This is a genomic window from Zooshikella sp. RANM57 (genome assembly GCF_050749885.1).
Taxonomy (GTDB): Bacteria; Pseudomonadota; Gammaproteobacteria; order Pseudomonadales; family Zooshikellaceae; genus Zooshikella.
On the sequence record NZ_JBOIUB010000021.1, the window covers coordinates 1 to 50791 of the forward strand.

At 42.4% G+C, this 50791-nt stretch carries 67 protein-coding genes; 18 read left to right on the forward strand and 49 right to left on the reverse strand.

Going from position 1 to position 50791, the window contains the following annotated elements:
• The first annotated feature begins 261 nt into the window (after positions 1-261).
• On the forward strand, positions 262-441 hold the full coding sequence (locus tag ACQ96U_RS24905; protein ID WP_431723984.1) for a hypothetical protein: 180 nt from the start codon (positions 262-264) through the stop codon (positions 439-441).
• A 42-nt stretch (positions 442-483) separates the two neighbouring features.
• The gene (locus ACQ96U_RS24910) at positions 484-1314 is read left to right on the forward strand and encodes a hypothetical protein (RefSeq protein ID WP_431723985.1); all 831 of its coding nucleotides are present in this window, start codon (positions 484-486) and stop codon (positions 1312-1314) included.
• Positions 1315-1480: 166 nt separating this feature from the next.
• Here ACQ96U_RS24910 and ACQ96U_RS24915 read toward each other — a convergent pair whose 3' ends face one another.
• From ACQ96U_RS24915 to ACQ96U_RS24935, 5 genes are all read right to left on the reverse strand, one after another.
• Positions 1481-1786 carry a SecDF P1 head subdomain-containing protein gene (locus ACQ96U_RS24915; protein WP_431723986.1) on the reverse strand — a complete coding sequence of 102 codons (306 nt, stop codon included), beginning with the start codon at positions 1784-1786 and terminating at the stop codon, positions 1481-1483.
• A gap of 58 nt (positions 1787-1844) precedes the next feature.
• The gene (locus ACQ96U_RS24920) at positions 1845-2156 is read right to left on the reverse strand and encodes a colicin Z C-terminal domain-related protein (RefSeq protein WP_431723987.1); all 312 of its coding nucleotides are present in this window, start codon (positions 2154-2156) and stop codon (positions 1845-1847) included.
• A gap of 1043 nt (positions 2157-3199) precedes the next feature.
• The gene (locus ACQ96U_RS24925; RefSeq protein ID WP_431723988.1) at positions 3200-4255 is read right to left on the reverse strand and encodes a hypothetical protein; all 1056 of its coding nucleotides are present in this window, start codon (positions 4253-4255) and stop codon (positions 3200-3202) included.
• A 188-nt stretch (positions 4256-4443) separates the two neighbouring features.
• Complete coding sequence (locus ACQ96U_RS24930) at positions 4444-4731, reverse strand: hypothetical protein (RefSeq protein WP_431723989.1); 288 nt, start codon at positions 4729-4731, stop codon at positions 4444-4446.
• Positions 4724-5401: an AAA family ATPase gene (locus tag ACQ96U_RS24935; protein ID WP_431723990.1), complete on the reverse strand. Its 678-nt coding sequence runs from the start codon at positions 5399-5401 to the stop codon at positions 4724-4726. Before ACQ96U_RS24935 ends, ACQ96U_RS24930 begins: the two co-directional genes overlap by 8 nt.
• 239 nt (positions 5402-5640) lie before the next feature.
• Here ACQ96U_RS24935 and ACQ96U_RS24940 point away from each other — a divergent pair, with 239 nt between their 5' ends.
• Both ACQ96U_RS24940 and ACQ96U_RS24945 read left to right on the forward strand, forming a co-directional pair.
• Complete coding sequence (locus ACQ96U_RS24940) at positions 5641-6690, forward strand: hypothetical protein (RefSeq protein WP_431723991.1); 1050 nt, start codon at positions 5641-5643, stop codon at positions 6688-6690.
• Positions 6691-6850: 160 nt separating this feature from the next.
• Positions 6851-7501, forward strand: coding sequence for a hypothetical protein (locus ACQ96U_RS24945; protein ID WP_431723992.1), 651 nt, complete (start codon positions 6851-6853; stop codon positions 7499-7501).
• A 1-nt stretch (position 7502) separates the two neighbouring features.
• Here the strand turns inward: ACQ96U_RS24945 and ACQ96U_RS24950 are convergent, their stop codons facing one another.
• The 23 genes from ACQ96U_RS24950 to ACQ96U_RS25060 form a co-directional block, all read right to left on the reverse strand.
• Positions 7503-8462, reverse strand: coding sequence for a contractile injection system protein, VgrG/Pvc8 family (locus ACQ96U_RS24950; protein WP_431723993.1), 960 nt, complete (start codon positions 8460-8462; stop codon positions 7503-7505).
• A 1-nt stretch (position 8463) separates the two neighbouring features.
• Positions 8464-8670: a tail protein X gene (locus ACQ96U_RS24955; RefSeq protein ID WP_431723994.1), complete on the reverse strand. Its 207-nt coding sequence runs from the start codon at positions 8668-8670 to the stop codon at positions 8464-8466.
• Entirely contained in the window at positions 8645-9061 is a 417-nt protein-coding gene (locus ACQ96U_RS24960) for a phage tail protein (RefSeq protein WP_431723995.1), read from the reverse strand. Before ACQ96U_RS24960 ends, ACQ96U_RS24955 begins: the two co-directional genes overlap by 26 nt.
• On the reverse strand, positions 9051-11195 hold the full coding sequence (locus ACQ96U_RS24965; protein ID WP_431723996.1) for a hypothetical protein: 2145 nt from the start codon (positions 11193-11195) through the stop codon (positions 9051-9053). Before ACQ96U_RS24965 ends, ACQ96U_RS24960 begins: the two co-directional genes overlap by 11 nt.
• Positions 11196-11321: 126 nt before the next feature.
• Positions 11322-11576 carry a phage tail assembly protein gene (locus ACQ96U_RS24970; protein ID WP_431723997.1) on the reverse strand — a complete coding sequence of 85 codons (255 nt, stop codon included), beginning with the start codon at positions 11574-11576 and terminating at the stop codon, positions 11322-11324.
• A 42-nt stretch (positions 11577-11618) separates the two neighbouring features.
• Positions 11619-12134, reverse strand: a complete 516-nt coding sequence (locus tag ACQ96U_RS24975) for a phage major tail tube protein (RefSeq protein ID WP_431723998.1) — start codon at positions 12132-12134, stop codon at positions 11619-11621.
• A 2-nt stretch (positions 12135-12136) separates the two neighbouring features.
• A complete protein-coding gene (locus ACQ96U_RS24980; RefSeq protein ID WP_431723999.1) occupies positions 12137-13219 on the reverse strand; it encodes a phage tail sheath subtilisin-like domain-containing protein in 1083 nt (360 codons plus the stop codon).
• Between the two features lie 143 nt (positions 13220-13362).
• Positions 13363-14136: a hypothetical protein gene (locus tag ACQ96U_RS24985; protein ID WP_431724000.1), complete on the reverse strand. Its 774-nt coding sequence runs from the start codon at positions 14134-14136 to the stop codon at positions 13363-13365.
• An 11-nt stretch (positions 14137-14147) separates the two neighbouring features.
• Positions 14148-14666 carry a phage tail protein gene (locus tag ACQ96U_RS24990; RefSeq protein WP_431724001.1) on the reverse strand — a complete coding sequence of 173 codons (519 nt, stop codon included), beginning with the start codon at positions 14664-14666 and terminating at the stop codon, positions 14148-14150.
• A complete protein-coding gene (locus tag ACQ96U_RS24995; protein ID WP_431724002.1) occupies positions 14663-15385 on the reverse strand; it encodes a phage tail protein I in 723 nt (240 codons plus the stop codon). Before ACQ96U_RS24995 ends, ACQ96U_RS24990 begins: the two co-directional genes overlap by 4 nt.
• Before the next feature lie 31 nt (positions 15386-15416).
• Positions 15417-16301 (reverse strand): baseplate assembly protein, encoded by an 885-nt coding sequence (locus ACQ96U_RS25000; RefSeq protein ID WP_431724003.1) that lies wholly within the window; start codon positions 16299-16301, stop codon positions 15417-15419.
• The gene (locus ACQ96U_RS25005; protein WP_431724004.1) at positions 16298-16633 is read right to left on the reverse strand and encodes a GPW/gp25 family protein; all 336 of its coding nucleotides are present in this window, start codon (positions 16631-16633) and stop codon (positions 16298-16300) included. The genes ACQ96U_RS25000 and ACQ96U_RS25005 overlap by 4 nt, the downstream gene beginning before the upstream one ends.
• Before the next feature lie 363 nt (positions 16634-16996).
• Positions 16997-17548 carry a phage baseplate assembly protein V gene (locus ACQ96U_RS25010; RefSeq protein ID WP_431724005.1) on the reverse strand — a complete coding sequence of 184 codons (552 nt, stop codon included), beginning with the start codon at positions 17546-17548 and terminating at the stop codon, positions 16997-16999.
• Positions 17535-18065, reverse strand: a complete 531-nt coding sequence (locus ACQ96U_RS25015; RefSeq protein ID WP_431724006.1) for a hypothetical protein — start codon at positions 18063-18065, stop codon at positions 17535-17537. The genes ACQ96U_RS25010 and ACQ96U_RS25015 overlap by 14 nt, the downstream gene beginning before the upstream one ends.
• Positions 18058-18576 carry a hypothetical protein gene (locus tag ACQ96U_RS25020; protein WP_431724007.1) on the reverse strand — a complete coding sequence of 173 codons (519 nt, stop codon included), beginning with the start codon at positions 18574-18576 and terminating at the stop codon, positions 18058-18060. Before ACQ96U_RS25020 ends, ACQ96U_RS25015 begins: the two co-directional genes overlap by 8 nt.
• Complete coding sequence (locus tag ACQ96U_RS25025; RefSeq protein WP_431724008.1) at positions 18567-18899, reverse strand: hypothetical protein; 333 nt, start codon at positions 18897-18899, stop codon at positions 18567-18569. The genes ACQ96U_RS25020 and ACQ96U_RS25025 overlap by 10 nt, the downstream gene beginning before the upstream one ends.
• Positions 18900-18902: 3 nt before the next feature.
• The gene (locus ACQ96U_RS25030; protein WP_431724009.1) at positions 18903-19937 is read right to left on the reverse strand and encodes a major capsid protein; all 1035 of its coding nucleotides are present in this window, start codon (positions 19935-19937) and stop codon (positions 18903-18905) included.
• Between the two features lie 77 nt (positions 19938-20014).
• Positions 20015-20383, reverse strand: coding sequence for a head decoration protein (locus ACQ96U_RS25035; protein ID WP_431724010.1), 369 nt, complete (start codon positions 20381-20383; stop codon positions 20015-20017).
• A complete protein-coding gene (locus ACQ96U_RS25040; RefSeq protein WP_431724011.1) occupies positions 20367-21656 on the reverse strand; it encodes a S49 family peptidase in 1290 nt (429 codons plus the stop codon). Before ACQ96U_RS25040 ends, ACQ96U_RS25035 begins: the two co-directional genes overlap by 17 nt.
• Positions 21653-23212 carry a phage portal protein gene (locus tag ACQ96U_RS25045; RefSeq protein WP_431724012.1) on the reverse strand — a complete coding sequence of 520 codons (1560 nt, stop codon included), beginning with the start codon at positions 23210-23212 and terminating at the stop codon, positions 21653-21655. The genes ACQ96U_RS25040 and ACQ96U_RS25045 overlap by 4 nt, the downstream gene beginning before the upstream one ends.
• A gap of 2 nt (positions 23213-23214) precedes the next feature.
• On the reverse strand, positions 23215-23415 hold the full coding sequence (gene gpW / locus ACQ96U_RS25050) for a gpW family head-tail joining protein (protein ID WP_431724013.1): 201 nt from the start codon (positions 23413-23415) through the stop codon (positions 23215-23217).
• Positions 23412-25466, reverse strand: a complete 2055-nt coding sequence (locus ACQ96U_RS25055) for a phage terminase large subunit family protein (protein WP_431724014.1) — start codon at positions 25464-25466, stop codon at positions 23412-23414. The genes gpW and ACQ96U_RS25055 overlap by 4 nt, the downstream gene beginning before the upstream one ends.
• Positions 25447-25929, reverse strand: coding sequence for a DUF1441 family protein (locus ACQ96U_RS25060; protein ID WP_431724015.1), 483 nt, complete (start codon positions 25927-25929; stop codon positions 25447-25449). Before ACQ96U_RS25060 ends, ACQ96U_RS25055 begins: the two co-directional genes overlap by 20 nt.
• 256 nt (positions 25930-26185) lie before the next feature.
• Here ACQ96U_RS25060 and ACQ96U_RS25065 point away from each other — a divergent pair, with 256 nt between their 5' ends.
• Entirely contained in the window at positions 26186-26557 is a 372-nt protein-coding gene (locus ACQ96U_RS25065; RefSeq protein ID WP_431724016.1) for a hypothetical protein, read from the forward strand.
• 294 nt (positions 26558-26851) lie between these two features.
• On the opposite strand, the gene ACQ96U_RS25070 is transcribed toward ACQ96U_RS25065, so the two are convergent.
• From ACQ96U_RS25070 to ACQ96U_RS25085, 4 genes are all read right to left on the reverse strand, one after another.
• Positions 26852-27634 carry a toll/interleukin-1 receptor domain-containing protein gene (locus ACQ96U_RS25070; RefSeq protein WP_431724017.1) on the reverse strand — a complete coding sequence of 261 codons (783 nt, stop codon included), beginning with the start codon at positions 27632-27634 and terminating at the stop codon, positions 26852-26854.
• A gap of 385 nt (positions 27635-28019) precedes the next feature.
• The gene (locus ACQ96U_RS25075) at positions 28020-28250 is read right to left on the reverse strand and encodes an HP1 family phage holin (protein WP_431724018.1); all 231 of its coding nucleotides are present in this window, start codon (positions 28248-28250) and stop codon (positions 28020-28022) included.
• 3 nt (positions 28251-28253) lie between these two features.
• Positions 28254-28664, reverse strand: a complete 411-nt coding sequence (locus tag ACQ96U_RS25080; protein ID WP_431724019.1) for a 3TM-type holin — start codon at positions 28662-28664, stop codon at positions 28254-28256.
• The gene (locus ACQ96U_RS25085; protein WP_431724020.1) at positions 28661-29080 is read right to left on the reverse strand and encodes an N-acetylmuramoyl-L-alanine amidase; all 420 of its coding nucleotides are present in this window, start codon (positions 29078-29080) and stop codon (positions 28661-28663) included. The genes ACQ96U_RS25080 and ACQ96U_RS25085 overlap by 4 nt, the downstream gene beginning before the upstream one ends.
• Positions 29081-29371: 291 nt before the next feature.
• Here ACQ96U_RS25085 and ACQ96U_RS25090 point away from each other — a divergent pair, with 291 nt between their 5' ends.
• Positions 29372-30052: a DUF456 domain-containing protein gene (locus ACQ96U_RS25090; protein WP_431724021.1), complete on the forward strand. Its 681-nt coding sequence runs from the start codon at positions 29372-29374 to the stop codon at positions 30050-30052.
• Positions 30053-30091: 39 nt separating this feature from the next.
• On the opposite strand, the gene ACQ96U_RS25095 is transcribed toward ACQ96U_RS25090, so the two are convergent.
• Genes ACQ96U_RS25095 through ACQ96U_RS25140 form a run of 10 tightly spaced genes read right to left on the reverse strand, consistent with a single transcriptional unit; the run spans position 30092 to position 35550 of the window.
• Entirely contained in the window at positions 30092-30985 is an 894-nt protein-coding gene (locus tag ACQ96U_RS25095; protein ID WP_431724022.1) for a hypothetical protein, read from the reverse strand.
• 54 nt (positions 30986-31039) lie between these two features.
• Entirely contained in the window at positions 31040-31417 is a 378-nt protein-coding gene (locus ACQ96U_RS25100; RefSeq protein ID WP_431724023.1) for a hypothetical protein, read from the reverse strand.
• Positions 31414-32082, reverse strand: a complete 669-nt coding sequence (locus ACQ96U_RS25105; protein ID WP_431724024.1) for a hypothetical protein — start codon at positions 32080-32082, stop codon at positions 31414-31416. The genes ACQ96U_RS25100 and ACQ96U_RS25105 overlap by 4 nt, the downstream gene beginning before the upstream one ends.
• A gap of 54 nt (positions 32083-32136) precedes the next feature.
• On the reverse strand, positions 32137-32313 hold the full coding sequence (locus tag ACQ96U_RS25110) for a hypothetical protein (protein WP_431724025.1): 177 nt from the start codon (positions 32311-32313) through the stop codon (positions 32137-32139).
• Positions 32314-32323: 10 nt separating this feature from the next.
• The gene (locus ACQ96U_RS25115) at positions 32324-32848 is read right to left on the reverse strand and encodes a hypothetical protein (protein WP_431724026.1); all 525 of its coding nucleotides are present in this window, start codon (positions 32846-32848) and stop codon (positions 32324-32326) included.
• Between the two features lie 21 nt (positions 32849-32869).
• Complete coding sequence (locus ACQ96U_RS25120) at positions 32870-33136, reverse strand: hypothetical protein (protein WP_431724027.1); 267 nt, start codon at positions 33134-33136, stop codon at positions 32870-32872.
• Positions 33133-33321: a hypothetical protein gene (locus tag ACQ96U_RS25125; protein WP_431724028.1), complete on the reverse strand. Its 189-nt coding sequence runs from the start codon at positions 33319-33321 to the stop codon at positions 33133-33135. Before ACQ96U_RS25125 ends, ACQ96U_RS25120 begins: the two co-directional genes overlap by 4 nt.
• 44 nt (positions 33322-33365) lie before the next feature.
• Positions 33366-33815, reverse strand: coding sequence for a VRR-NUC domain-containing protein (locus ACQ96U_RS25130; protein ID WP_431724029.1), 450 nt, complete (start codon positions 33813-33815; stop codon positions 33366-33368).
• A gap of 15 nt (positions 33816-33830) precedes the next feature.
• Positions 33831-34625, reverse strand: coding sequence for a replication protein P (locus ACQ96U_RS25135; RefSeq protein ID WP_431724030.1), 795 nt, complete (start codon positions 34623-34625; stop codon positions 33831-33833).
• Positions 34543-35550 (reverse strand): DnaT-like ssDNA-binding domain-containing protein, encoded by a 1008-nt coding sequence (locus ACQ96U_RS25140; protein WP_431724031.1) that lies wholly within the window; start codon positions 35548-35550, stop codon positions 34543-34545. The genes ACQ96U_RS25135 and ACQ96U_RS25140 overlap by 83 nt, the downstream gene beginning before the upstream one ends.
• 409 nt (positions 35551-35959) lie before the next feature.
• Between ACQ96U_RS25140 and ACQ96U_RS25145 the strand changes: the two genes are divergently transcribed.
• The 8 genes from ACQ96U_RS25145 to ACQ96U_RS25180 all read left to right on the forward strand — a co-directional run bounded on the left by ACQ96U_RS25145 (position 35960) and on the right by ACQ96U_RS25180 (position 39717).
• Positions 35960-36625 (forward strand): helix-turn-helix domain-containing protein, encoded by a 666-nt coding sequence (locus ACQ96U_RS25145; protein ID WP_431724032.1) that lies wholly within the window; start codon positions 35960-35962, stop codon positions 36623-36625.
• Between the two features lie 69 nt (positions 36626-36694).
• On the forward strand, positions 36695-37108 hold the full coding sequence (locus ACQ96U_RS25150) for a helix-turn-helix transcriptional regulator (RefSeq protein WP_431724033.1): 414 nt from the start codon (positions 36695-36697) through the stop codon (positions 37106-37108).
• A 17-nt stretch (positions 37109-37125) separates the two neighbouring features.
• The gene (locus ACQ96U_RS25155; RefSeq protein WP_431724034.1) at positions 37126-37575 is read left to right on the forward strand and encodes a hypothetical protein; all 450 of its coding nucleotides are present in this window, start codon (positions 37126-37128) and stop codon (positions 37573-37575) included.
• A gap of 90 nt (positions 37576-37665) precedes the next feature.
• On the forward strand, positions 37666-37995 hold the full coding sequence (locus ACQ96U_RS25160; RefSeq protein ID WP_431724035.1) for a hypothetical protein: 330 nt from the start codon (positions 37666-37668) through the stop codon (positions 37993-37995).
• A gap of 2 nt (positions 37996-37997) precedes the next feature.
• Positions 37998-38312 carry a hypothetical protein gene (locus ACQ96U_RS25165; protein WP_431724036.1) on the forward strand — a complete coding sequence of 105 codons (315 nt, stop codon included), beginning with the start codon at positions 37998-38000 and terminating at the stop codon, positions 38310-38312.
• Position 38313: 1 nt separating this feature from the next.
• On the forward strand, positions 38314-38574 hold the full coding sequence (locus tag ACQ96U_RS25170; protein ID WP_431724037.1) for a helix-turn-helix domain-containing protein: 261 nt from the start codon (positions 38314-38316) through the stop codon (positions 38572-38574).
• The gene (locus tag ACQ96U_RS25175; protein ID WP_431724038.1) at positions 38571-38969 is read left to right on the forward strand and encodes a hypothetical protein; all 399 of its coding nucleotides are present in this window, start codon (positions 38571-38573) and stop codon (positions 38967-38969) included. Before ACQ96U_RS25170 ends, ACQ96U_RS25175 begins: the two co-directional genes overlap by 4 nt.
• A 70-nt stretch (positions 38970-39039) precedes the next feature.
• Complete coding sequence (locus ACQ96U_RS25180) at positions 39040-39717, forward strand: hypothetical protein (protein WP_431724039.1); 678 nt, start codon at positions 39040-39042, stop codon at positions 39715-39717.
• Positions 39718-39761: 44 nt separating this feature from the next.
• Here the strand turns inward: ACQ96U_RS25180 and ACQ96U_RS25185 are convergent, their stop codons facing one another.
• Positions 39762-39974, reverse strand: coding sequence for a hypothetical protein (locus ACQ96U_RS25185; protein ID WP_431724040.1), 213 nt, complete (start codon positions 39972-39974; stop codon positions 39762-39764).
• A 295-nt stretch (positions 39975-40269) separates the two neighbouring features.
• On the opposite strand from ACQ96U_RS25185, the gene ACQ96U_RS25190 reads away from it, so the two are divergent.
• From ACQ96U_RS25190 to ACQ96U_RS25205, 4 genes are all read left to right on the forward strand, one after another.
• Positions 40270-40575 (forward strand): helix-turn-helix domain-containing protein, encoded by a 306-nt coding sequence (locus tag ACQ96U_RS25190; protein WP_431724041.1) that lies wholly within the window; start codon positions 40270-40272, stop codon positions 40573-40575.
• Between the two features lie 35 nt (positions 40576-40610).
• Positions 40611-41054, forward strand: a complete 444-nt coding sequence (locus ACQ96U_RS25195) for a DUF4124 domain-containing protein (RefSeq protein ID WP_431724042.1) — start codon at positions 40611-40613, stop codon at positions 41052-41054.
• A gap of 86 nt (positions 41055-41140) precedes the next feature.
• A complete protein-coding gene (locus tag ACQ96U_RS25200) occupies positions 41141-41419 on the forward strand; it encodes a hypothetical protein (RefSeq protein ID WP_431724043.1) in 279 nt (92 codons plus the stop codon).
• On the forward strand, positions 41410-41823 hold the full coding sequence (locus tag ACQ96U_RS25205; protein ID WP_431724044.1) for a type II toxin-antitoxin system VapC family toxin: 414 nt from the start codon (positions 41410-41412) through the stop codon (positions 41821-41823). The genes ACQ96U_RS25200 and ACQ96U_RS25205 overlap by 10 nt, the downstream gene beginning before the upstream one ends.
• Positions 41824-41870: 47 nt before the next feature.
• Here ACQ96U_RS25205 and ACQ96U_RS25210 read toward each other — a convergent pair whose 3' ends face one another.
• From ACQ96U_RS25210 to ACQ96U_RS25235, 6 genes are all read right to left on the reverse strand, one after another.
• Entirely contained in the window at positions 41871-42062 is a 192-nt protein-coding gene (locus ACQ96U_RS25210) for a hypothetical protein (protein WP_431724045.1), read from the reverse strand.
• Positions 42063-42551: 489 nt separating this feature from the next.
• Positions 42552-42992, reverse strand: a complete 441-nt coding sequence (locus ACQ96U_RS25215) for an Imm10 family immunity protein (RefSeq protein ID WP_431724046.1) — start codon at positions 42990-42992, stop codon at positions 42552-42554.
• Between the two features lie 18 nt (positions 42993-43010).
• Positions 43011-43115, reverse strand: a complete 105-nt coding sequence (locus tag ACQ96U_RS25220) for a hypothetical protein (RefSeq protein ID WP_431724050.1) — start codon at positions 43113-43115, stop codon at positions 43011-43013.
• Between the two features lie 447 nt (positions 43116-43562).
• Positions 43563-43835 carry a hypothetical protein gene (locus tag ACQ96U_RS25225; protein WP_431724047.1) on the reverse strand — a complete coding sequence of 91 codons (273 nt, stop codon included), beginning with the start codon at positions 43833-43835 and terminating at the stop codon, positions 43563-43565.
• Between the two features lie 107 nt (positions 43836-43942).
• Entirely contained in the window at positions 43943-44311 is a 369-nt protein-coding gene (locus ACQ96U_RS25230; RefSeq protein ID WP_431724048.1) for a hypothetical protein, read from the reverse strand.
• Entirely contained in the window at positions 44292-50312 is a 6021-nt protein-coding gene (locus ACQ96U_RS25235; RefSeq protein WP_431724049.1) for an FG-GAP-like repeat-containing protein, read from the reverse strand. The genes ACQ96U_RS25230 and ACQ96U_RS25235 overlap by 20 nt, the downstream gene beginning before the upstream one ends.
• Between the last annotated feature and the right edge of the window lie 479 nt (positions 50313-50791).

Consider the following 50791-nt stretch of genomic DNA (forward strand, 5'->3'; position numbering starts at 1 on the left):
ACGACTGGTCCGTTTTACATTGGTACTCTAAAAAAGTCCATTTTACATAGGGGGGTCAATAATTAGTGTACTACCCTGCAACCAGTACACTATAGGTATACCCTAAGTGTACCAATTAGCCACGCTTCACAAAAGATTGGCATGATTATTGCACAAAAAACAATTAATAAATTGACAAGATAGAAATGTGGTATACTAAGGCGTGTAAGAAAACGTTTTAACTTAAAAATAACTTTTTGATCTTTAAGCTAAAGGTTCTATATGAAAGAAGATATAAAAGAACTGATGGAAAGATTTAAAAAGGAATATAAAGAAGGCAAAGTGACTTACGAGCTAGATAGTCATGGTGTTCGGGCTAATCTAGATACTCTTTTTCAGAGTGAAGAGTTTTTAATTCAAAAAGAAGCCCTTCAAAATCTTAATAATAAAAAAGAAAAGTAAAATCTTTCATATTAAGCGATAAATCAAGGACGATTTATTTGAATGACATCAAGTATACTACCATATATTTTTGTCTCAACTTTATCTGGCTACCTTTTCTTAGTACTGAACTATAAGCACAAATACAGGCTACTAAACTCAGAAAGCTACCAGGTAGCTTATAAGGCCCTTTTTGTTGGTTTTATTTTATTACTAATTAGTTCAGCAGTAACTCAAAGTATTTATAACAAAAGCTTCATAAATTCAATCTTAGAAAATTTCTTTTATTTAGGCTATCTAAAGAGTGGTTACACTTATGTAAATTATATTATAACTATACTTTTTGGAATGATTTTTGCCTTTTTTATAAACACTTTTAAGTGTTTATATTATATTTTAACCACTTTTCATAATGATAAGTGTTTTAAAAACTGGAAAAATTCTTGGCAATTTATCAATAAAATATCGCATTATGAAGCAGAAGAAAACGATTTACTTATTCATGTGATTAATGCCGTATCAGCAAAGCAGCTTGTATTATTATCTTTAAATAGTAGAAAGGTATATTGCTGTTTTCTACTAGAAATAAGATACACTAAACAAAAAAAAGATAATGATGATTATGCTTTAACTATAATACCAGCGTGTAGTGGATATAGAGATCCTGATGATTTATGTGTTGAGTTTACAACATATTATAGCTCATTAGATACACCTAGTCCTAATCAAACAAATAAATACTGTATAAGCATACCATTAAGGTATATAGAGTCTATACAAAACTTTGATTTAAGAGTGTATCCTGAATTCAAGAAACTTGAAGCGACAAATCGAGAAACAATACAAAAAAATAAAAATAAACAAACTCGATTTAACTTTTTAAGCCTTCGTTAGTTTTAACGATAACACTTCTGTATGATTAATAAACAACCATATCTTAGCTGGTACACTATAGGTGTACCCTAAATGTACTATTTCTAGTCAATATGAATACACCTCTACCGTAGCGCAATTGTGTTATACGCTCGGTAAAGGTAATCAAAACTCAAATAGTGCAATTTTAATTAGAGTTCAAGTAATCCTTCAGCTCGTCTAGAGTCTGAATATCGTCATCACTTGAAGTGATACGAATAGTGTTGTTTTTAAAGCTCTTAAGCATAATGGCTGAAGACCTAGAAAGAGCTTTAGATTTAAAGATAATATTTAACTTGCCGCCAAAATTGCCGTTAATTAACTCATTGATTTTAACGAGTCCTTCATCAGTAAACGCTACATCTAATATAGGCTTACCAGTTTCATCCTTAGACAAAAAGGCGACTTTAACATGTTCAGGAGTCAATACAGTTTCTGACTTGACCACTTGCATGACAAACGGCTGCTGCTTTTCTGTAGCACACGCTGCAGAGCTTACAGCTATACATATACTAATTAGTAGCGAGCGTAACACGAATATCTTGCCCCATCGAAAAACTACGAAAACGAATGCGCGCGACGCACGCACACCGACCCATTCTGAATGTGTGGGAGCCAGGCCCGTTAACTACTTCACGCTTAAGTTCAGACCCCTGATAATACTCTAGTTCTGCCTCGAAGGGTGATGGAGCCTGAGATACTGTTTCAAACACAATTTTATATGTGGACGTCCCACCACCTTGTCCGTAAGTATCAACCCAAGGCCCCCACATAAGTCCTGGTGGTGCCCAAGCTTGAAGATAACGACCATGTGTAGCTGCCATCAATAATCCTTATTTAAGATAAAACTAAAGGAAAAACGATAACATCAAATATACATGATTTCTGTGCGTCATTTTCCGATTTATCACCCTCCCCGTAGCCTCTAAATCACATCTGCTGCTTACTTTCTAAAGAGGTCAATCAAAATGACGAATATGACAGAGGTAGAAGGCTGAAAGCCTGTGAGACGGCTTGTTTCAGAAAGCTAGTCTTGTATGTATCCTTTGTGAAACAAAAAAGCCCAGGTTTTAAATCTGGGCTAATGTAAAGAGGAGGAAGTTGCATGAAAATGTTATTAGTTTTTTCAAGATTAACAGTCAAATAAACTGTATGAAATTTAACCACTAATTTTGTTGATGTATTTCTTGTTTTTGTTAGTGGCTAATATTTAATCATTATAAAGTATTTATATTTATTTAATATAAATACTAAGAAAGGTTAAAGGTTAAGAAAGGTTAAGAAAGATTGCGGATCACAAAATAGGCCGCTAAACCTTGATATTAATGGGTTCCTTAAAAATAAGCTGCTCAACAAACCTACCACTTACTGCTCAACAAACCTATCACTTGCTGCTCAACAAACCTACCATGCTAAAAATCAACGGCTTAGGTTATCCACAGGAAAGCCATGTTTTATCCCCAGTAATTTTGAAATTGCTCGATAAACCTACCACTTACTGCTCGACAAACCTATCACTTAACTAGATACTGCTCGATAAACCTACCATAAAAATTGTACATAAATCAGTCAGATGTAAACATTGCTCGATAAACCTACCACTTACTGCTCAGCAAACCTACCAGTTTTAGGGGGTTTTACACAGGGTTATCCACCAAAAATGTGGATAACAGTAAAGAAAGATTATTGAAGAAGTGGATAGGAGGAAAGAGGTTTTACTGAACGTGTTAAAAAGGCTTTAAATGCTTGTTTTTTGGGTCAAATAAACTTGCTCGGCAAACCTAGCATATGAAATTACAGAATAAAGAATGAACATTAGTTAAAAAAAACGTGAAAAATAGTGCTCAGCTAACCTACCAGATGAGCACTACTTGATTGGGTCGAGTTGAAGAGAAAGCTGCTGCTTTTTGAGGGAGGCTTGCTTCTTATTAAAGCGCTTCATATCGCTAATGAGGTCGTCGTGAGGGTAGAATTTGTATAAATAGTCGCTGATCTTCCGTTTATCTGTGTGGTGCTTGATTGGTTCTACCTCAACAGCTTGAACCCGCCGTTTCTCTTTCATCTCTTCGATAGCCTTATTCATGTAGCGAGTGTTATTCGACATTCGCTTATCTATCGGTTTAAAGATGCTTTTAAATACTGTAGAGAGCTTAATGACATATGGTTGATCAGGGCTTGCTTGCTTGTATCGTCGATCCATACGCTTGATCAGGTAGCGAGCTATAGGGCTTTTGACACTTTGGGGAATGGCGTAGTTATGCTCACGGAAATCAAGCGCCTTAACTGCATTAGATACCAAAGAGTCGAAAACGGCAATACATCTAACCTGGCTTCCAACACTCTCAATCTCTTGTCGAGATACGAGCATAAGGTTACTAAGAAAAGAGGGTTCCCATTTAAAATTACCAGCAATACTGCTAACTTCGATCTCTGAGCGCCTAAGTACTTGTAAGCTTTCGATGATTTCAGGTATAGAGAATGTTTTTTTAAAGCGCTTTAGCTCTTTTTGTAGCATTCTAAGCGTAAATAGGGTACCCAATTCACCATCGAAAAAGGCACCATTATCACTAGTAGCTAGCTTTCGAAGAGCATCATAAACAGGTTCTTCACGTTGTATCGATGGATAAACTAACACATCTGTCTTCTTACCATCGATCTCTTTAATGATTCGACCTGGTTTTATGCTGACGATGAATGTGGTTTCAGAACCACAGTAGTTGTATTTAAACTCTGTTGATTCCTGAGGCTTTACTTCGCTATAAGTCCAGTATCGTTTTTGAATATTGTCGACAAACTTAGGAATGTGGTCATAGAAGTCAACTGCGTTAGAATAATCAGCATCTTGTGCTCCAAGCAGCTTGAAGAATGACAACTGTTTTATAAAGTCAGGACTGATTTCTTTTAAGTCAGTTTTTGTATACATGTAAGTGCATAAATTTTAGTCAATAGATTAAGTATATTTGACTACATGAATGTTCACAACAGGTGTATGCTGCTGCCACCCTTCCCTCTTACTACAGCATTCTTGAAAAATACTTTGTATATGAAGTGACTTTAACATGAAACTCACGTGAGTTTAGGGTGACTTTCACGTGAGTTCCCTTTCATTTATCAATCAAGTTGATACTGCTCTGAAAGACGATCAATATATTCGCAAATTGCCTTTGCTGCCAACTGACGTTGACTTACTTTGAAGCCGATATCTTGACTCATTCTTTCAGAAAGTTTTGTTAGCTTATCTCGATAGTAGTCATTGAGTGGTGCAGCAAAGTCTGTTGTCTTCTTGCTTTTTTTGGCTCTAGCTATAGTTGGATCTGCACCTTTTTCAATAACTTCTGTTTCACGCTCTGTGCTTGGTTTTGGAGATCGAGATCTAATAAGTGAAGGTTTGTTAGGCATTTTGAAGTATTTCCTGAGCTAGAAGTTGTATTTCGGCTTTAGCTTTTGAGTCTGCACATTCAACAACACCAGAACCATTTCGTGGTGATGTCCTATAAATTTTTCTTGAACGAATAACAACACCAGACAGCTCCATTTCATCCTTGTATTCGTTAACAAACTCTTTTGTTTCTTTTAACTCATTAGCTCCTGGTGTTATTGGAGCTTGTGTTACTAATATTTTAACCCTTCTATCTGGGTTTAGTTCGTAAGTGTCTTCTAGTACAGCTACAACTTCATCCAGCGTTTCTAAATCAACCTGACTTACTTGGGTAGGAATATAAATCAAGTCTGCAGCACCAAAGGCGCTTCGAATTTCACGTGAGTCACGTCCAGCAGGATCTACTATGACAAGATCATAATGACCCGCCTGCTCAATGACTGTTTGTCGTATGTGACCTTGTTTTTCTATACACGACACATGTGGCCATGACTCACCACAAGCAATACTTTCTTGTCGTCTATCAAACCACTTAGCAGATGTTCTTTGTTTGTCTGCATCTATCAAAAGCACTTTGTAGTTTAGTCGGGCAAATTCAGCCGCAAGATTTATTGCTAGCGTACTTTTACCCACTCCACCTTTAGTCGAAGCCACAGCGACTATAAGGCCACGTTGATTTGTCTCTGACATGATAATGGTCCAAAAACAAAGCCGAATCAGTTTGGAATCGTTATAAATATGATGTTAGCTCATTACGACATTAGATGTAAATTAAACTTAAGTTCATTTTAAAGTGATGTGAAACTATAGCAATATTCAAGTGAGTTTCACGTGAGACTCATGTGAAATTCACTTGATGTTGAATTATTAGGAAAATCAAAATATATTGATGCCATTGTTAATAGGTAGTGATATCGGAGGTATGTTAAGTGCAACCCAGCCGCCATCCCAAAACACCACTACAGTTGATACCTAGTTACACTGGTGCATCTCTTGCGGTTGCACTTTCAGTTGCGCTCTCGGTTCTTCTATTTTGGTCAATCTCAACTGATTGGCGTTTTAGTGCTTTATTTGCAGGACTTGCTGTTATCTTTGAACTCGCTAAGTTCACAGCACTGCCTGAAATTGCACGGCGAAAGTCGCGTGGTGACTGGTCTGGATGCATAAGTGCATCTCTGTTGTTTGGTGTGCTTGCTGCTGCAAGCATACTGGGTTCTATTGGTGGGTTGCAGAGTGACACTCAGCGAGTACAAGCGACCATTCAAAAATCTGAGCAGGAAAGAACAGCATTAGTAGAAGAACGAAAGCTGTTGCTTGATGAAATTGCGGAAAATCAAAAAGCTATCGATAAGTACATAACGTTAAACCGTATCAAGAACTTTGCTAAACCTCTACAGGAAAAGAATACAGAGCTACGTAAACAAGCCTCTATCCTACAAGAGAAGCTAAACAAGCTTGAGTTAGTCTCAGAGACACCTATGACTGCAATGTTGGGTGCTATAGCCACCGCAGTTAAAAAGGACAAGGCAACAGTACAAGTCTATATATTTATTCTTCTTGCCATCTTATTAGACCTAGTAGCAGGTTTTTTCATAGAGCTTATACGGGAAGAAAATGACTTTAGAAAAGGGGTCTTGAGTACAGAGGAAAGTATTCCCTTAGATGCAGAACAAGAAAGTGCATCTACTCAAGAAAGCACAGCGCATCTTGAGCATCTGGAAGTGTTGCAGGAAGAGATATCTGAAAGTGACACAACAGATGCAGATAATGTTATTAGCTTTTCATCAAAAGAAGACAAGTATGATGATATACGCTCAGCTATTTTAGAAACGCCACCAGGTAAGCCTGTAAGTAAAAGGAGTATCATGCGCGAGTTTAAGATAGGACAGCAGAACGTAAATAATTATTATGTCCAATTAGTAGAAGAGGGCGTGTTACGACAGAGTGAGTCAACAGGTCTTTATTTTCGGGAAACGTAGTTTTTGGGGTATATTGGCTGATATCTGGGGTATATGGCTCATTTGGCTGTAAGCCTTGATATTACTGGGATAGCGCCGATTTTTTTATAAAAAATGAGGCAAAAGGCTCAAAATATACCCCGATATACCCCAAATCAAAGAAAACCCAGGGAAGTAATGTTTGCAGGACGGAAGTAATACAATGAGTGGAAGTGAGTCGCTAGATCAGTTAAAGGAAAAGCTATTTAAGCTCAAGGAAAAAGGGCATGAGTCCATTTCGATTGATGAACTGATAAATACCCTCCATGATTTTGACCAAGGCTTATCTGATGTAGAAATGGAAAGGTTTAAAGCAAGCCTTCAGGTTTGGATAGAAAATAATAGAGTACAACACGAAGCTCAGCATGCTGAAGACCTTGAAATTTTTAGGTCTGTGATCACAGCAGGGCAAAGTGCGTTAAAAGGGCTATTTATTATTAATGGTGGTGCCATAGTCGCTGTTTTGGCATTTTTGGGAAGATTATCAGATAAGCATCCAGAATTTGTCCCTGACTTTTCTGATAGCCTTATTTATTTTGCTTTAGGTTTGTTTTTTACCGCTATTGCTTTCTGTGCAACCTATCTTAGCCAGCATTTTTATGCAACTGTAGATCATCTCAACACAAGTGAGGATGCTAAGGCTTTAAATGCCGATGGTCATAAATATGGCAAATGGTTTCAAATTGCAGTAATTGTACTTTGTATGCTAGCACTGTTTATTTTTGGAGTAGGGGTTTTGAATGCGTATCTAGTGTTTCAAGACTTTGGGTTATACACACTTCTTAATAGCTAGATTATTTTGAAAGTTTGATTTTGGTTGTATAGCCATTATTGTCTAGGGAGTGGCTGGCTGTTTTAATCACCCACCTCCCATCTAGTCCTGTGCGCAGTCCTGATATTGATACTGGCTTGTCTGCAAATAACAGTGGGTTGCCAGGTAAAGTAATATCTAAGCTTGACTTGGATCGTTCCGCGCCCTTAATAGCCGCATTGGCTGCTGCTTTAGCCGCTTCAGGGGTTGGATACTGTAAACTCAATGTACGTGTAGGTTCTCCTTTGCCGACAGTCATGCTTTCTATTTTTCCTGTACTGCTATTGTGGTATTTCGCGATGATGCGTTGATAGCCTGAACGCTCGGGCAAGCTGCCTCGATAACTGGTAATGTCTTTACCTGATAGATGAATGGCTTCCAGTTTTTTTCCGCTGGCGGTTTTACCCTGGTTGCGTTCCACAAATAACAAATGCTCTCCTGCAGGCTTGGCAATTGCATCGTATTGATTAGCGATACGACTTAAAAAGTGCAGGTCACTTTCTTCGGTTTGATCAATATGCTGAATGATTAAGTCGGTAAACTTTTCGGCAACTTTTGGGTTTAAGCCATGACGCTGAGCAATAGTCCCCACAAGATCAGTGAGTTTAACTTGATGCCAGCTTTGACTATGCGGGGCACGGATAGGCCCTTTTAAATCCGCGCCACGGGCTTTGATCTGCATTTGGTTGGGTGGGCCTGAGAGTAATACCTCATCCACCGTATAATTGCCCATATGCACTAAGCTGGTTTCTACATAGCCCAGCGCACATGACAGTTTGACGCCCTTTTTGGGGATCTCCATTGAGCCATTATCAGTTAATGTCAGCGTTAAGCTATCCGACTTCCAGCCTGCTTCGTCAGTGAGTTCAAGGCTAATCAATAACGGGTTAATGGTGGGTGTTAGGTTAGTATCACCCAGGTGAATACTAAAGGTCGGTTGCATATTAATCCCAAAGCTTTTGCGTAGTTTGAACAGGGGAGGGGAGATCAGGTAGTTCGATAGTTAACCCGGCAGGAAGGAACGGACCCAGCTCAGCCAGGCCCGGGTTTGCATCTAAAGCTTGGAGAACATAAAAACCAACCTCACGCTCTCCATAGTAAAGCCAACAGATGGCATCTAGATTATCATCCTGTTTCGTTAGATACCTCATAATGTTCACCGTAGTAACTGATGGATAAGCTAAAGTCGATCTTTCGGGGTTGGCCCTGTTGATCCAAGAAACTGTTAGTCTGCTCCACGCTGGTAATACACCAGTAGTCGAGTAAATCACCCGTACCGGCTACCAGCAATAATGGCTTACCTTGCCTGCCTAGTGTTGCCATCTGCTCAATGGTATCGACGGCACCATATTGGCCTGGAAACACACTACCTGACAGGTTAATGGTTTGTTGACCTTCACCGGTATACTGCAATTGTGGGGTAGTGCCCAAGCGCTTTTGCTCTGACCAGGTAAATGACCAGGCACGTTGCAGTTGATTAAACGCTGCCGTTTCAATGGAAAAGGTAAACGGCCCTAATTTCAGTAAGGTGCTAGTAGCCATACGTCAAACCGTCCTGATCATAGAGTGATGCACGACGATCTGATTCCGCTTCAAATTCCCGTCGTTCTAACTCAGCCCGAACCCGTTTAGCGATTTCTTCACTGTTCTGACCCGGTTGGGCATGAATGGTAATCGGGGCGTTAATATTAGTACGCGACTGGTTTTGTATTTTGATCTGCTGGTGACGTTTGGCCTGTAACTGGTCCTGTATTTTCTCATTATTACGCGCTTTGGCTAAGGACATCACACGTCCTGACTCTTTTACAAGGTTTCGTGTTTTATTTTTAAGTGGGTAGTTGTGACGACGATTAGCCACAAGATAGGGTTTCGCCCCATAATGAATACCTCGACTCCGCCCTCGGTATTGCTGGGCAATATACGACGACGGTTTACGTTGAGGCTTAGGCTTGGGTTTCGCTTTCTTTTTATCGCTTTTATCCTCGTCCTCATCATCGCCAAACCAATCGAATACACTACTGATAACGTCCTTAATCCAACTGAATTTGGACGCCAGCCATTCAAAACCCGGTTTCCAATGTTTCAATAGCATGCCTATCGGAGATTTATTGAATATACCTTTAATAAGATCCCAAGCCCCTGTAAACATACCCTTAATGTTGTCCCAGGTTTCACTAAAAAAATTAGATACCGGTTCCCAGTTTTTAATTAAAATCCCTAGCGGTGAATAACTAAAAAAGACGTTTTTAGCCCAGTCCCAAAACTGCGAAAAATAACCTTTAACGCTATCCCAAACACCACTAAAAAAGCCCTTAATCGGTTCCCAATAAGTAATAATTAACGCGGCAGCACCCGCAATGGCGGTTACCGCTAAACCGATGGGATTCATTAAAAAGGCCGCCCCTACGGCTTTAATAATTGGGATTAAACTTAAAACCGCTTTACCGAAGGTCATAATCGACGTAAACAATTTAACCCCCATGAGTCCCGCTAAAATATAGCCGACATTTTTCCAGCCAATGGTGGTGGAAATAAAATCACTGATGACGCTGCTGACACTAAAAAAGCCCTGACCTAAAGCATATATATTCTTGGCCCACGCTTTAAATCGGCTGCTGATATTTTTAGCAAAGGCTTGTATTTGCGGTTGGAAATTCACCACCCAGGCTTTAAAGTGTTTCATTAATTCGGTGAAGGCTGGCATCATTGCTGCACCAATGGTGTTTTTAATCCCACCCATCGCCATTTGTGCATCGAGCAATGCATCATTAAAGTTCTCGGCATCCCGTGCGGCTTTTTCTTTCAGCACATTTCCTGTCGCACGGGCGTCAGCCCGCAACTGCTGTAGACCCTTGCGTCCATCCTTAAGCATGTTGACCATGCCAACCCCTTCGCTGTCGAATAACTTCATCGCTAGGCGCACACGATCATTTTGGTTTTTAACCTGGCTCAATGCTTCCGCCACTTGGTCTAGCTGCTGTTCAGGACTTAATTTACCTAACCATTGAGCATTTAAACCCAGCTCCTGCAGTGCACCTTTAGCCGTTCCTGTGCCTTTTGCCGCTTCCGCGACACGGCGTACCATCCGTTGTGTCCCAACATTAAATTGTTTAACCGATAAGCCTGAGCGTTCTGCTGCATACTGGAATTCCTGAAGGGCTTCAATCCCAATACCTAGCTTGTCAGCGGTTTTAGCAATAGGGTCGAGGCGGTTAGCTGTCCAAGCGGATAAGCCAAACAACCCTGTAACTCCCCCTGCCGCAATACCCGCACCTCGTTTAAGTCCTGTTGCGGCCTTACCTAGCCCTGGCATCAGCTTGCTGCCGAACTTCTGTATCGCGGCTTTACGCTGTAATTTCTTTTGGGCCTTGGCAACGTTATTAACTTCGATCCCATATTTTTTGGCTGAGCGCTTAGCCGACCGATACTGACGCTCAACATTTTTAATACCTTCCGCTAAACGATGCGAGGATTGAGCGGTATTCGCTTGTTTGGCTTTCAGCTCAGAGAGCTTGTTTTTGTATTTATTAAGGTCTTTTATGGCGGCTAACTGCTTATTGGTTTCACGGTACGCCTTGCCCAGCTTAGCTGCAGATGCCTGACTTTTCTTAATGGATTTACCCAGCGATTTATCTAAAAACGCACCAATAGCGATATTTAACGCAAGTTTACTCATAGGATTGGCTCTTTGGGGGCATCATTAAACCAGGCCACCAGCTCATCAAGGGGCATGGCTTCAAATTCTGAAAGGGGTGTACCGCGAAGAAAGTGAGAAAGATAAAAAATGATTTGCCGACACTCTTTACTGCTGATGACGAAAAAAGTGTTTTTCCATATAATCGCTTATTTTTCTAAAGTCAGCGATATCCAGATATTCAAGTGAGTTTTGATCAATACCCGATAATGTTGAAAGGATATTAATGCCGTACTCAATCTCTCCGCCACCCATTTGCTCAACGGCTTTCATATCTTTCAAAGTAGGGCGGCGAACACTCATTTCTTCAATAGTTTCACCGTTAACGATAATTGGGTATTCCAATTTAAAAAGTTGTTTCATGATGTCATTCCAGATTAATAATTTAATTTTTAAATAGTTTTTTTATAAACCTAAAGCGGTACGCATGGCTTTTAATTGATCCTGCCCGTTAATCATCTGAATCATATTAATCGGGTCAATCTCATCTAACACCTTTTTATCAATCGTGAGCTTGTAGTAATCCAACTTCATGGTGACGCTCATGCTGCCGACTTCGCCCACCTTAAATGTGCCCATATCCACTTCACTGACTAAACCCGTGGCATTGATTTCAAGCGGTTTCACATCATTGGCATTATTGCCATTCTGCAAGCCTCCCGTGACTTTCACTTGAAGTCCTTCATTGCCTTGTCGTAGACCAAAGTTTTCAAGCACAGTGGTATTCATATCATTGAGCGTAAAGGATAACTCCAGAGCCTCCATACCCACTTGTATCATCACAGGCGCAGCCATACCCCCCGCATAAAGTTCTTCAGTTTTAGCCGTTAACTTAGGTGGGGTTATTTCCGAAATCACCCCTTGCATACTCACACCATCCAACCATAAATTACAATTTAATAAGCGATAGCCTTTAACCACGGTTAGCCTCCGGTTAGTTTTTCATAATATTTATCGGTCATCGTTGATCGAAAGGTAATGGTTTCAGCCGGTGCGGGCGGGGTAAAATCAAAGTTAAAAAAGACTTTGCCGGCTGCTAAATTATCAGGGGTATTTAATTCATTATCGGGGTAGCAAGTACCGCCTAAAATAGCGCCTAAATTCGTTAAACGGCGCAGATAATTATTCACGCCTTCCGCCACATCTTTTAAATAGGTTCGTGTAATGTTTCGGTCTACCGCCCACAGGTGCGCGCGTAATAACGAATCATAAAGAATCAAACTAGTCCGCACGACATTCACAAACGCCCATTTTTGATCAGAAATACAGGTGGTTCGATTCCCCCATAAGCGATAGCCATTTTCATGAATAATAGTGGTGATATGGTTTTCATTGAGTAAATTAGCCCGGCAATTGGCATCACCCAGGGTAAAGTCAATGGGCCGACTGGTGCCAATAATGCCATTAATCTGCTTATTCGACGGTGAATGCCAAAAGCCTTTATCGTTATCCACCTTAGCCATCAGTCCCGCCACATACGACGAGGGTGGTCTATCTACCGCTTGATTGCTATGGATATCCCAGACTTGCACCCAGGGGTCAATTAAATACGCATAACGGCTGTCGTATTTTTTCTTATAGGCGATGGCTTCCACACCGGTCGTATTCGGTCCATCAATGAGGGCCATCCCATTAAGTTGGTTGGCGATCATGTCCAGCGCTTTGCCCACCGGCTCCAATTGACTGTAACCCGGAGCAATCAGTAAACGAGGCTGTACACCCACTACAGATTTAGCCGCCGTTAAGGCATAAATACCGGTGGGTGGATCACTTTGGCCATTACCGACTAATGCACTGATTTGCTTGGCTTCCTCACTTTCTTCCTTGACGCGAATGACCACCACTAACGCGCCAATCTGATCAAAAATGCCTTTAATGGCGGCGGGTAATGTGCCTTTATTACCGAGTTTTGTGGCTTCGCGTAATGAACCGGCGATTAATATCGGTTTATTTTCCGGAAAAGCCTGGTCATCCGCCTCAGGGGCAGTACCGACTAAACCTATCACCGAGCTTTTAACGGTGCGAATCGGACGTGGACCACTATCAATTTCCACGACCTCAACGCCATGTAAGAATTGTTCAGGCATGGTTCACCTTTAAATAAATGGATTGATTAAAAAAGATTTAAGGAGGGAGGAATTAATGTGTATTAGGCGTCTGTTGTTGTGGCGTTGGTCGTTGAGGTCACACTGTGTGCTTTTTGTAATTCAATATTGGGATACCATTGTCCTGGGTTATCAATATGGCCTGTAATCGCGGCGGGTAACGCGATTAATACTTCACCACTATCGGAATCACGGTAAGGGTGAATATGGGTATAGCGGCCAAAACCCGCAGGTGAAAACTGCGTACGACAAAACGTCCATTTTCCTAAACGTGCCCCCTCACACCATACCCCCGACGCACGACCTGCGAGCACTTTGACAAAGGCGCCAATCGTAATAAACGTATTTAAGGGAATCGCAGATGCGGCAGAGTCTGCGGTATTGGGAAACGCTAACCAGTAACTGATCGGCTCACGTTTAGTCCAGCTCAGCTTGATCACATTAAATGGCATTCGATAATGATCATGGATATGCATATCCACCCCAATATCAAGCCCCATATCTTGCAGTAAAGCCATTTGGTCTGCGGTTCTATCCTTAGGATTCGCTTGAATACGCATATGTACAGCGGCTTCAACATCCTCATGTATTTGAAAATTAAAGGGGTGTTTTTGGGGATGTTCTTCATTAATTTCCAGCTGTTGATTATGCGTGATGACAATGCGCGGCAATAAGTATAATGTTTGATTTAACTGATCATTAATTTTGGTTATACACTGCGCCATTTGTTGGTCAATATCCGTGATTTTATTATTCACGGCGGTGGTTAATCGGTTACAGGCTAATACCGTTTCTGCTAATTGATTTTCAATACTCATGATGAAACCTTTTATTTTTCCAGTTGATTGATACGTAAAAACAACTCAATATGCCGATGCATATTATCGATGGTCGCGGCCGCCATCGTGGCCAGTTCGTTGACCAGCAATAAATTAATATTTTCAGTGCCCACCACCACGTTTATGCTGTTGGTGGGGAGTGGTGAAATATCCAACGTCAGTCGTTGAAGCCAATGACTGTTCGCCGATTTATAGGTTAATAAGTGATTGGATTGCGAATGGACGGCCAGCAACGTACCCGATGATAAAAACAAACCAATTTCCCGCACTTCATATTCTAATTCGCCTTTAAAAACAGCCCCCAAACGTAACTGAGTCGGACTTAATTCTTCGTAATCGAGGATGTCTACTCGCTGTCGCTCATTCACTAAGCGTGTTTGATTCGGTTGTGGTGTGTAACTTTTATCGCCACCGGCCATATGGGTAATGGTGGCTTTAATTCCGGCGTTTTTAGCACTGATTAATTCCGCCAGACCGGCTTGGGTAAATTGCAGAATAGGATCACTCATGGTAATTGGACGCTCATCGTTAAATCATTAATGTGGTAACCACAAAATGCAGCTGAAAGCACCGGTTTCACCGTTAAAACAGGGCTTGGTAATTGGCTGGTTAAAATGTCATGGCTATGTGTGCTCACCTGATAGCTGACACTCGCCGTATTCAGTGATTGCTGTAAGTGGGGTGCTGGTAGAATGGCGCTTTGGTAGGTTTGATCACTGCTCTGAATACCATGCTGTTTAATAGCGCTGACATAAAAACGGGTATCTAAATTAAACGTTAAACTCAGTTGAAAATGATCGCGCAGACTTTTCACCTGGCGTATCAGCTTTTCCATACGCTTGATAGTGTCTTTATTGGCGGGCACATCACGCCGCCGCCAAGCCATCACGTCAAAATGATACGGCTCACCCTCGGGATCTTGTTCATACCAGGCGCGGATATCACTCTCATAGCCCAAGGCATCCAACACCAGACGGATACTCTTGCGGGTACCTTTAATGAGATGGGTTTCAATCGAGGATTTAATCACCTGGCGTTTAATATCACTGGTCCAATACTCATCCCATTCATCCACCGATAACGCCCAGGCTAACCAGGGTAAAACCGGTTCAGGACATTCATCAGGGTTCCAAATAATATCGGGTCGTGCTGGAATCACCGACACGCGGGCACAGCTTGATTCCAGTGCACGCTCAAAGGGCTTGGCATTACTGGGCAATAAGGACATACATTAAATTTAAAAAGGAGGGAATAGGTGGTTAGGCCGTAAAATTAAGTAACACAGCGGTTTTTTTAGGCGCTTGCCATTGTTCGGTGACAATATCGTTTGTCGGTGATATTAATTCAACTCGTCGTACGCCACCGGTATGCAACGCATCATAAATACCCGAGATAGCCACCGTTTTACCCAAGGCGAAACATTGCGCTAAATAGGTATTTAATTGTTTTTCGACTTCATGCTGAATGGTATCTTTTGAAGGACCATGAAAGACATGCACATCCGCTTCAATCTGATAAGGAATAATCTCAGCTCTTCGAATAATCACTTTATCTGTCAACGGTCGGATATCTTCACGGTTTAATGTGGCTTCTAAAGCCTGTTTTATTTCCTGATCAAGTGCTGCATTAACCTCGGAGCGCGGTAAATAGCACACAGTGACTTCACCCGGCTGCAGTGAATAAGGCTTCACATCCAGTATTTGATCATGGGCTTTACTGGCATGGAATAAATACGCCCCTTCAGGGCCAGCCGTGGAATAGCCTTCTGGACCTAGCTGAATGCGTCGCCTAAATTCGTCATCACTTTCCATGACGGCGGGGATAGGTTGGTTATCCTTAATTTCAGCAGGCTTAATCATTTTACGTTTTACCCCATAATTGGCACCGATATGATCGAGATCTGCGCCTTGGGCATAGGCTAATAACAGAGACTGAGCACGCTCATTAAATTGCTGTCGAATGAGTAACTCACGATAGGCCGAGATTTCCAGGATTTTATAAGCCGGATCGGATTCCACGAGTGCGGTAAAACCATAGCTTTTTAATTGATCCAGCATCGCATTAAAAATGCTTTCGTAATCCAGTTGCTCAATCACATCCGGAGCAGGTAACTGGGATAAATCAATCGCCGTATATTCACTCATAAAATAATCCCGTCCAAGGTAATAGGTTTACCCTCGGGTAAGTAAATGCCTTCCAAGTAGATTTCGATTTGACCTGGTTGGGTGCGGGTGGGTGTGACTTTAGTGAGTTTAAAGCGTGGTTCCCAACGGGCCAAAGCTTCAGCGGTAGCGGCAATGAGTTCCAATCGTAAGGCCCCGTTTAACGGTTCATCAATTAACTCCGGCAACCGACTGCCATAATCACGCCGTATGACACGGGTGCCAATGCGGGTGGTTAAAATATCAGTAATCGATTGCTTCAGGTGTTTGATGCCAGAAAGGGATTGACCGGTTTTACTGTCTATGCCGTGCATGCTGTCAGTATGAATGAAAAGAGTATGGTTTAATCAGAACTGCAACTATCACTGCTACTGCTATCACTACTACAAAAACTACTTTCTGAGCGAGATTGGCTGCCACTACTATAAAAGCTACTTTCTGGGCTAGACTGGCTACCAAGTGAACTCTCTGAACCTCTTCGATGGCGCGTTAATCTATTCTGACTATTAGTATTATGTAATCCTGCGTCCTTAAAAAATTTATATAATTCATAGCCTTTAAATAAAAACACTAAACATACGAATAAAAAACCCAAGAAGAAAAGCATCATATACCCTTTATTCTATAAACAGTTTTCTGATAGTAACTGTTTAGTGGCTTTAATTACAAAGGTAAACCTATTGTCTCGGCTTGGGCGGCACATGATGCTGATCTAAATGGCTGTTATAAATGGTACGATCTGCTGCCATGCTACGGGTTTTATCGGTAATATCGCCAGTGGCTTTGATGCTGCCTTTCACATGCACATCACCGATCATTTTTATTCCTGCAGGAGAATGCAAGGTACAGGTTCCCCCGTCAGGCAAATGAATATCATAATGGTGGTGTAGGCGGTTATATTGAATCTGGGCACCATCTTTGTAATAGCAACCTGATAACTCTGGTGTTTTACAGGGTGAAGAATATTCATCTTGATACACAGCCGGTAAAATAAACCCTTGGGCCAATTCGCCACACGGCGATAATACCACCACTTGCTCACCCGCTTCGGGTGCCCACCAGGAACGATCATGGCTGGCTCTTGTTGTTAGCCAGGGTAGCCAATCCGTCGTGAGTTTATCCATCTGGACCCGGGCGCGGGCACGATCATAGTCCACTTGTCTTATGACACCCGGTCGAATTAAATTTTTAACCAGGCGAATCAGTTCTTCGATATTAAATAGGTTCATATTCAGGCTCATGGGCTTTACCGGTATAAGGGACATGGCTGGCGAGTACGGTTTTCGGTGTTTCACCCTCATCTTCCCAGAGAGATTCACCCACATAAAATGACTGTTGCCAGGTCACTTCCCAGCTTTCATAACCTTCGGTATCAGGATTAAATAAGGCAGGAATGGCTTGAATATGCTCAGGCAAACACACCACATTTTCGAGTCCCCATAACCCCGTTTCTGGCTGATTTAACAGTGTCATCACCTCACAGGCCATACGGCGAATTTCAATGGCTAAATCAGGTGTGCTGTTGGCTAATACACAATAACAAAACCAGTCGGCATTGATGACATAGCGACCATCACCGGGATTCTCACCGATTTCCATTTGATGCATCCCTAAATAAATACCGGGTGAATTCAGGCATTTACCCGGATTATAAGCCTGCACAAATTCCAATCGTTTACCAAAATGATTCGTTAGCGTGTCCACCATAGCCAGGTGAATTAATTCAAGAGGATCATATTTATTCATGATTTAAGGCGTAATTAAGTTCCTGTTCCAGGAGCGTTATGAGTCGTTGTTTGCCACGCTTTAGGATTTGGATGACAACAGGTTTCGCCACGGGCTCAATGTCTTGTGTTTGGTAAACCAGGGGTAAACGTGCTTTACCTGCCCGTTTAAAGGCGGCTTCACGATCACCGATTTTAAACGCACCATGACGATAATGCTGACCCGCTTTAGCACCACCCGGCACTTCTTTGACCTTACCAAAATAACCTAACCCTACCGGATTAACACCCAGCCAAACCTTAATTTTACCTTCGGCATACACAGTCGTGACACGTACCCGGTGCTTTTTAAACAGGTTTCGCTTCACGCCAGAAGCATCAACGACCGCTTGGATTAATAACCGTTCGATAAATGTCGTGTATTTACGTTGGGCACGTTTAATGGCGCGCTTAACATCCGCCTGACTCCGATCCAGCCCCATTAACACGTCACCCAGTGAGTCATTAATATCAACCGCGACTTTTAACGCCATCGACTACCTTCCTTAGCCGCTTCATAAGGGGATAGTTTAATAATAGCCATACCCGTATCTTTTTTTAATGGCGGCCAGTTCAGTTGAAATTTCTGCTCGTCGATCACCACATATTCATTATTTTCCAGGATCGTCAAATCCGCTGATGAAAGATGTAGTTCAGGTGTCGCATAATTTAGCTGGATTTTATTCAGCTTCCCTTCCTGATCGCGCCAATAAAAAATACCGGTAATAATCTGGCCATCCGTTAACACAATTGGACGGCCATACATGGCCATGCGCTCCTGATTGAGCTCCTGTTGCAAGCTTTGAAATGCACTCATGGTTTATTTTAAAACACCGGTTAATAACGCTGAACCATTGGGGCGTGCAGGCACCACCAGGGGGGCAGATTGCGTCATCACATATTCAACGGATGGATCTTCCTGCACCCAGGATTTAGGGAAAGTACGCATAGGCCGTAATACTTTGACATCCATAATCGCGCCAAAACACTGTACACCTTCCACATCACCCACAGGCATCACCACACCTTCAGGTAAAAACGGCTGCATGTTGCCTGCATCATCCTGATACTGACGACTGTCGCAGTGTAGTTTTAACCGTCCACCACCCAGAGAACCCACAAACACCACATCATCTGCAGCGGTTTGGGGGCCACGATCAATGCTGGCATTGGTACCGGCCACTTGGGTATCCAGCTGGTCCCGTATTTGTTTATTTTTGCGCATGCATTTCCACACGGCAGGCCCAAAATAAATATCCTTAGCTTGCGAGCCACCCGGTACTGAGGCCATAGTTACGCTGGACTCTTCGAGGTCATCGACAATAAGGGCATCCTCATCCGTCCACGGTTTTTTAGCCTTAATGGTCAGCGCACTATTTCGACCATAATTGACTTCGCATTTGGGATAATTTTCACCACTGATGGTGACTTTGCCATACAGTAAACTTTGTACCGCCATCCACTCCAGGCGGTTATCAATCGCTTCGGCCTGTTGAATAAATAATTCCATTTTGTAAATGTTGTAACGCTGTGCTGGCGATAAGCTGCCTAAATAGGCCTCACCGACACGGCGTTTCATCATCGGTTGCGGTTTAACGGCATTTTTGGGTTTGATATAGGCGGGCTTAAAGCTTTTTACTTCATAGCCTTGATCAGGTAATGGTCTACCTTCCAGCATGGGCGAGACAAACGGCGCAAGACGTCGTTCACCAAACACTAATTCAAAATTAATTTGTTCTTCTTGCGATTCATAAATCGAGGAAAAGTATTTATTTAAATAGTACGGAAACGGTTTTTTCTTGAATTCGATCGTACGCACCAGCGTAATCGTATCGCGGTCGATATTCACGGTCATGGCAGTAATTACCTATTAAATAAGCGATGTAAGAAGTGTGTTCAGAAAGGCGTAAAGCGAATAATTAAAAGAATGACTTATTTATAGCTGGGTGTTTTTAAAAATATTCCACGCTCACGAAACGGTTGCATAAGGGTTTGTTCCGTATGACCATTACCTAAATACAGTGCAGCAGGATTAAAACAACCGGCGGCACACACACCGGCAGATTGTGCCTGACTTTTTGCATCCACCGCATACGCTAAAATACAATCTGGCACTTGGCTACCATCAGTCGCAGCAGCATCGGATAGCACATATTCGCCTTTATCATTACGGCCTAACACCGCATTCGCGGGTAATTGCTGGCCTTTGGCAATGGTGACAGTAATGGTATTGACCTTGGTCTCGCCCGTTATGAGTGGCATTAAAGGTGGAACAGAATAATGATTACTGGCGGCATGCATGGTTTTGATCTCCGGCTATTAATTCAAAATCAGATAACATTTGCTGGATCGCGGATTTGGGTTCGTTTGTTTGTTCAGGGGTATTTTCCGAGGGAATATTCGGGTGCTGATCGTTATTCATATGTTGAGTAAACGCATTTTGCGTCGTATTTTCTTTTTTAGGTGCAGTAGCTTCTGCCTTAGGCAAGGTTTCCAATAAGGCTTTAGCATCCTCTGCCGCCATGCCGGATTTTACTAGGTGTATTGCGGTGGTCATTCGGCCTTCAGCCGCTTCGCACTGCAGAATACTTAAACAGCGCTCTCTTTCTTGCTGGATCGCACTGGCTTTAATGGCATCCGTATCAACCGGCTCTACGACAGGTTGTGTCTGTTGTGCATTTACTTTGGGTTCAGTGGGTGTAGTCATAATGGCCCTTGTATCGTTCAGGTGGTGAGTGAATACCGTCAGCACTTGGCTGGCCGGTAAAATCTGGTCAATCAAACCCATTTCCTGGGCTTGCTCGGAGGAATAAATAGCGGCTTCAGTCTTACGAATTGTTTCAGTATTTAACTGACGATTGCGAGCTACGGTATCCACAAATAAGGTATACAACGAATCAATTTCTTGCTGAAAACGTTCTTTTACCCCTTCAGGTAGTGGTTGATAAGCATTGCCATCCGCTTTATGCGCACCAGCATGGATAAAGGTGACATGAATACCCAGCTTTTCGTGGGCTTTGCTCTGATCCACATGCGCCATAATGACGCCAATGCTGCCGGTTTGTGCGGTTCGCGGAGCAATGACATGGTTAGCGCCTGAGGCAATGGCATAGGCGGCACTGGTCGCCTGTTCATCCACTAGCGCCCAAATGGGTTTAATCTGTCGTGCTTCGTAAACCGCATCCGCTAAATCCATGCAGCCATTGGCACTCCCCCCAGGGCTATTGATGTCCAATAAAATGCCACGCACGTCATCATCTTCTAGTGCGGTATCCAACTTGACTTGAATACCATCATAGCCGGTCATCCCACTATACGGATTTAAATAGCCATAACGGTGGGTTAACGTGCCTTCCACAGGAATCACCGCAATGCCGTTCTGGATCTGGTAAAGCTTTCGTTCACGGGCTTGATAATTAGCAGCACTGGCTTTTAAATCGGCCAGCAATAATTGCTCACCCTCGGCTAACGTTAAGCTCTGTAACTTAAGCCGTTCAGCCAAGGCCCCAAAAAAAATCCGGGCATAACCCGGATTCATTAATAATGGTTTATTGACTAATTCATCAAAGATCATTCTGCTGTGGCCTTGTTAACGACGGGATTAGAATTTGGGCTGGGAGGCGACAAACCGTACGCTTTAAATTCCTGGGCTTCTCGTTGCCGTTGCTCTAATATTTCCTGATAATCTTTACCCAGCATCATACAAAGCTCTTCGAAGGTAATGGCACCCAGGGCATATAACCGCTCCAAGCGCTCCACCTCTTTTACGCCATCAATATGGGTTTGGCCTTGCGCGATCCAATAACAGCGGGTCCAGGCAGATGGATTCTGATAAAAATTGGCATTTCCTGGTAATTCAATCACGCCTTTGTTAATCATTTCTTCCAACCATAGGGCATAAACCTGCTGGCAAAACCGAGCTGGAATAATATGTCGCACACTTAAAAAGAATTTCCAGCTTTCCAGCATACTGGCGCGGGCACTGGAATAATTGGTTTTACTAAAATCCCGACTTAATTGTTCAAAACTGATATTTAAACTGGCGGCAATATGACGTAATAAGGTGTCTTCGAAGTTTTCAAAATACGGATTAGATTTAGCCGTTTTTAATTCGAGTTTTTCATTAGGAAATAAATGCGGAATGCGGGCACCATTATAACGAATATTATTGGCCCCTTGATGATAACTTTGTACCGCTTGCATATAACTATTAAGGGTATTTTGGTTACCATTATTCGGCTCGCTACCGCCCAACGCTGTCAGCACCGTTTGAGGATCAAACTCAGATTGAATCACCGCCGCATACATGGCATTCACGATGGCATTTTGCAGCGTAGCATCCTGGAATTGCTCCAGCATTTTTAGATTGCGTAAAGTGCTGACAAACACATTAATGCCCCGCGTTTGGTCCGGACGTTCGGGCTCAAACACATGCAGTATTTGCAGTCTTCCCCACGACTTGCGTCGGGTAACACGCTTCCAGCGATAGGCATCTAACGCTAAATCGACATCCCCTGGATGGGCACAACGAATATGATACGCAATAGCCTGACCTCTGTTACCCAGTTCGACACCCGCTCTTAACTGTTGGGTATCCGCTTGTTCAAAGGGATTCGTTAACCGCTCACTGTCGATTAATTTAATACAGGTTTGGGGTCGATGATTATTGGAAGCTCGCCGCCATTCCACTGATGCTAATATCTCCCCTTGGCTGGCATAGTGTCGTACCGATTCCCGTGCCATCATGGTCAGCGTTCTTTTTTCTTCCGCATCAATCCAACAATCAGGATCTTCAGCCCAATCCGTAAAACGGGCTTCCACATCCTTGGCCCAAAGGCTGGCTTTTTCGGCATCCAAACCCAGTAATTTATAATTGGGTTTAGCGGATAAGCGAAACTGATGGCCGACAATATTATCCACATAAATCTGTTCCGCCCCATTGGCATAACCATGGGTTCGCTTAATATCCCGTGCCCGGCTATTAAGTAGGGGCATTTCCGGCAAATGTTCACGATCAATAGATAGTAAAGCCGGCTGCCAAAAATCCATATTATGTTGGACGGATTGCGTGGATAAAGGACGGGATTCCATCGTTAATGGATTGCCCGATTGATCAATAAGGAGGCTCATAATTAAATAATAAAGTGAAAGGCGCGACGCTGTTTGGACTGATTTATTTCCGCTTCTAGCTGCTGAATATAACGCTCTAAATCCTCAGGTTTATGGTAGGTCACCATGGCTCCATCGGCATCGCGAATGGAGGCCCTGAGTTCCCCCGTCCTTAATTTATGCAAGGCTTGGCGTGCGTCCAATAAACGTTGTTCGGTATTCATCCGAGCGCTCTCCCTAATGCAGATAAATCTAACGGTTTTGGCTTTGAGACTTCGTTAAGGCTCGTAATATCAGGATCGAAAACCAGCGTGTTTTCGTTCCATGGCTGTGCCCAAGCGGGAGGGTACACCCAGTTAATGGTTTCGGCCTGCAGTTTGTGGACACAGGCGCTGTTATACACGGATAAATCCCAGGCTTCATTAGGTCCACCTAAAGGTTCCCATTTGCCCTCAGCGTTACGGGTTTCAGCCGTGAGTTCTTCATAAAAGCTTAAGGGCAACCAATCGGGAAAGTGAAAGTATTTAGGGCCGGGGATATCCCGATCCAGCGTATTATTTAACGCGTCTTTGAATAAATTGGTATTCAATAGCTGTAACGGAATATCACCATAGATTTTGGCTTTACGCTGCGAGTTATGGGTATTATCTGGAAAGGTCTCTCGCATTTTTTGCTGGGTATGGCGGTCGCCTTTAATCAGCATAAAGCGGTGCTGTAAACCTTGTTTTTTGACTTTGCGGTAAAAGGCATAGGCATTATCGGTCACCCCATCTTCACCACCGGAATCACACGCCACCATGCGTATTCCCATCACCCGACCAGAGCCGTCGGCCAACGGATAGGCTTTATTCAGCACTTTATCCAGCAACACATCCCAATCTTCCGCGTAAGCACCTGGGTGAATGGGTAAACGCTCATCATCTTCATCGGTGCGATACGGGGAATACCGTAACGCTAAGCGATCAATCAACCAACGTTCTAACCCTTCTCCCCAACCTTCTACCTGCACCACAAACCGGCGACGGCTACCCGCCTGAACATCGATGGCGGCGGTTAAGAAACGGACACCATGAGGAATGGTACGTTTGGTGAGTGGTTCTGCCCGAGCCTTTAACCCTTTAGCGGTACGTTGATGCTCGTTAAGAATGGGGAAGTAAGGGCGGCCTAAATCGATATTAAATACCGATTTAAACTTTTCCTGACTCCCTGTTTGTTCATAATGCTGCTCCGCTAACAAGTAGGTATACAGCAGTTCTTGCCAGGTTTGATATCCTGCGGCTGGACCTTCCATCCAAAAACTGGCATACCGTGATTGTCGTTTTTCCCCAATGATCTCACCTGCTGCCGTTAACTGCTGGCCTTCACCCAACCAGCGACACTGGTTGTTAAGTTCATCTTTTTGGCTCGGTTCAATACGCTGCTGACAATGAGGACAGCGCATATAAACGCTTTCTGATGCCTTAACCGGATCAGTGTGCTTGTCCCAATGCAGTCGTTCAAAGATGGGTTGAAACCATTCTTGGCAGTGTGGACAGGGCCAATATAAACGTCGTCGATCCCCCTGGTTATATAACCCTAAAATACCTTGGCAAGGTGGCGCTTCATGAGGGGTACTCGCCTCCCAACGTAAATCAATTATGGGTTTACCTGGAGAGGACTCAACCACGGTCATCCCACTCGACATAAAGGTGGTGGTGCGCTTTTTGGCTAGGGTAAATGGATCGCCTTCGGTATCAATATCGACTTTTAAGCGATCATAATCCGTGAGAAAAACATATTTATAGTCTGAGCTGGATAAGATGTTTTTAGTGGGCCAACCGATTTTTAAATAATTACCCGCCCGAAATATTTTATCGTGAACATTATTATCATGGGATCGAGGTGACAAACGTTTTGCTAACTCAGGACTACAATTAATTGCTCGATCTACCCGCTTTTTGGAATACTCCTGTGCTTTCTCCTTGGCAATTTGCACAATCAGCATATCACCTGGATTATGAGCAATAACGTAGCTTAACCAGCCTTCACCAAACGCCAGCGTTTTACCTGTACGAGCAGGCCCGACAAAAAAGACAGCGGTGTACTCTCGACTGTTTAAGCAGTCCAGTGGCTCAATGATATAAGGGGTGATTTCCGGAGACCACGGATCGCTGCCATTGCCGTTATTTTTGGGAACTCTTAGTGTTTGTTTAACCGCCTCACTAACGGATAACCTGCTGGGTGGTTTGATGATTTCAGCGACATCATCAGCAATGTTATTCGTTTCGCAGTGCATGTTTTAGTTGGTGATACAACGATTGCCGTACATCATTCACAACATTTTCAACGGCCGTTAAGGCTTTAGGCGGTAATGCGCATTTGCGTTCCAAATGATCTGGCAGGGTTTCACAGGCTTGAATCAGGACCTGAACAACGGTGTTCAGTGTACGCCGCACGTCTTCTGCCTCACATAATTGACTTTCACGCAGCTCAAAATCAAGTCGCTCGTTTTCTGCCTGAAACCAGTCTTTACGGTCCTTGGGTGTCATCATTTTAGGGTCATGTAAGCTAGATAATTCAGTACGACCAAATAAGGCAGGTCCGATCTGATCAGACGCATACACATCATAGCCTTTCAGTTTTTCAGCCGGTTTTACATCCGCTTCTTTTAGCCGCTTAGCTACGGTCTTACGATCCATAGTAAAGAGCTGTGCCATTTGGCTAATGTTCCACTTTTCAATCAAAGGAGAAGCCATCATCAATCCCCAGGTGTCGCACCCTTAACTAACTGATTTTACTGAATAAAAAGCATGTGGTGGTGAGGACCATAAGCGCCGAAATTTTTACGTTTATCGCGAGGTTGGGCCAGCGTGTTGCAATAAAAGTGTCAGGAGGGACCCATAAGGGCACAGACTGTGCGTGCTTTGCTGTTTTGTTTGTCTTTTTCGGTACGTCAAAGGTGCTCTGCTATTCTGTATTGTTGCGTGTAAAACAAAAAACTAAGGATGGTTTATAATGGCTGGTTACTTTATTTTGGTTTATCTCAATGACATTGAGCCCATGAATAAAAATGACTTCCCTTCTATCACATCGATAAAAAAAGAGTGTCAGAGGTTGGTTGATGGGCTCTCTAAAGAAGTGAGCGGTGTTTATCCTTTTTACAATGGTATTGGTTTGTGGTTTCTTGAGGGAATAACTTCAGGTAATGCATTATATCTGCGGGATCAGTTAGCTTTAGCTTCATCAAATACTTTTCGTAAGTTTGCTTTTTTGGTTATTGACTCTTCTGATGTTGGCGCACATGTAACTGATAAGACAGAAGCGAGTCGATCTCAATTTACTCACTATAACTCTATTCGTAGCCTTTTGACGGCTTTTGCTAAATAAATGCTTTTTTGTTGCTAGCTGTCGAAGATGTAGGTGGTTAATTTCGGCAGCTGAAAAAGGTTAACTATCTGATTTTACTGGCTTAAATGCCTCACCTGCTGACGACGCATGTAAAATCCAAAAACGAGTCGTTTTCCGCGAGATTCTGCCCCCCGTGGTGCGCTGGAATCCCAGGGTCTCTGACCCTTTTTGTGACAACTTGGTGATACATGACTAAGTTGAATGAACCGCCCTGTGCGGCCCCGCATGCAGGGCGGTGTGGAGAGAGCAGGGTAGATACCAGATCTTACCCGATTAAGTTTTTCTGAATGTTCTGATCAAATGTGCCTTACTGGCTACCATACGGGCTTCAGCGTAGAAAGCTCCACCCAATAATATGATTATTACAATAGGAAAAGACCAAATACCTATACCCAGCATAGAGGGTAGTTTAAAGCCAAGCCATAATTCAGAGTAAAAGGGAAGGATGAACATAATGAACAGCGACAGAATAGTTATCACCACTGCAGTGGTTTGTTTGACTTGAATCCTTTCTTGCGCAGTAATGCCATACTGGATTGTGCCTTGGCAACCAAGGCACACATGCACACCATGCTGAAACGGAGTTGCACAATGTCCGCAGGTATGCATTTCGACTTGCGGCTCATGTGAGAGACCTTGTGACTTTAGAACTGTTGTTTGGATATTGTCGGCAACTCGATTGGCATCACCGTTCCAAGGCAAAAATAGCTTGTCATTTAGAAGTGGGAGCTTTTCAACTATTCCATCAACTTCAGTCTGAGTTCCAACCAAAATAGGGATAATAATTACTTTTCCAGATTTGGCTTCTAAATTAAGTACGGCCCAAAGCTCTCTTTTTGGCCAAGGTTTAGCCATGAAAGCACGACTTAAAATAACTACAACAAAATCTGAGACTTTAAGTCCTTCATTAACTCTTTCAGTAATGCTTTCTCCAGCTGATATTTCTGCTTCGTCAACCCAGTAAGTAAGGCCTCTCTGAGCCAGGCAGCTAGCCAGAGGCCTAGCAACAGAGACTTTATCTTCACTTGCGTGACATATAAAAATGTCTTTTTTCATATATTGCGATTTTCCTTGTGTACTTAACTACTAATGAACGTAACTCAAACATTATCGCATTGACGTATAAAACCCTGATTAATTTTAACTAGTTCTCAATATTTGAGCTGAATTAATATAATAGAAAATCAATATATCTAGTTAATAATTATAGATATTTTTTTAACGGAATGTTATACGTCAGACTTATGTAATATATTACGTCATTTAAGGAAAATAAACTGTCGCTATTTATTTTTGAGGCAATCCTATAATTAATTCACGGAACGGATTGATTAACTTAATTCCTTTAAAAGTGCGTTCAGACTCTTTTAAATCAGCATCTTATTTTTTTAGTACCACACAATCTATAAAAAAAGCCCACCATAGTTGCGCTGCGCAATAATTAATTATCTTTATGCTTAAAGTGCTTACTTACCTTTTGGTAAAACAAAGCAGATTCACGCTGATCCTGTCGGTGCTTATAAACCCAATTCACGACTACAGTTATCATGGTTAGTATGACACCGATGATTACGCCCCAGTCTTTTACGGTAAATCCTGCAATAACGGTCACTGCACTGGCAGCATAAGGTGCGTTAGAAATAATTTTCTCAGCAATCATTGGACTAACCATTGTCTATCTTTGGCGGGCAACACCTTTAATCTTTTCCATGGTCCGAATACCGCCAAGACCAAGCAGGGTAAGCACAAGCGTAATAAGCTCGCTGGTATCAATCGCGGGTAGCATCTCCACAACATCAGTACGATTAGCTAGGGATAAACCAATAATAATCAGGTCTCGCAAGACCCAGGCATACGTCAATAAACCTACACAAAGCCAACCCAGACCAGGACGCCAACCTGATACAAAGATTGATGGATGTTTAGCTTCTTCTAGTGTGGTTAAGGCTTGGAGGATATGCGGTTGATTGAGTGTTTCAAGGGTTTTGTTGTGGGCTTTTAGTCGTTCTTCATCACTGGTAAATAAGTCATCAAGGCCACTCATGATTGAACCAGCAATATCAGGGATTAGTTTGTTAAAGCTCATAGCTGATTAGTTCGATTGAATTGGCTAATATCGACGATAACAGACCACCAGGATTTCACATCAAAATTAGGACATGTCTTGTGTGTATCTAAATCGCTATGACCACAGACTTCAGCATTCGGATATTTCGCTTTCCAGTCTTGTAATACCCGCTCTAAGCTTTGCATCTGCGCGTCCGTAAACTGATCACGACCAATTAAGCACACGCCTAAGCTTGTCGAGTTATAGGCTTTTACATGAGCACCTTCCCAGTAATCAGGACGCCCCTGTTCAATGACCCCATTGCGTCGTATAACTTTGTGATAGCCGATTCCTGACCACTTGCGCTGTATGTGCCACTGATGGATATCTTCAGCAGTTACGTCCCTATCATTCGGTGTGTCCGAACAATGGACGACCAATTTAGTAATATTCATAGTGAGTTCACTTTCTCCAGGCACAAAAAAAGCCCGCGTAAAGCGAGCTTTCTTGATGAGGTTTGACCCGAGGAAAAGCCAAACGAAGAGTCCAAAAACACAAAACCCCGCCGATTGGGCAGGGTTTCGCACTTTGGAAAAAAGTATAACTTTCACACACAAAATATCAAGTTCTTTTTCTCAGTTATCGAGCTTATTAGTGACCACTTATTCAGGTTGTACTATTGATGAGGTATTTGCACTAATGTCTAATCTGCGTCGCAGACATTGAAATGACAACAGGAAAGTAACATGGAAAAGTTAGCTTCAATCCTAGGTTGGATATTTGGTATTTTATTAATCTTTACTGGATTATTAGCAACAATTGAAGGGCAGTGGCTTGCTATCTTTTTTATTTTTATAGGGTGCTTTCTTCTCCCACCAATAAAAATACTTGTATTTAAAATAACTAGTAAACAGTTATCTACTGCCCATAGAGCAGGAATTATTTCAATACTAGCTTTTTGTATGCTTGCTGGAATTATTATTACATCAGAAAAAGAGACACCTAAAGAGCTTCAAGTTACAAAAGTTGAAGAATATCATACTGATAGTCCTGAGAACGCAGTAAATTGGAGCTATCCGTCAAACTTGGTTAATCAAATACAAGGCTCTGTACTTATAAATGATTTAAATAGCATAGAAATTTACCAACAAGATCAAAATGCTTTAAGGTTTCGATTACATTACAAAAGCAAACAACCGCATCCCCTTGAAAAGGTTCAATACGACACAAGAAGTATCGTTAAAACCGCTATAGAGATTTTATTGGCTAACCAAATTAACCCTAACTCATCACATAAGTCATTAGTTATATCCTCTAGGGCTTACTCGCCAGCAGAAGAATCCGTTACGGGTAGTAAAAGTGAAAGATCATACGGTGGAAGTTTTTACTACCCTGAAAACGATAATATTATCTGGTCCAACAAGTAGCACTGCTTACCCCCGTCACTTAAGGGCGGGGAGATTAACTCATGAATTCCTTCTTATTCTGATTTTATCAGTTATATGCGGTAATGCGATTTGCTCAATATCCTCACAACAGTCTTCTATCACCCCCTGATAATAGCTATAAGTTTGAGCATAATGATTTGGAGTGAGGCCATTCATTACGCAAATATCTTTTTTTGCAAATGCCTCTCGTCCGGTGTTTTTTAGTGCTTTGTAGTTAACGGCCCAGTAAGGAACCAACTTCAGAGCATTATTAACGACCTTTGCAGCCTTCTTGTGCTTCCCTTTGTGCTCATCAACTCTCTTCAGAAGCTGCCCCTTAAAATAAGCTATTAGTATTTCAGGCACCCCCAGGTTAGCGACTTTACTTTCATACTTGCTTATTAATAAATCCACCTCAGCACGTTTTGACTTTGCCTTGCTTGTCAGTTGCCGTGCTTTCATGAATGCGCGCTCTGCAGCACGGCGATCAAGATGCTTATCCTTAAGTCCTGCTCTTTCTGACTTCTCTGCATTACGATTAATGCTAGCAGCTTCTTTTTTGGCTAACTTGATTCTCTGCTTGAGGGCAACGGTATGCATAACATTGTCATTGAGCGTTGGAGCATAACACCATTTAACCCATGCCTTCTGTACATCTGGTAGCGCTTCTACTGCCGCTATAACCTTTCCTGCAACAACTTGGCTGGCAATAATATTGTTTACTGACGTTTTAGTTCGATTGTCTGCCCGTGTGCATACAGGTTTATAGGAATGAAGTATTGCTAAGCGTTTACTGTCTCCTTTCTTCCACTGCCTATTAAGCTTTAAGAGTCGTTGCTCTACAGATAACTGTTTAGTGCGTGTCACTTCAATATCAGCACTGGAGCTTAGGTTAATACCGTATGCGTCGTGAATAGCTTTCTCTATGTCCATGCTCACCCCCAACTGGTGTGTATTCATTATTGTTGTTCGGCTTACTTGGCTTGATTAACGTATGTAACAGAAAGACTGTGGTGGAGTACTACGGTTGATGACTTCTTGTAGGGTTTGCGGTCTGTCGTATGTTGTCGGGTTATTCACTTTTATAGCGTACGCGCATGACTTACCATCAAAGTACTTATCGAAGAACTCTTTTGAAACACCTGCACTTCTCTTAGTAACAGACCATATCTGTTGTGGTGTACCCTGTATTACATTCTCTATATCAAACTGGCCAATTACTTTACTAATAGGTCTAGTGGCGTATACAACCGCCACCTTTACCCTAAGATCAACAAATATGGTCTTACGGAATTCATAAAGCTTTTCGCCAGAAAAGATCTTATTGGCATACTCGGGCCTGATTGAGAGCAAGACCTTTTTCATTTAAAGCTCACCCCCACATCTGCCTCATACTTATCAAAAAGTATCTTTATCAACTTCCATTGCTCATCTACTAGCGCGTCTTTAGTCTTCATTTTCTTTATACGAACCTTGGCATGTTTAAGAGCTGCTTCAAGATTAGGTTCTGAATAGCGTGGTATACCTTCATTTGCAGCTTTTAACTGGGTGTACTCGTTGTATAGGCTTTCGCTACAATCAAGGAGTTTGATAAAAAACTGTAAATCGCTCATAGAGCCGAAATTAATACACGGTTTAGAGCTATCGTTGTCTAGGCGCTTAACCAATGGTAAGTCTTGCTTGCAGCGCTCACAGCACCAAATATTGCTACCTTCGGTTATAACTCTCTGGAGGTCTTGAGGCGTCTTAGTCTTAAGACTGATTTCTTTACCGCATACTTCACCACTACACTCAAACCACCAACCATCAAATAGTAGTATTATTGGCTCTACGTAACCCTGACCAGCAAAAAGGTCATACTTTTCCATCCTTGTCACTTCAAGCTCATCATCCTCATACTCACCTAGTTTTTCTTTTGCTAGCTGCTTCGCTCCTTGCTCAGTTTCATCAAACACAATCACCGCTTGGTTTTCGGTACACTCATAATCAGTTACGTGCCATGCGACTTTTTTAGTTTGCTGTATGCTCATTTTTATTGCCTCCTGCAGATGTTTTTTTTATGTATTGTCGTTTACCTAGAACTCTTACCAATCAAGCTTTTTTGCTTCTTCTCGTAGCTCTTTTAATGCATTTCGATAGGCAGGGTTTGTAAAAGCAGAACCATTCTTTGTAATATCATTATCAGTGCTGGGTTCGTTTTTATTTGGGGTATTAACTGGTTTATTTTTGCGTTTTTTATGCTTAAGAAAGTCAATTATCACGGCAGAACCTCTAAGCAGCTTTAGACTGGTTTAACTGTGAAAGCCCTTCTTTGACTGCTTCAATGATGCTATACAGGTACTCATACTTGGGGTTAGGTTCTCTAGGAAGAGAGTCATACCAATCCATCCCATATATTTCTTCCAAAAGCTCATAGTGGACATAAACATCTTCACTGCATATGTCTTCTACATCATTGAATAATTTACGGGCTTGGTCTTTGCCTAATAATCCGTCTTTTTTATTTTTTATAATTAAAGATCGTGCATCTTCAATTAAGATATCTTCAGAAGCTATGATTTTTCTGGGTTCTACTGAAAGTTTGTTGAGTATGTAGTCTGTTTTTACTTCTATAAAAAACTCAGAAATAGTGCGATCACCCATTGCAGGCCAGTACTTACTCCAAACCTCGCCAAAGCACTCAATAGTGATCCGGCCTTGCCCCAACTTAAAGTCTTCGAGAAATACATTGATAGTATCTATGTTTTCAATTTGTGAGAGTGTTATTTTGGTTACTTTGGACTCATGAATAAGCATGTTATTTTTTCCTCCGTGATTTTAATTTTGAAGCTCAAGCACCAACTGCCGTGATTTATATATTTTCTTTTTATTCACCCCTTCGGATTTTTCTAATAATCCAAAATTGCGAGATAACGATTCTGAGTTCAGGCCTTGGCCAAAGCGAATATTTATAGCACGTACTTTGTTTATTCCACATTCATCACATTTAGAACGAGTATAAGCTCTGCAGCATCCACAAGAATCGAACTCAACTTGCCACACCACAAATTTATGTTTATGAGTACATTTATCTGATCTAGTCATTGATTAACTCCAACATAATCGTCATTTTCGAGGGTTCTTTGCTGGTGTGTTTTTACCGGGTGATTAGGATTGATATCACCGCGATTACTCCGCTTTTCGCGCTCCGTATTGAGACGTTGGCGCATATCTTCTCGAAATTCTGCAGGTTGCTTTTTAAGCCAATCGCGTATCTCTTCTGCTGGCATGTTGTCGAGCATCCAGCGTGCATGGCAGTCGCGTTTGTATTCTTCTACTGAGTCGATGTCTGACATGGTTGATCTACGGGCAACTGGGCGTAATTGCTAATCGTTTCTTTAGCAGCTTTAGTGCCACGACATACGACAGATAAATACCCGTTCTCTGCTAATCGGTTTAACCACTCAAGTTGTGATTCACTCACTGGTGCATCTTTCGGAGGGGTTGCTTTAAACTCGATGGCAAGACCGTGATACCCTCCACGAGGCTGTAAAATCAGAATATCTGGCACCCCCGCTTTAACGCCTTCACTTTTCAGTTTCTTAGCCACAGCAACATGACGATGGCCTCCATTCGGTACATGAAAAGCGCAGTCATAAAGCTCTCTGTAACAAGCAAACATCCAAGAAAACAAATGCCTTTGCTCTATCCCTTCGTGATCTTTTCGTTTAGCCACATATGCAGGGGTTAAATGATTGATGTATTTCTTTGGTCTCATGCTCATGCTTGATTAACTCCCTTACGCTAAGCGGGATCTGATTGCCGCTAATGCGGATGTAGCAGACTTCAGTTGATGTAAACCTTGGGCTTTGATTTGCTCCTGCAGCTTGGATTCGTGGTACTGCTCGTTAAGCTCAACAGGTGATTTACTTCTTGCGTCTTCTAACGAGGGTCTGACGTCGGGAATTTGCTCACCGTGTGCAATGCGGTTACACAGTTGCTTGTAAAGGCTCTCAAAGGTCTTTTTCAGCGCTTTTACTTCATCACCCTGAGCGCTACGAATACGGAAGAAGTCTGTTGCCTTGGCTGCGGTATAGACGGCCTCATGGCTCCATTGGTGAGTCATTTGCTCGTGACAGTGCTGGGTTACTTCACGCCATGCTGTATCTGCCGTCGGTAAGTTGTGTTTGTCTCTATCCGCCTCAGTGCAGTAATGAATAAAATCCGCTAGGGATGGTAAAAAACGACTTTCAGACTTAGTACGTTGTATACCGCGTCTTACCTGTTCCGCCGTAAGTTCTCGAAAACGCTCGTTGTTAACCCAGGCGCGCTTAGCTGTCTCAAGCTTGATATCAAGATTTATTCCTCGGTTTGCTTGTGTTGGGATATCCAGTGGCCAAGCTTTTTTGAATTGCAGTGGGTAGATCGCTTCAAACATTGCGAATATTTCGTTAACCAAAATACCCTGCTCACGGGTTGGTAACTCTGAAATGGTTCTTGCCTGGTTTTTTTTATTGTTGTTCGCACCAGCTTGTGTCCTGGATTCTGTTGAGGTACACAGCGTTTTCTGAATAAGCTGTTGACTTGATTGCATTATTCACCTCCATGGCGTGTGTTTCTTGATTAATTATTTTTATTTGGGCAGCGGTCTTTTCGTTGAGCGCGTTTTCGAGCTGCTCCGCCCGGTGCTGCTGGGTTTGGTGATAACGGTATTGGCGTTTCAAGTGGGTAAGAAATTTGGCATCCCACGACGGGTGTTGTTTACCTTCACCCAGCCAGTACATGACAAACTCATCGAGCTGGTCCTCAGCAAACTGTCTGGGGATTCCAGCCCGATGCAGTTTGGCTTCAAGGGTTTGCCAGTCCGGTTGCCAGCCGTCAGTGATTGGCTCACCAGCAGACCGCTTCGGGCTAGGGTTTTGATCGTGTTGTTTCCCACGTTGGAAAATTGGGTGTTCTCGCGGATCTCGTTCCGAGTTTTGATTAACCCGTTGTTGATTTTCAGGTTGACCCGATTGAGTTTGGTTTTCGCACGTGCGCGTAGTTTTAGTATTAGATATATATTCTAATGACTGTTCTGGTCCGGACACCTGTGACCGGGTCCCCCGGACAAGGTTATGACCGGGGCTTGATTTGGCCTCGGTCAGATTGACAGGGGTATTACTATCAGGGTTTTCAGATGAACAGGCGCTATTTTGTTCAGCTTCAGGCTCTAGCTCAAAATCAGGTGAATTTTCTGAACCGACCAGGGTTTTACCAACTACTAATTGATACTCATTTGATGAGCGTGAACCGTTACTACGCCCACGAGATTTAGACGTCAACAACTGCATTTCTTCTAACAGTCGTATATGACGTCGAACTGTCCTAATACTACAACTGGCTCTTCTTGCAATCGTGCTCATCGATGGCCAGCAAACCCCCTCATCATCAGCCTGATATGCAAGCACTAAGAGCACTAGCTTAGTGGTAGGCGTTAAAGGTAGTTCGAAAACCCAATCAGAAACTTTAACCGACACCGTTACTTCCCTCTAACTTTTAATTGGCAAAAAAAGACCCTATCTGCGAAAAATCCGAAATTACGCAGGTACTTAATTTTGTTTATTTAATAAATGTTTAGGTTGGACGGACGGCTTATGATGTGTTTTTCATGGCGACATCCTCGTCTGGGAATCCATATCACCCCCCATTTTTGGGGATTATTGTTTTTGATTTTCAGGGATAAACTGGCTACATGATTACATTTCCCCACCCCCGTTCATCTTCAAGTTTCTTATCTGTCAGAAAAATATGCTGTAATAGCGCGTTGCATTGTTCATGCTTTTAATAAAGCGGTCATTTATTAAGCATGAACAGATTCACATTTAGAATTATTTTGTATTCAGTAATTATATTTGTCAAATATTAAAGTTCTTGTGGGCACGTTAAATGGAACTATGGGAAAAAATCCAAAGCGCTATTGAGGAGGCCGAGTTAAGCCAAAAACAATTAGCTGAGTTGTGTAACATTTCTCCTTCAGCTGTATCTATGTGGCTTCATAAGGACTCCAGCAAGAGGACAACCCCGCCTCTTTACATGTTGATGATGATATCGAATGCCACAGGCGTACCTATCAGGGAATTTACAGACCTGTTAGATAAAGATGTTGACGTTCAACAACTTGAAAACGACAAAAACACTATTCCAGACTGGGAAAGGATCAGACTGGCTCGTAAAAACCGAAAACTTACACAAGCAGATCTAGGTGAAGCTTGTGGTGTAACACGCTCTTCTATAGCTAACTGGGAATCTCCTGATAGGATTTCAGCTCCAAAACCCAAGCAGTTGCGAAGAATCGCAGAAGTCACAGGTGTTCCATTTCCGTGGCTGTCAGGGGAAACCAATACGACACCAGAAGACTTGCTTAAAAGGTCCAGTATCAGTAAGAACGAAGTGTTAGAAAGAGATATTGTTAGACAATCTAAAGAAAGACAGGAAGATGCTCTGCATGTAATCTTGGATCTGTACACCTATGTTAAAGAGCATGGAGTTAGCCAAGAGTTTTACGAGATCATAAAAAATACAACCCATGCAGTAAAAAGGTATCACAAATGACATTTTTATAATTATTGACATTTAGGATTATAAATTCTATTGTTCTCCTATAGTTAAGGAGGACGATAAATGGACGTTATCACTGATCCAGCTGGGCGCTGGAAAGCTCACCTGAAAAACCCTTATATATCCCCTCGCACCACTGAATATGCACTCTGGTCGTTGTTAGGACTCTCCGATAAACAAATGGCCAGAGCTATGGGTGTATCTCCCGACACTGTCAGCAAAACAATTAAATCAGCCTTACATAAATATGACTTCAAGAGCCGTACACAACTTGTTGCTGAGTTAATAAGGTATAAGGTCATCGAACCCGTATTCTTGCTTGTTTTAGCCTTCACACTCGCTTTCGTTGGACCTTTAGACATTCGAATTGGAGTGAAAGACAACGAGCCTCCAACGAGAGAGCCAATTCGCCGCTTACGGCGTGTATCAACCGCTAGACGTATAGAGCAGTTACCTATCGCATTAATAATTTCTTGATTTTGAGGGACCAAACCATGAAAAAAATCGCTGCTTATTTCTTAAATAAACCCGTTTCCAGCATCACTAATGCTTTGCGCCGTAAGCTTGAAGAATCTCCCGCTCGGATGTTTTTTGATGATAGTGAAGGGAATACTGTTATTAGGGCTTACTCGCCATTTGAAGAAAAAGGTGAGAAAAAACCCTATGGAGAGACAGACTGCTTTATCACTACCAGATTGAAAATGCTTAAGTCATACGCTTCAGGAGCCGTTTTTAATGCGGGTGAAGCTGTAGTTTTATTTGATAAAGCAAGCCATTTAATGACATTTGAAATTCATGAGGGCGAATTATACGAGGAATTAATTTTAAATTTTCTCTCATTTTATGCTGATGTTAGCTACTCACAATCTCATGATTTTGTAGATAGTTATGAATTTGCGACCTTTCTGCATGCCAACGCCTGGCTTATTAGTAAAGTTGCGTAAAATCAACTAGTTACACCCTTATCCACATATAAAGAAAAACGATGCATCAGCATCATGGGATCTTTTTGTCTAAAAAAAAAGGGAGTCACCATGCTAACGCTTAACATGAAACTCAATGACAAAATTATGATTGGTCGCAATACGACAATTATTTACCTTGAATCCTTCAAAGGTCATAACTTACAAAAATTTTTTAAGGTTCTAGAGATTACAGGTGAAAGAACAAAAATACACAAAGTTAAGTATTACCAACGATTTAAAATTGCTGGCGCGACTATTCATGTACAGAAGCCTCCCATAGCACAACATGACCTTAGAAAACCCCGTACACGTCAGATCAAGCTTTGCTTTGATGCTCCAGAGAGTGTTCGGATTATGCGCGAAAAACTAGTGGCTAAAAAGCATTATAAGGCTGCCTAATCATGAAAAAAGTAACTTATATTAATGAGCATAAAGAACGACCATTTTTAAACATAAAAATACCTAAAAAAACACTTTACTGTTCCCACAAGCATTTAAATATTTATGCGGATAAACGACAACTGGAATGTGATGATTGTAAAGAACTTATTGATCCCTTTGAATTCGCATACAACAAAGCTACTTACGGCCAACGATACTACGACGAATGCAAGCAATTAATGCTTAAAAGAGATGCTTTGCAAGTTGAAGTCAAGAAACTTGAATACCAGTTGAGCCGCTTAAAAACCAATTTGAGGCAAGCTGCAAGAGACTGAAATGATAGACCCTATCAAGTTCAAAGGCTCAGCACTAGAGTGCGCCAGAGCTGTTATGGGTTGGGACTTGGAGCATCTGGGTACAGAAATAGGCATAAGCAGGAACCGCTTAGCTAGTTTTGAAGCAGGGAGAAATCTGCCTTCTACTGAAGAAATTCAAAAGCTTGCAGACACCCTCGAAGTATTACCGAAGTTTTTTGCTATTCCAGTCGAAAAGATACCTGACCATGCAATTAACATTAAATGGGCAAATAAAAAATGAAAACAACAACTACCAAACAAGAACGGCTTGAAGCCGTCAATGAGCTAATTAAGGTAATCGCAACTTGTGGTAGACGCTTTTTTTCTGAAACCTCTGATAATAAACCGTTTATTTCGTACATGGAAATCGATGAACGCGGCAGAATCTGGTTTATTGATTCGTGGACTAAGAAACCCGTTTATACGCACTACCACGGAGAATGGAGGCATTTTAGTAATGGTGGAACTCTGAGGCGGCTGGTAGAGTCCTTTAAAAACCATATTATTAAAGGGACACAATTAAACGCTGGTTATTTCGAGCCTGTTATAAATGATTATTTAACAGACATATGGGGCTACGGCGAAGATATTTTAATCGTTAAAGAAGCTGCTATAAGGCTTGGAATTGCGGCTTAGTGCATACGGTTAAACGCGATATAAAACATAAATATAAGTAAAATCATATAATATTTTCCAAGGACAGATCATGAAAGAACTACAACAAATTGTAAACGACCAAATCAATTCAATGATTACAACAGGCACTATCGAGGAAATGATTGCAACACGACTGAATAGCTGCATTGAAGAGTGTGTAAAAAACGCAATGGAATCATACAGCGAATTTGGAAAAGCTATAAAACGCAAAGTTGATGTATCATTAAGCAATGCTCTTGCGCATGTCACTCTTCCTGAATACAACAAGTTTGTATCAGATGTTGTAATTGAGCTATATGGTCAAGCGCTTGAAACTGAAAGCAAAAAGCATCTCGAAGCGCTACTAGCTAAGTCCTTAAGTCCAGTACCTGAGTCTATAAAGGCAAGTGATTTATTGGAGGAAGTTCGCGCTTTCTGGGAGTTGGATGCAGAAGAACATGAATACATAGAGTTAGATTGGGAAGATTCTAACTCAGCGATGTTTGTTAAGTTTAATCACCCTAAATATGATTTTAAATCACTTGAAATTACATGCTACAACCATGGCGAACAGTCTGATAAACACTACCATATTGGATATATTAATGATCAAATAAATGGTCAAATTTCTGGCCCTGTTTGCAAGTCTACCTACGCTACAGGTCTAGCGGGATATTTGTATAGGCTTTATTGCGCACGCACTGTTATTACAGATTTTGATGAAGTGTATGGAGAAAATATCTACTAAATATGCAGTGTAAAATGGTGGCCTTAGCCACCCACAATATTTAATTATTTTTTAAAGATTCCAAGCATGAAATCTTGAATAAGGTGAAAATCTTTTTCTTTTTTGGTTAATATCGCTAACCTGTTTTGAATAGCTTCAAGCTCACGTCGCTCGTTTGTTACATCTTCACCACGGGCAGCAAGTCGTTCTACTGCTTTTTCCAGAAAATTCAATGGCTTGTTTGCCGCGTGGTGTTCAAAGCTTCCTAGTTGCTCCATATGTACACCCTAATCGGTAATCACGGTTAGAACGAGAGTTTTAAACTATGATTTTATAACAATAACTTATTGATTTCTATTATAAAAATGTACTTATTTGTCGGTCCCAAATATGGGACTCATTATGTTGAATAAACATCTATATTCTTCTAGTTTCGTCGATTTCAGTCATAAATTGTCATTCACAGTCCCATATATGGGACTGCCGATCAAAATTTGAGCACCTGATCACATTTTGTCATAGGAGTAAAACTGAGTAGTTTTTAAGCAACTGCGAATTGTTTAAGATGTGCTAATGGAAGTAACAAAACAGATATTTGAATGCATTGATGAGATTCTGAAGGACCAGAAAATAACTCTAAAAGAGTTGTCTCGAATTTCTAGAATCCCCAGTACAACGCTATACAGGCATTTTGAGCTGCAAGAAAAACTAACGCTTGGAGACCTGGAAGTTATTTGTAGAGCTTTAAAAGTTCCACCACCCAACTTGGCCGTTACTCAGGATGAGGTGAGACTGCTAGCCACTTATAGGGCGCACAATCGTGACGCTCAAAGAAATGTGTTAGGTCTATTGGAAAGTACCCAGCAAACTGGAATTTGAAATAAAAATTTCTAAGTAAAAGGATATTGAAAGTCATGCTAAAAACAATACTTGCTGTTATAGCACTTACTGTTTTTGTAGTAGCACCTGCCTCATCAGAAATTTACAAGTGGACGGATGAAAATGGCAAGGTTCATTTTGGCGACAAAAAGCCTGAAGAGTCCAGCCCTGATACAGAAGTTAAAACGGTGGAAGACCTACAAATCAATGTATCTGAAGCGTATGAGCCATATCATCTTAATGATGATTACATAACCATGCGAAAAAGCGAACGAAGAGCTAGGCGAGAAGCTAGAAGCAGTCAACGAAACACAAATAACTCTGATAATAGCTGTGCAGCCAAGCAGGCTCGGTATGCGAACTCAGAAGCATGCTATTCATCGTGTCCGAGAAGAACAGTAAGGCAGCCTGATGGTACAGTTACAAGAGAGTTTGTGGGCGTATGCTCTTGCACTCCAGTACAAAAACCTTCGTGTTAATGATAGCCCTTTAAAAATACGTAATTTGCGCAAATTACGTATTTTATGTATTATCTATGCGTTACCATTTAATCAGAGTATCTACCATGGAACGCAAACACGAGTCAGTAACGGCAACAGAGCTAGCTCGAAACATGGCCTCAGTGATAGATCGAGTCCGCTACACAGGTAAGAGCTTATATATTACAAAAGGCTCCCAAACCATTGCAGAGCTAAGCCCACCACCAAAAGCAGGTTTTCCAGCAGAAGGCTTAAATGACTTTTTGGCTAGCCTGCCTAAACTGGGTGATGATGCCCAACAGATGTCTGATGATCTTAAGATGATTCGGGACAACGCATCATTACCGGAGAACCCATGGGACTGATCGTTGATACCAATGTCTTTATTGATGCTGAAAATGGAAGGTTGGATCAAAGCGTTTTGACTGACCTCTCCTCACATGGAGATGCTTTTATTGCGGCTGTCACGGTTTCAGAGTTACTTATGGGTGTTCATATGGCCAAGACATCTGATATCAAAATACGGCGCTCCGCATTTGTTGAAAGCGTCATTCAACACATCCCATCTATTGATTTTTCAGAGTCTGTTGCGCGGACATATGCAGAGCTGTATAGCTATTTTCTGAAACCTCGAAGCAAGTCTGCTAAAAATGTCCACGATCTACAAATTGCAGCCACCGCGATTACTCATGATTTTGCGGTACTAACCAGTAACCTTGAAGACTTTGAAAAAGTGCCTGGACTCAAAGTAATTACACCAACAAAGTAACAGTTCCTCGCCCGCATTGGGCGAGGGTTTACGACGCGCTTAGTGACTCAGCGAGAAAGCCTATCCTCCACGGCTTGCCATCCTGGCCAATCAGATGAGCATGCCTTTCCGTCACCTGTTACTTCTTTTTTTTCCCATTCCGCCAAAGACGCCTTTTCCCCATCCGTCATTTTTTCAAAAAGGCTAACCATTCTTTTACTCTTTACCATCAAGGGGTGGTCATCAACCCGCTTTGCCATTCTTAAATATCCTTATCAGCCTAAATTTGCTGTACGGTATGTTCCACAAACTGTTCCACGCGGAACATAATACAGTTATTGTGTGTCACTCAGACATACACCACCTAGCGTTTAACACACGTCATCAGCGCCTGTCGCTTTATTGCTTAATCCCTTGTTATTTCTGGGCTACCGTGGAATAGGCGTCATTTTTCATTTAATTAGACTTTTCTAACTTAGTAATACGTATTACCGTTTTTGATAGTATACTACTACTGAAGCCCAAAAATAGCCGATAACACAGGTTATCGGAAGTTTTTTCGAGGGGGTTTGATATTCTGGGGTGGGAGAGGAGCACTAAGGGCACTGGCACATACATCAGTAGCCACTGATATACTACTTATGCCTTTTAAAACTTATTCCGATAAATAAAAAAGCCCACAAAAGTGGACTATTATTACTCCAGCTACCTAATATAATTAAAAATCTATAAAATATTTAAATTATTAATTAAATATTTTTTGTAGGTATACTATTTTTTCTAGCGACCTTAATAATTTCTAACAGAATATCGCTATTTTTTTTACACTTTTCTGGTAGTTTTATTTTAATATTACCATCAACTTTAAGTTGTTTTTGAGCATTATGGTCAAGACTTAAAGTCAAGTGGTTATTTTCAAAAGCTATTTCAAGTATCCCACCATAGATAGATCGAGATTGATCTTCAACTTGGATATGTAAATTATCCATTCCCAAATTTTTATCTTGATCATCATACTCTTTAGCTTGTTGAATAATTACATACTTTGTGGGTTCAAATTGATCATTAGAAAACCCAATTATTACTGTATAACCATCATCCTCAACAAAGGTATGCATAGCATTCAAACAATAAGTCATTATAATCTCCCAGCTATTTAGAACCTGCAGTCCAGCGATGCGTTGCACCATTCATTCGCCATTGATAGATTATTGTTGCTCCTGTTTCAGAAGCTGCTCTATTCTATTCATATACCCTTTACATGAATTACATGGTGGAAGCTGACCTGTTATAGTCATTACATTACCTTGAATAGGAGAGGTATGAGTAACTGGGGTAGGAGCACTAGCAACAACATCAGTAGTTGCTAGTGCCTTTTAAAACGCCTTCAGAGATATATAATGAGGATAGCTCAGTACTTTTTGCTATCTTTGTAACAACTATTTAAGGGCAAATGGAGTAAAGCACACCTTAAAACCCGGTGATTCCTTGCACCTTTTCGCCAAATTAATGATTTCGCCTAAATGTTTAATGTCATTTGATGATGTCAGCAACGATCTTAGTGTATTGAGCTCTAACAGTAATTCGCCCATGTCTTGACTTCCAAATATGTCGTAACTCGCTGTGGATAGTTCTGACAGCATAGGAAAAGATCTCTCATCTTCCTGAGGCAAATACAACTCGTTCCCAGATAGAGAAATTCTTACTACTTCGTTGTTTAATTCATCCTGTAGGATAATTGTAAACAAAAGAACACCTCCTTAAAATACTGGTTTACCTGGAAACGTATTTATTAAATTTCCCGATTTATCCGTTATAACAGTCAAATAAGAAGTAGGATTACCACCACTATTGACAGGGTAATGTCCGATCGTCTTACCTGTATCAATAACTCTCATGTATTGATCACTGGTTGGAGAAATAGTTACTGGAGATTGAACAACTTGCTTAGACTGTAATAATGAAGTTACTTCATCTTTTGACAATGAAAATTGGGATTTATTACCTGACCCAAAACCTCCGTGTTTCTGCATTGCATAACCCAGACCCGAATTTTTTTGGAATTTTAAGGTCGCAGGATCAATGACTCCTAATCGCACATTAATACGAGAATGAGCTACACCTGCTCCCTTTGTAACATCTAACTAAAGCGTTTTTCTAAAAATTTCTGGTACTCCTCGGGTACAACATCAACCAGAGCATTGACGTTATATCCCTTCGCAGACACCTCATCGATAATAGCTTCTACAAAATAGTATGCGTGATCAGGATTTTTAGAAAGATAGATATTATGAGCCTGCATAAGGTCTATCAATGTTACAAGATCAACTTTATTAGCTAAGGTACGCCCAAGTTCTTCATAGGCAGACACATAGAATTCATTTTCAATAACACCACTAACTCCTCCGAACTCCTCAAGAGCGGCATCCAAGTCTCCTTGAGATACAAATGCCAGAGAAATAAACCACTCTATAAATTGCTGAAACATTTTATCGACCGATGGCATCATCAAGATCCCTCACAAGTTCTTTCGCAAAGTTAACATCTCTCGCACTATAAGGGTATGACCCCGGCGGTTGATTATCGGCATTTCGTATAAAGTTATTTAACCTCTTCCGCTGCTCAACTGCTTTAGTCCCATGACCCGAAGGAGACAGTAGCTCACCTGTTGCTTTCTCGTGCCTCAGAGCATCAGCCAATCCACCATTGCCAACTCGACTACCAGTCTTGTCTTTTCCGTAGTATGAAGTGAGTATCTTTTCTAACTGAGGACTATCAGCTTGCCGATAAGTCGGTCCAAAGCCACCTTTTAGTCCCTTTGTAACTTGGGAGCCCAAGTTAAGTTGTTTCATTTTAGTAGGAGTAATTTTGGGTAAAGTTTTAATTTTTCCTAAAACTCCAACCCCACCACTTGGCATTCCAGCTGCCATAATGCTCTGCATATACTCCTCTTGTGTCATTTGCCTATCTTCACGAGCTCGATGCAAAGCCCCAAAAAGCCCTCCTGGAAAGTTTTCCCCCATAGGTTTGATGAACCCTTGATAAAACATTTCCTCTGCAGCAAAAGAAATAAAATTTGCTGTAGCAGTCACTCGTTGCATGTAGCTTGGTTCTTGCCCAAATGCTTCACTTATAACGCTACTCGAACTGTTACTTTGGGATGAGTAGCGAGTAAAACCATTATCAAAGTCACTTAAAGAGCTGCTTCTTGCATTAGTTGATGGGGTAGCTCCTTGGTTATAATTGTACCCATCAAATATACTGCAAGTTTCCCCACCAGCGTTGTCATCACTACCAAATAACCAATCTGAGACATCACTCCACTCAAAATCCCAAGTAAACCCAGTTGGATCAGTTCCATTCAGTGGATTGTTAAAGCCATAGCTATAGCGGTTATAGCTTTGTATATCATTAGGAAGCTGAATCAGAGGATCTGCACTTAAAAACCGTCCCACATTCGGATCATACACGCGGCCATTCATGTGGATTAAGCCCACACCATCTAGGTGCTCGTGGTCGGTAAAGCCACGTTTGGTAATGGTGCTGGTGATTTGCGTAAAATCAATTGCGGCTTGCCAGTCGGTCTGACGGCGTTTACCCCAGGGATCATAGCTGAAGCGTTCTATAACTTGGCCGTTTTGATCCGTAATGGCGGTGATTGAGCTTAAGTGATCGCGATGGAAGTAGTTGGTTTTCGTACCCTCTTCGGTGCCGGCATTTTCGGTTTTGGTGATAATGGCGACATCCGCAATGTAATACTTGTGCTGTATTTTGCCGGTATCACTGACCACTTTTTCATAAATACCGGATTGGTAGTAGGTTGTGCTGGTGCCTGTGGGTCCTTGGTCGATTCGGCGTACCCGTTTTTGATCCGGTCCGTATACCAAGTCGATTTGATGATCGCCACGAATGATCTGATCGGGCTTATCAAAGGCGGTATAGCGCACGGTACGGCCATTGCCACTGGTCATGTTGCCGTTGGCATCGTAGCAGTAGGTAGCGTTTTGGCTGCCGGAAGTTTTGGTTAACGCATGAGGACCGGCTTGTTGGCTACCACACTTGTCTGCGTACTGGTAATCACCGACATCGGATTTATGGGTAATATTGCCCAACGCATCGTACTGCACACTGGTGGTTAAGGTATTGCTACTGAGTTTGGCGGTGACTTCCGTTAAGCGGTTCAGTTGATCATAAGCAAACGTCTCGTGGATCTTCTGTCGTTTATCTTCCCGCTGGGTCAGGTTACCTAATTCGTCGTAGGCAAAATGCAGGTCTTCAATTTGCGTGGTACTGCTGATATACGCGCCACTGTCTTGCAAACGTCCGGTTTTGGCATCAAACACCCGTAGCGTCGTCGCGCCATTACCGTACTGTTGTTGGGTAATATTGCCGAGGGCATCCGCTGCTTGGGCTTGCCAATAAGTGGTGGCGTTGCTGTCCTGACCATCGGTAATCGCCGTCAGGTAACCAAGTTCGTTATAGGTTTGTTTGGCGATGAGTCCGGTAGGGAACGTCGTTTGTAGAGGACGACTGTACTGGTCATAGCCATAACTCAGGGTAAAGCTTTCACCAAACAGGGTTTGGGTTTCTGTGGTTAAACGCCCTAAAGTGTCGTACTGATACTGTTGGCTAATACCATCGACGGTGACCTGATCTAACTGACCTTTACGTTGTTGGTCATACTGCCATTCAGAGACCCGCCAAAGTAACTTACTGCTGGCTTGGGCATTTTCCGTTTGTTTGACCAGACGATCGAGGTTGTCATAGCTGAGTTTGGTGACCTGGCCTTTAGCATCCTGCTGACGAATAAGCCGACCCAACGCATCGTATTCATAGGTCCATGCGCCTTTATCTGGATCATTCATCGCGACCTTACGGCCCAATACATCATACGTCAGGTCGACGGTATTATTGTCTGGGTCGGTGGTTTGGGTCAGATTGCCGAAACTGTCGTAGGTGTAGCTCAGGGTATTGCCCAGGCTATCAATGACTTTGACTAATTGACCGGCACCGTTGTAATGCTCGGTTTTAGTTTGACCTTTAGCGTTGGTGAGGACCTTGTTTAGTCTCTGATAGGCCACTTCTGTCGTGCTGCCACTCGGTTGCGTGGTTTTAATCACCCGTAGCAGGGGATCATATTCATACTGTGTCCAGTACACCTCATCATCTTTAAAATACGGCAAGGAGGTTTTTTCGACCTGGCCCAGGGCGTTATACACGGTATCCTGGTATTGGGTTTTACCGGTTAAGGCCAGTGTTTCAGTCCGCAGGGTGCGTTCCAGTTTATCCAAGTACGCAGTAGTAGGGGCACTGCCTGAGCGTTGGGTTTTGCTCCAGTACACGGCCCTTGTCGGACAGGTGTTGTCTGTCGCGGCGGCACACCAGCCGTGAGTGATGGTGGTTTGCGTGTTATCGGGTGCTGTTTGGCTGTTCAGGCGGCCTAAGGCATCGTAGGTATAGGTGGTGACCAAGCCATTGGCATCGGTGGTGGTTAATGGCACACCCCAGAACGGGTCACTGGTTTGCTGGGTTTGATGGCCTAAGGCATTGGTGGTTGAGGTTAAGAACTGACCTTGGGCATCATAGGTATACGTCTGTTTGCGTACCGCCACCTTGGCACCTTGGGTTTGTTCTTCGATTAAGTTACCAAAACTGTCGTATTTAAAATCGGTGGTCAGGACATAATCGCTTTGGCCAGGCGCTTGAATACGCTGGGTTAAGGCTCCTGTCGTAGGATCATAACTAAATTGCGTGGTGCGGGTTTGGCTGTCACCAGCGACACTCACCTTGGTGACCTGGGTTTGGGTGGCTAAGCCCAGTAGCCAGTTGGTTTCATCATTTTGGTAGGTGGTTACCGTGGTGCTTTGCTGTTCACCCAGGGCGTCTTTAATGACCTGCTTGCTTTCCGTGGCATTGCCCCAGTCATCATAACTGAAGCTTTCCGTGACCGTCGACAACCAGGCATCCTGTAGGGATTTTTGTTGGGTGGTGCGGTTCTTTAGCTGCACACGATAACGAGGAAGATCACCGTCGTCTAAGGTCGTGACTTGCCAGGTTTGTTGAGTATCTTTCAGCAGCACACCGTCAGCGGACCACTGTTGGGAACGGCTTAGCACCCCGATTTTACGGGCCTCCGTATCCTGTAAATAGTGATCCGTGGTTTTAATGCCGGTTTCCAGCTGAGTGCTGCTGATTTCAGCAAAGCCCAGTGCGCCTAAACCCCGTAAATGGTGTTTTAAGCCTTTATAGTGGTACTGGGTGGTTAAGCTGCCACCGAGACCATTGTCTTGTTTGACCTCTTGCACGACAAATACCGCCGATTGGCGATCAATGATGGGATACGTACTGCCTGTGCTTTTGGTGAACAGGCTGGGATCGGTGAGCGGTTGATAGCGGAGGGTGGTGGTTTGTCCTAAGCCATTGCGAATTTCAGTGATACGGTGGGTCAGTGAACCTTTGATGTATTGGTAATTAACAAAGTTACCCCGTTTACTCAGAAGCCCTGCGGCTAAATCCACCTGGCCATCGCCGTTATAATCCCCCAGAATTCGCTGCCATTTATCCCAGTCGCTATACACGCCATTCCAGGTGGCGGCTGGTTGTAAACCATCACCTTGGGATAAATGCACCCAGGTATAGTGACTTTTTTTACCAAAATAATCGGTGACCAGGTCTTGCTTACCATCACCATTGAGGTCCGCTAATTGGCGCTTGGAACCCAGGTAACCGGTCCGTACATCGTACCATTTGGCCATCGGTAACAAGCCGTTGCCGGTGGACAGCGATACGGAAATCAAGTTGCCATAGATCCCCAGGTAACTGGAAACGACATCATCGTTGCCATCACCGTTCATGTCCCCGATAAGGTGTTGACCATCGGCCCAGCCTTCAAAGTTGCGTTGCCAATGTTCCAGTTGGCGATCTTGTTCAGTAGAGCGAATGACATACACCTGGTTACCTGCAGCGCCGATATAGGTGATGACCAGATCTTGTTTGCCATCCCCATTCATATCGCCCACGTGCATGGTATGACCTGACCAGTTATTGCCTCGGTAAAACCATTTCTGCAAGGGCGCAAAGCCATCACCGGTGGACAGTTGCACCTCAATATCAATCATGCCGGCGGTTAACGCGTAATACACCATATCACTGCGGCCATCACCATTGAGGTCAGCCATCAGTGACTGATAGCCTTGCCAGCCTGTGGCGATATGGGTCCACTTCTGGGGAGCGGTAAAGCTTGAGCCCGTGGACAGTTGTACATAGACGACATTGCCTGAGGAGGATGAGAGGTGTGAAGCCACTAAATCGGTGAGGCCATCACCGTTCACATCGCGGGCAAAGTGGTGATAGTTTTTCCAGTTCTGGCCATCTTGATGCCAAACCTGAGGCTCAGAAATCCCTTCTTCGGGATCACCTGGCACCCCTAAACGCACGGTGGCGACATTCCCGGTTTTGGTTAAGCGGGCCGCAATTAAATCCGTAGCCCCATCACCATTGACATCCCCCGTTAACCAACGGTATTGAGACTGATCACGCTCCAAGCCAGGGGTGGCTAACGAGATATTACGGTATGGGGTAACTTTGGCTTCGGCATGTTCCCAGTTAAACTGGGTTTCGGGTAAACAGACCTTCTCTGCCGTACAACGGGTGAGGCCTTTTAACCAATGTTGACGATCATTGACACTGTGATCATAACGTAATTGATAATGTTGGGTGGTTGAACCTGCTTGTATGGCAATCGTTGTTAAATGTCGACGTCGAATAATACGACTGCCATTTAAATAACTGGTAACGCTATACCCATTCTCGTCATAATTAAAATTCAGGGTGGTATTGGCATACGTTATTTTTTGTGGAAAATGCTCACCGTCGTCATGATTTTCCGTATAAAAATAATGAATTAAATTACCTAAACGATCTTCAGTTTTATTAATTGACCAACCGATAACCTCCGATGTTCCCTGTGCTTCAAAACGCGCATCATCCGTCTCACCAAAGGTTTCGATCATGCCGTTTTTATACCAGATTTTAAAATACGCGGGTCCATTTCCAGCCGTGCCATAAGAAATAATTTTTAAATCATTTTCTTGTTCAGTGCGGTATTCAGTACCATTAGCACCATAATTACCATTAATCGCGACTAAGCGTTGGCCTTTAAAACAAAATTTATCATTCTCATCAAAATCAACGCCATCAATAAAACCATCTTGGGCTAAGGTCGTCGCGCATCGATTAATGGCCGGAAAACCCGTTAAACGCCAGCCCATGCCGACTAAACCATTACCTTTACGGCTGCCGTATTCCAACGATAATGAAGGGGTTAAGCCATTAATCCCTGGCGGTAATTCGAGCGGGACACGGTAATTGGCCGTACCATCGCCACCGACGGAAAAAGCACCAGGCAGGGTACCGACGGCTTTTGTCGTATTGGCTAGCGCAACAGGGGAAAGAAAAACCTGAAAAATAGATAGAATCAGGCAGGCAAGCGTGATGTGAAAACGATTCATTATGTACTTCTTGTGACGACAGTATCAGTATAATTGAGCAAAGTTTGCGCATTATAGTGAGTATCTGCTCACGTTCAAGTGCGATGGATCATTTGATACAAAAAAAATTAAAAATAAGGAGGCTTATTGTACGATAGTAATGGTTAATTAATGAGCAATTACTGTTTTTTGTACAAATCAGATACAACCCAACACTCATGGACCTTTACCAACGATTCACAAAGCTATCCACTGATTGTGTGGATAAATGGCTCCAACCTGCCATAAGTCTGTAAGCCATTTGATACATGGCTTATGAAAGCACTTTTGATAGTCCTTCCCTGCCCCTCACAAAATGTATACTTTTTGATAAACGACTGGTCCGTTTTACATTGGTACTCTAAAAAAGTCCATTTTACATAGGGGGGTCAATAATTAGTGTACTACCCTGCAACCAGTACACTATAGGTATACCCTAAGTGTACCAATTAGCCACGCTT

Bases quoted from the DNA above. Each gene is read 5' to 3' on its own strand.
- ACQ96U_RS24970 (WP_431723997.1), bottom strand. From the start codon at position 11,576: ATGAAACAACTTTTTAAATTGGAATACCCAATTATCGTTAACGGTGAA.
- ACQ96U_RS25205 (WP_431724044.1), top strand. From the start codon at position 41,410: ATGGGACTGATCGTTGATACCAATGTCTTTATTGATGCTGAAAATGGA.
- ACQ96U_RS25180 (WP_431724039.1), top strand. From the start codon at position 39,040: ATGAAAGAACTACAACAAATTGTAAACGACCAAATCAATTCAATGATT.
- ACQ96U_RS24990 (WP_431724001.1), bottom strand. From the start codon at position 14,666: ATGAGTGATCCTATTCTGCAATTTACCCAAGCCGGTCTGGCGGAATTA.
- ACQ96U_RS25155 (WP_431724034.1), top strand. From the start codon at position 37,126: ATGAAAAAAATCGCTGCTTATTTCTTAAATAAACCCGTTTCCAGCATC.
- ACQ96U_RS25210 (WP_431724045.1), bottom strand. From the start codon at position 42,062: ATGGCAAAGCGGGTTGATGACCACCCCTTGATGGTAAAGAGTAAAAGA.
- ACQ96U_RS25070 (WP_431724017.1), bottom strand. From the start codon at position 27,634: ATGAAAAAAGACATTTTTATATGTCACGCAAGTGAAGATAAAGTCTCT.
- ACQ96U_RS25165 (WP_431724036.1), top strand. From the start codon at position 37,998: ATGAAAAAAGTAACTTATATTAATGAGCATAAAGAACGACCATTTTTA.
- ACQ96U_RS25225 (WP_431724047.1), bottom strand. From the start codon at position 43,835: ATGCAGAAACACGGAGGTTTTGGGTCAGGTAATAAATCCCAATTTTCA.
- ACQ96U_RS24930 (WP_431723989.1), bottom strand. From the start codon at position 4,731: ATGCCTAACAAACCTTCACTTATTAGATCTCGATCTCCAAAACCAAGC.
- ACQ96U_RS25130 (WP_431724029.1), bottom strand. From the start codon at position 33,815: ATGAGCATGAGACCAAAGAAATACATCAATCATTTAACCCCTGCATAT.
- ACQ96U_RS25190 (WP_431724041.1), top strand. From the start codon at position 40,270: ATGGAAGTAACAAAACAGATATTTGAATGCATTGATGAGATTCTGAAG.
- ACQ96U_RS25010 (WP_431724005.1), bottom strand. From the start codon at position 17,548: ATGAACCTATTTAATATCGAAGAACTGATTCGCCTGGTTAAAAATTTA.
- ACQ96U_RS25135 (WP_431724030.1), bottom strand. From the start codon at position 34,625: ATGCAATCAAGTCAACAGCTTATTCAGAAAACGCTGTGTACCTCAACA.
- ACQ96U_RS25115 (WP_431724026.1), bottom strand. From the start codon at position 32,848: ATGCTTATTCATGAGTCCAAAGTAACCAAAATAACACTCTCACAAATT.
- ACQ96U_RS25090 (WP_431724021.1), top strand. From the start codon at position 29,372: ATGGAAAAGTTAGCTTCAATCCTAGGTTGGATATTTGGTATTTTATTA.
- ACQ96U_RS25145 (WP_431724032.1), top strand. From the start codon at position 35,960: ATGGAACTATGGGAAAAAATCCAAAGCGCTATTGAGGAGGCCGAGTTA.
- ACQ96U_RS25100 (WP_431724023.1), bottom strand. From the start codon at position 31,417: ATGAAAAAGGTCTTGCTCTCAATCAGGCCCGAGTATGCCAATAAGATC.
- ACQ96U_RS25150 (WP_431724033.1), top strand. From the start codon at position 36,695: ATGGACGTTATCACTGATCCAGCTGGGCGCTGGAAAGCTCACCTGAAA.
- ACQ96U_RS25040 (WP_431724011.1), bottom strand. From the start codon at position 21,656: ATGATCTTTGATGAATTAGTCAATAAACCATTATTAATGAATCCGGGT.
- ACQ96U_RS25185 (WP_431724040.1), bottom strand. From the start codon at position 39,974: ATGGAGCAACTAGGAAGCTTTGAACACCACGCGGCAAACAAGCCATTG.
- ACQ96U_RS25035 (WP_431724010.1), bottom strand. From the start codon at position 20,383: ATGCATGCCGCCAGTAATCATTATTCTGTTCCACCTTTAATGCCACTC.
- ACQ96U_RS25080 (WP_431724019.1), bottom strand. From the start codon at position 28,664: ATGAGCTTTAACAAACTAATCCCTGATATTGCTGGTTCAATCATGAGT.
- ACQ96U_RS25095 (WP_431724022.1), bottom strand. From the start codon at position 30,985: ATGGACATAGAGAAAGCTATTCACGACGCATACGGTATTAACCTAAGC.
- ACQ96U_RS25235 (WP_431724049.1), bottom strand. From the start codon at position 50,312: ATGAATCGTTTTCACATCACGCTTGCCTGCCTGATTCTATCTATTTTT.
- ACQ96U_RS25215 (WP_431724046.1), bottom strand. From the start codon at position 42,992: ATGGTGCAACGCATCGCTGGACTGCAGGTTCTAAATAGCTGGGAGATT.
- ACQ96U_RS24905 (WP_431723984.1), top strand. From the start codon at position 262: ATGAAAGAAGATATAAAAGAACTGATGGAAAGATTTAAAAAGGAATAT.
- ACQ96U_RS25025 (WP_431724008.1), bottom strand. From the start codon at position 18,899: ATGAGTGCATTTCAAAGCTTGCAACAGGAGCTCAATCAGGAGCGCATG.
- ACQ96U_RS25060 (WP_431724015.1), bottom strand. From the start codon at position 25,929: ATGATGGCTTCTCCTTTGATTGAAAAGTGGAACATTAGCCAAATGGCA.
- gpW (WP_431724013.1), bottom strand. From the start codon at position 23,415: ATGAATACCGAACAACGTTTATTGGACGCACGCCAAGCCTTGCATAAA.
- ACQ96U_RS25195 (WP_431724042.1), top strand. From the start codon at position 40,611: ATGCTAAAAACAATACTTGCTGTTATAGCACTTACTGTTTTTGTAGTA.
- ACQ96U_RS25170 (WP_431724037.1), top strand. From the start codon at position 38,314: ATGATAGACCCTATCAAGTTCAAAGGCTCAGCACTAGAGTGCGCCAGA.
- ACQ96U_RS24920 (WP_431723987.1), bottom strand. From the start codon at position 2,156: ATGGCAGCTACACATGGTCGTTATCTTCAAGCTTGGGCACCACCAGGA.
- ACQ96U_RS25055 (WP_431724014.1), bottom strand. From the start codon at position 25,466: ATGCACTGCGAAACGAATAACATTGCTGATGATGTCGCTGAAATCATC.
- ACQ96U_RS24910 (WP_431723985.1), top strand. From the start codon at position 484: ATGACATCAAGTATACTACCATATATTTTTGTCTCAACTTTATCTGGC.
- ACQ96U_RS24960 (WP_431723995.1), bottom strand. From the start codon at position 9,061: ATGGCTACTAGCACCTTACTGAAATTAGGGCCGTTTACCTTTTCCATT.
- ACQ96U_RS25005 (WP_431724004.1), bottom strand. From the start codon at position 16,633: ATGCACGGCATAGACAGTAAAACCGGTCAATCCCTTTCTGGCATCAAA.
- ACQ96U_RS25020 (WP_431724007.1), bottom strand. From the start codon at position 18,576: ATGGCGTTAAAAGTCGCGGTTGATATTAATGACTCACTGGGTGACGTG.
- ACQ96U_RS25105 (WP_431724024.1), bottom strand. From the start codon at position 32,082: ATGAGCATACAGCAAACTAAAAAAGTCGCATGGCACGTAACTGATTAT.
- ACQ96U_RS25075 (WP_431724018.1), bottom strand. From the start codon at position 28,250: ATGGTTAGTCCAATGATTGCTGAGAAAATTATTTCTAACGCACCTTAT.
- ACQ96U_RS25125 (WP_431724028.1), bottom strand. From the start codon at position 33,321: ATGCCAGCAGAAGAGATACGCGATTGGCTTAAAAAGCAACCTGCAGAA.
- ACQ96U_RS24950 (WP_431723993.1), bottom strand. From the start codon at position 8,462: ATGCAACCGACCTTTAGTATTCACCTGGGTGATACTAACCTAACACCC.
- ACQ96U_RS24925 (WP_431723988.1), bottom strand. From the start codon at position 4,255: ATGTATACAAAAACTGACTTAAAAGAAATCAGTCCTGACTTTATAAAA.
- ACQ96U_RS25120 (WP_431724027.1), bottom strand. From the start codon at position 33,136: ATGACTAGATCAGATAAATGTACTCATAAACATAAATTTGTGGTGTGG.
- ACQ96U_RS24995 (WP_431724002.1), bottom strand. From the start codon at position 15,385: ATGTCCTTATTGCCCAGTAATGCCAAGCCCTTTGAGCGTGCACTGGAA.
- ACQ96U_RS25065 (WP_431724016.1), top strand. From the start codon at position 26,186: ATGGCTGGTTACTTTATTTTGGTTTATCTCAATGACATTGAGCCCATG.
- ACQ96U_RS24965 (WP_431723996.1), bottom strand. From the start codon at position 11,195: ATGAGTAAACTTGCGTTAAATATCGCTATTGGTGCGTTTTTAGATAAA.
- ACQ96U_RS25045 (WP_431724012.1), bottom strand. From the start codon at position 23,212: ATGAGCCTCCTTATTGATCAATCGGGCAATCCATTAACGATGGAATCC.
- ACQ96U_RS25200 (WP_431724043.1), top strand. From the start codon at position 41,141: ATGGAACGCAAACACGAGTCAGTAACGGCAACAGAGCTAGCTCGAAAC.
- ACQ96U_RS25000 (WP_431724003.1), bottom strand. From the start codon at position 16,301: ATGAGTGAATATACGGCGATTGATTTATCCCAGTTACCTGCTCCGGAT.
- ACQ96U_RS24985 (WP_431724000.1), bottom strand. From the start codon at position 14,136: ATGAGTATTGAAAATCAATTAGCAGAAACGGTATTAGCCTGTAACCGA.
- ACQ96U_RS25015 (WP_431724006.1), bottom strand. From the start codon at position 18,065: ATGAATAAATATGATCCTCTTGAATTAATTCACCTGGCTATGGTGGAC.
- ACQ96U_RS24935 (WP_431723990.1), bottom strand. From the start codon at position 5,401: ATGTCAGAGACAAATCAACGTGGCCTTATAGTCGCTGTGGCTTCGACT.
- ACQ96U_RS25160 (WP_431724035.1), top strand. From the start codon at position 37,666: ATGCTAACGCTTAACATGAAACTCAATGACAAAATTATGATTGGTCGC.
- ACQ96U_RS24955 (WP_431723994.1), bottom strand. From the start codon at position 8,670: ATGAGGTATCTAACGAAACAGGATGATAATCTAGATGCCATCTGTTGG.
- ACQ96U_RS24915 (WP_431723986.1), bottom strand. From the start codon at position 1,786: ATGCAAGTGGTCAAGTCAGAAACTGTATTGACTCCTGAACATGTTAAA.
- ACQ96U_RS25175 (WP_431724038.1), top strand. From the start codon at position 38,571: ATGAAAACAACAACTACCAAACAAGAACGGCTTGAAGCCGTCAATGAG.
- ACQ96U_RS25030 (WP_431724009.1), bottom strand. From the start codon at position 19,937: ATGACCGTGAATATCGACCGCGATACGATTACGCTGGTGCGTACGATC.
- ACQ96U_RS25230 (WP_431724048.1), bottom strand. From the start codon at position 44,311: ATGATGCCATCGGTCGATAAAATGTTTCAGCAATTTATAGAGTGGTTT.
- ACQ96U_RS25085 (WP_431724020.1), bottom strand. From the start codon at position 29,080: ATGAATATTACTAAATTGGTCGTCCATTGTTCGGACACACCGAATGAT.